The following is a 57,671-nucleotide window of genomic DNA, read 5'->3' as shown; positions in this document are numbered from 1 at the left end:
GTCAGCTTCCGCAAGAACCTGGGACACATTCTCCGGCTCGGCATCGTCATGGTCATCGTGACCGCGGTGGCCGTGGGGTACTTCGCCAATTGGCTGGTCCCCGAACTCACTCTCGGCGCCGCACTGGTCCTGGGCGCTGTGGTGGCGCCGCCCGACGCCGTGGCCGCGATCGCCGTCGGCCGCAAACTCGGACTGCCCTCCCGCATGATGGCGATCCTTACCGGGGAAAGCCTGGTCAACGATGCGGCCGCCTTGACTCTGTTCACCCTCGCCGTCGCGTCGGTGACGGGCAAGAAGATCGAGATCGACTCGCCCGTACTGTTCTTCGCGTACGAGATCGCGGGCGGAGTGATCGTCGGCTACGTACTGGCCCGCATCGTCCGCTTCGTTCGTTCGCGCATCCGCGATTCCTCGCTGGAAACCGTTCTGGGACTCGTGCTTCCGTTCACCGCGTATCTGGCTGCCGAGGAGATCCACGCGTCGGGAGTGCTGGCCGTCGTGACCGCGGGATTCGTGCTCGGCAGGGTCACCGCCGACGTCGCGGTCCCGACGCGGATCCAGGAACGCCAGGTCTGGCCGTTGATGGACCTGCTGCTCGAAGCATTCGTGTTCGCCTACATGGGGTTGCAACTCGAATCGGTCATCGAGGAAGTGCAGCGGGACGGACTGCCGGTGCACCACATCTTCGCCTACGCCCTGCTCGTTCTGCTCGTCGTCATTCTCGTCCGGCCGGCCTGGATCTTCGTCAACACCTCCAGACGATCCGTGGTGCGCAAACTCCTGCGCAGAAAGGCGTCGGAGACGTCCGACGTACTCGGACTGACGTGGCGACAGAACCTCGTCCTGTCCTGGGCGGGGATGCGCGGCGTGGTGACGCTGGCCGCGGCGTCGGGTGTGCCGCTCGCCACCGTGGCGGGAGATCCGTTCCCGGGCCGCGCCGTCATTCAAGCGGTCGCATTCGTCGTTGCGGTGGGGACGTTGGTGATCCAGGGGCTGACGTTGCCGATGCTGATCCGCAGACTCGACGTCGCCGACGCCGACGAGCAGCGTCGAACCGACGAACAGGCGGCTCTCGCACGGTCCATCTCGAGGTCGGCTGCCGAGCAGTACCTCTCCGAGGCCGCGGTGAACGGGATCGACGGAGCCAGCCGAGAATCCGTCGAGCACGTCCTGGAGCGGGTGCGGCGATCGGTTCGCGCGCGACTCGACGCCGACGAAACCGAAGACCACGAAGAGCGGATCGCCGCAGCGGGCGCACTGTTCGACACGTTGCGGCGCAACGTCCTCGTCGCGCAGCGCGCAGCACTGGTGCACGCCCGTGATGCGGGTGAACTGGACGACGAGGTCCTGCGGACCGTGCTCGACGGTCTCGACGTGGAAGAAGCTGCGGCCGAAGCGCGACTGGAACGGAGAAACCGATAGTGCGGCGGCGGCTGGTCGGTGCCCTCGCTCTGACTCTTCTCGCCGGGTGCGGCGGGCCCGAGGCGCAGCCTGCGCTCGATTCGTCCGTACCCGCTGTCGCACCGGCACCCGTCGGCGACGAACGTGGTGCGATCGTCTCGCAGACGGACATGGGTCATCTCGACCTCGCTGTGCGGTTCCTCGGTGCGTCCGCCACCCGCGTGGTGTACGCGTCCACGTCGGGTGACGGCACGTCGCGGACCGAAGTGTCCGGGGTGATCTTCGCCCCGAAAGGTGCACCGCCGCAGGGTGGTTGGCCCATCGTGTCCGTGGGTCACGGCACGACCGGAGTCACCGACGAGTGCGCTCCGTCGCTGTACCCGAACCTGTTGGGCACCATCGGCACGGTCGCCCCGTTCCTCGAACGAGGCATGGTCGTCGCGGTCACGGACTACGAGGGCATCGGCACTCCCGGTATTCATCCCTACCTGGACCCGAATGCCGCGGCGTACAACGTCATCGACGCAGTCCGCGCGGCCGCGAACGTCGTACCCGGCACCGGTGCCCGGTGGGGAGCGATCGGTAATTCCCAAGGTGGACAGGCCGTGTGGGCGGCAGCGGAGCATGCGGACTACGCCGACGGGTTGGAGCTCGTCGGCAGCGCCGCGCTGTCTCCCGTCCTCGATCTCGCGCCCATGTTCGACGCGGGGCACGTGAACACCCTCCCGCAGATTCTGCTGACACCGTTTCTCGTCGACGGCCTGCAGTACCGGCATCCGGAGGTGACCGGAACGGAGTTCGTCCGGGGCGCACTCGAGGCCGACAGGCGCGCGCTGACCGCGTGCACGGACCTCCTCGGTGTGCAGAAGGCGGAAGCCGCTGTGCGTCTGACGCCGTCGGACGCGATGCCGGCCACCGAGGCGTCACGTCTGAAAATGGTGGAGTGGTTGACGTCCGTCGCACTGCCGCGGACGCGGACGGATGTGCCGTTGCTGGCTGTCGTCGGGCAACAGGATCAATTGATCGACCCGAAATGGACACGCGACGCCGTAGCGCGGGCATGCTCGATGGGAGACGTCGTGTCCCTCCGGGAAGAGCCCGGCCAGGGGCATTCGGACCAGGCGGCCGTCGCCGACGGGGTGGCGTGGTTGGCCGACAGATTTGCCGGCGTACCACCGCCCGACACCTGTGCAGGAGGATGACATGGATCCGAACCCACTGACGATGGTGCGGGCGCTGTGCCTGGCGCTTCCCGAGGCCACCGAGCGCATCAGCCACGGCGAACCGTCCTGGTTCGTCAGAAAGTCTCCACAGTTCGCGATGTTCTCCGATCATCACCACGACGACCGCGTCGGATTCGTCGCCGCCGCCCCGGCCGGGGCGCAGCAAGCCTGGGTTGCGAAGGACAGCACCCGCTTCTACGTACCCCCGTACTTCGGCGGGCGAGGGTGGATCGGCGTCTACCTCGACGTGCCGCAGGACTGGGAGGACATCGCGGACATCGTGGAGGATGCGTACCGGACGGTGGCGCCCAAGACGCTGCTGACCCAACTCGATGCCGAGCGCCAACCCGAATGACCTCGGCTCTGATGTGGTTCGCGGTCATCGTGGCCTGCGCGATCGTTGCCGTCGCCGTGATCAGTCTGCGGGGACGGCGGGATCTGACGACGCCCGAGGAGCGCGCGGTCCACGCGACGCTGCACACCGCATCGTTGGCAGCCCGCCCGCTGCGCCGCGGCCTGGACACCCAGTCCGCGGCTGAGGCCGCGCCTCATCTGCGCGCGCTCACCGGTGGTGACGCACTCGGCGTCGCCGACGCCGACGCGCACCTGCTGGCGTGGAACGGTCCCTTCGAGGAGGTGGTCGGGCAGTTCCTCGAGGCGGCCGCGCGGGCAGTCGGCGGCCAGCGCCGAATTCTGATCACCGCGCCTGCGGGTGCCACGTGGCGCACCGTGGTGGTCCAACCGTTGCTCGTCGAGGACGTCGGTGTCGTCGGGGTCCTCGGTGTCGTCACCACGTCGACGCCCGGACCGGGCATGCTCGGAGCCGTCGGCGAGGTCGCCCGCTACGCCTGCGGGCAGATCGAGTTGGCCGAACTCGACGCCTCGCGTGCACGCCTCGACCGCGCCGAAGTCCGAGCATTGCGCGCTCAGATCAGCCCGCACTTCATTTACAACGCTCTCGGCACGGTCGCCTCGTTCGTCCGTACCGATCCCGACAGAGCACGAGAGCTGGTGCTGGAGTTCGCGGATTTCACCCGCTACTCGTTCCGTAACTCCGGCGAGTTCACCGTCCTGTCCGACGAACTACGCAACATCGATCGGTACCTGACGCTCGAGCGGGCACGCTTCGGCGACACTCTGCAGGTCACGTTGCAGGTCGCGCCCGAGGTACTGAACGTCGCACTGCCGTTTCTCGCGCTGCAGCCCCTGGTCGAGAACGCGGTGCGGCACGGGATCGCGGGTCGCGCCGGTGGCGGCACCATCACCATCGTCGCGGCCGACGAGGGAACCGACTGCCTTATCAGCGTCGAGGACGACGGCGTCGGAATGGATCCGGAACTGCTGCGATCGGGAACGCTGGACTCCGACGAGGCCGCGCACGTGGGTCTGTCCAATGTGGACGATCGACTGCGCGCGGCGTTCGGCAACGACTACGGTCTCGTCGTGGACACGGGCATGGGTGCCGGAACGAAGGTCAGCATGCGGGTTCCTAAGTTCAAAGCGGGGATTCGGGCATGACCGCCGTGGTCGGCAGCGCTGGATGTCTGGGATGATGCGGTGATGACCGGTCTTGTTGTGCTCGCAGTCGACGACGAGAAGCCGGCGCTCGACGAGTTGGCTTTTCTGCTGAACGCACAGGATTCGGTGGCCGAGGTCTTCGTCGCGTCGGACGCCACGACGGCACTGCGACGACTGCAACATCCGGTCGACGCGTCCTACCCGGCGATCGACGCAGTGTTCCTCGACATCAACATGCCCGGTCTCGACGGGTTGGAGCTCGCCGGGATCCTCTCGAACTTCATGCGTCCACCGGCGGTCGTGTTCGTCACCGCCCACGACGACCGAGCACTGGCCGCATTCGACCTCGGCGCCGTCGACTACCTGCTCAAACCTTTGCGCGAGGACCGTCTGGCGGAATCTCTGCGCCGAATCACCGCCGCGGGCCGACGACCGGAGGGTCAGGAACCGGCTACAGGGGACGAGATCATCCCGGTCGAGCTCGGCGGCACGACGACGCTCGTGCAACGTGCGAGCGTGGGGTGGGTGGAAGCGGACGGCGATTACGCCCGGCTGCACACCTCCACGGGCTCTCACCTCGTGCGGATCCCTATCTCCACCCTCGAAAGTCGTTGGGCAGAAGTCGGTTTCCTCCGAGTGCACCGGTCCTACCTGGTGTCCCTGTCGTTGGTGACGGGCATCAAGAGCGTCGGATCGGGGCTCGTGGTGTGCCTCCGACGCCACGGAGACCTCGCGGCCGTCGAACTCCCGGTGAGCAGGCGTCACACCCGGGCACTCAAGGATCGTCTCGTCCGCGGCCCGCTGCAATCCTGGTCGAATCGGTGACGGAGCCCGGTCGGAACCCGCGTGAACGCGTGGTCCTTGCCCGCAGGCGCGGCGCCCGGATCGTCAGAACGCGGGTGGAAGTGCAGGAACACACCGAGGTCGGCGACGCCATGGTGCGCGGCCTCGTTCGCGCTCAACTGCTGCTGTCGATCCGCCTCGCCGTGGTGACGCTCGCCGTACTGTTCTCGATTCCGTTGCTGGGCCTGCTGGTTCCCGCGTTCTCCGACGCCGTGGTGTTCGGAGTTCGGTTGCCGTGGGTCGTGCTCGGGGTCGCGGTCTACCCGTTGCTGCTGGGTGTCGGCTGGATCCACGTCCGCCGCTCCGAGCGCATCGAGCAGCAATTCCTCGACCTGGTGGACGACTGATCATGACGGGGGTGCCGTGGCTCACGGTGGGAGCGTTGCTGATCGCTGCCGTCGCGACCGTCGCCATCGGTGTGTACGGCGTGCGCCTGGCCCGCACCACGTCGGACTTCCTCGTCGCGTCACGCACCGTGGGGCCGAAATGGAATGCGGCCGCCATCTCCGGCGAATACCTTTCGGCTGCATCGTTTCTCGGGGTCGCCGGCCTCATCGCGAAGTACGGTGCCGACGCCCTGTGGTATCCGATCGGTTTCACTGCCGGGTATCTGGGTCTGCTGCTGTTCGTTGCCGCGCCGCTTCGGCGCAGCGGCGCATACACCGTTCCCGATTTCGCCGAGTTCCGGCTGGGCTCCGGGCGATTGCGCACCCTCGCGATGTTCGTCGTCGTGGTCATCTGCGCTCTGTACCTCGTGCCGCAGTTTCAGGGTGCGGGCCTCACTCTCGATATCTTGCTGGGAGTTCCCGGGTGGGTGGGCGCGGCGGTCGTCGGGTTCATCGTCATCGCCAACGTCGTCGGTGGAGGCATGCGCTCCATCACGTTCGTGCAGGCCTTCCAGTACTGGTTGAAGCTGACGGCCGTCGCTGTTCCGGCCCTCGTGCTTGCCGTGCACTTCTTCGCCGACGATCGTGCGGTCGGTAGTCCGGCGCCACCGACGGTGGACCGGGTGACGACGGTCGAGATCAACACCGATGTTCTCGTTCAGGTGGATTCACCGATCGGCGCGCTCATCAGCGGCACTCTCGACGGTGACAGCGTCGACGGCGCGGTGGTGCTAGGTGCAGGCACGCACGAGTTGTCCGAGGGAACGTCCCTGGTGCTCGACGCGGGTTCGGCCGTTCCCGTCGTGGCGGGCGCACCGACGACGGACCGTCAGTGGGCGATGCCCGGTGGCGGGCTCGGCGGCATGCATCCGCTGTACCAGGTGTATTCGCTCATTCTGGCGACGTTCCTCGGCACCCTCGGTTTGCCTCACGTGCTCGTGCGGTTCTACACCAATCCCGACGGTCGTGCCGCGCGAGTGACGTCGCTGACGGTCCTCGGTCTGCTCGGCTTGTTCTATCTCTTTCCGACTCTGCTGGGAGTCTTCGCGCGTCTGTACGTTCCGCAGTTGTTGATCACCGGGAACTCCGACGCGGCGGTACTGTTGCTCCCCGGGTCGGTGTTGTCCGGTGTGGGAGGCCAACTCCTGGCCGCTCTCGTCGCCGCCGGGGCCATCGCGGCGTTCCTGTCGACGTCGTCGGGTCTGTTGGTGAGCATCGCCGGGGTGCTGAGCACCGATGTTCTTCGTGGACGCGTCCGAGACTTCCGCATCGCAGCGGTGCTCGCGGGAGCCGTGCCGCTCGCGATGTCCCTCGGGCTCGCGTCGCTCGATCTGTCCCGCACGGTGGGGCTGGTGTTCGCGGTTGCCGCGTCGACGCTGTGCCCCCTCCTCGTGCTGGGCATCTGGTGGCGCGGACTGACCGCGGCCGGTGCAGCAGCTGGGCTGATCGGCGGCGGAACCGTCTCGCTCGTGGCAGCGTCGCTGTCGGTGTTCGGAATTCCGGAGGCATGGTTCGGGGGATGGGCGGCGACCGTCCTCGGGTACCCGGCCGCTGTCAGCGTGCCCCTCGCTTTCGGGTTGATGTACCTGGTCAGCAAGGCGACATCGCGGACGGTTCCCGTCGACATCGGCGGCATCTTCACCCGATTGCACGCTCCCGAACGCCTGGATGTCGGCAAGGACCGCGAGCGCGAACTCTGACACCTCGGCCGTTTGTCGCGGTGAGACAACCGTTCGGCGCAGACCTACGCAGCTGAACGTGTGACCGACGCCACCACGTCCTTTTGTGATCCCCATCTCACTACTCTCAGTCCAGATCTTCCGTCACACTCCGTGACGCCACGACGAGGGAGCACTTTCGTGACAACACCGGACACATCTCCACCACCGGACGAGCAGGCGTTCATCGACATGCAGGCAAGCCCGGAATTTCAGGAACTGCGTCGACGCCTGCGTAGCTTCGTCTTCCCGATGACCGCGTTCTTCCTGATCTGGTACATCGTCTACGTGCTGCTGAGCAACTACGCGCACGACTTCATGTCCACCCCTGTGTGGGGCAACGTCAACGTCGGCCTGCTCCTCGGACTGGGGCAGTTCGTCACCACCTTCGCGATCACGGGCATCTACGTTCGTTTCGCGAACCGTGAACTCGACCCGCGCGCCGAGGCACTGCGCAACGACATGATCGCGTCCCAGGAGGCCGAGCGATGAACGTCCTGGCGCAAGCCGCAGACACCACCGTCGGCGAACCACTCGTCAACATCGCGATCTTCGGAGCGTTCGTCGCCGTCACGATGTTCGTCGTCATCCGCGCCTCGAAGAAGAACGCGACCGCCTCCGAGTTCTTCACCGCCGGTGGCGGATTCTCCGGACCACAGAACGGCGTCGCCATCGCAGGCGACTACCTCTCCGCGGCAAGCTTCCTCGGCATCGCGGGCGCCATCGCCGTCTACGGGTACGACGGCTTCCTCTACTCCATCGGCTTCCTCGTCGCCTGGCTCGTCGCGCTGCTGCTCGTGGCCGAGTTGCTCCGCAACACAGGCAAATTCACGATGGCCGACGTGTTGAGCTTCCGCCTCAAGCAACGTCCGGTGCGCACCGCGGCCGCGCTGTCGACGCTGACGGTGTCGCTGTTCTACCTCCTCGCGCAGATGGCGGGCGCAGGCGGACTCGTCGCACTCCTGCTCGACATCTCCGACCGCACCGGGCAGTCCATCGTCATCGCCGTCGTCGGTGTGTTGATGATCGTCTACGTCCTCGTCGGCGGCATGAAGGGCACCACGTGGGTCCAGATCATCAAGGCGGTTCTGCTCATCGCCGGTGCACTGTTCATGACGGTGCTCGTTCTCGCGAAGTTCGGCTTCAACATCTCCGAGCTGCTCGGTAGTGCACAGGAAACGATCACCGGCTCCGCCGATGATGCAGTCGCAGCCCGCCAGGTTCTCGAGCCGGGCGCTCAGTACGGCGGCAGCAACATGTCCAAGCTCAACTTCCTGTCACTCGGTATCGCACTCGTGCTCGGAACTGCTGGTCTCCCACACGTTCTCATGCGCTTCTACACCGTCCCCACCGCGAAGGAAGCTCGTCGCAGCGTCGTCTGGGCCATCGCACTCATCGGCGCGTTCTACCTCTTCACCCTGGTGCTCGGCTACGGAGCCGCAGCAATCGTTGGACCGGACCGCATCCTGGCGTCGGCAGGCGGACAGAACTCCGCGGCACCGCTGTTGGCCTTCGAGCTCGGTGGCGTCATCCTGCTCGGTGTCATCTCGGCGGTCGCCTTCGCGACGATCCTCGCCGTGGTCGCCGGCCTGACCATCACCGCGTCGGCGTCCTTCGCTCACGACATCTACGCCAGCGTCATCAAGAAGGGCGATGTCGACGAGAAGAAGCAGGTCAAGGTCTCGCGCATCACCGCCGTCGTGATCGGTGCACTGGCCATCGGCCTCGGCATCCTGGCGAACGGTCAGAACATCGCGTTCCTCGTCGCACTCGCCTTCGCGGTCGCTGCCGCTGCGAACCTGCCGACCATCGTGTACTCGCTGTTCTGGCGTCGCTTCAACACCACCGGCGCACTGTGCAGCATGTACGGCGGCCTGATCTCGACGCTCGTGCTCATCGTCTTCTCCCCGGCCGTGTCCGGATCCAAGACCGCGATGATCCCCGGCTCGGACTTCGCCTGGTTCCCGTTGTCCAACCCCGGAATCGTCTCCATCCCACTCGCATTCGTGCTGGGAATCGTCGGAACACTTCTGTCGAAGGACAGCGAGAGCCGCGCCAAGCAAGCCGAGATGGAGGTTCGCTCACTCACCGGCATCGGTGCGGAGAAAGCCACCGCCCACTGAGGGTTCCATCGCTGTCTTCTCGCACACCTTCCAGTCCCTCGCACAGGTTGCAGCCTGTGCGGGGGACTGCAGTGTGTGCGGGGGTGGGAGCTGGTAGCTATCACAACTCCGCGGGCCCCGGTGAGGTCTGCCTCACACATCGGGGTTGACGCGTTTGGTTACGATCCCTTCCGTGGCCAAGCTGAAGGTAACCGTCAACGTCCCGCTCGACCCCGAGACCGCGTGGACTCATGCGTCCGATCTCGCCGACTACGACAAGTGGTTGTCCATCCACGAGGGATGGCGCTCCGACCTGCCGGAACAACTGTCCGTCGGCACCACTCTGGAGTCCGTCGCGTCGGTGAAAGGGATGCGTAACCGCGTCCGGTGGACCATCGAGAGCTACGACCCGCCGAAGAAGCTGAAGTTGAAGGGCAACGGCAAGGGCGGAGTGAAGATCGGGCTGGTGTTGTCGGTCGCGGAGGGCAAAAGCGGCGGCTCCGACCTGACGCTGGACGTCGAGCTCGGCGGTGCCCCCTTGTTCGGCCCGATAGGCTCCGGCGTCGCTCGGGCGCTGAAGGGTGACATCGAGAACTCGATGAAGACCTTCGAATCGCTGTACGCCTGACAACGGAGAGGCCTTTCCATGCCCGGCAGACACAGTGCCCCTGGTAGACACAGTGCCCCCGCGTCGGGTGCAAGCGCCGTTCCGGCGGTGAAGTACGGGATCATCGCCGTCGTTCTCCTGCTCGTCGTCGGCGGTGGAGTGTTCGCGGCGCAGAAGGCCTTCGGTTCCGATTGCACGGATCCGGCCACGTACTCCCTGGCCGCGGACCCTGCTATCGCAGGAGTGGTCCAGCAGGTCGTCGACGACACCTCGGCCGAGGATCTCGGGTGCGCGACGGTGGAGGTCACCGCGACCGATTCCGGCACGGCGTCGGCTGCAGTGTCGATGGGTGCGGATGCGCCGTCGTTGTGGATCCCGGATTCCGCACTGTGGGTGGGAAAGGCCGTGCGCGCGACGGGTTCGCTGGTGGATGTGGCAAGCCAGTCGGTGGCGAGTTCCCCGGCGGTGATCGCCGCACGCAAGGACGAGGTTCCGTTCTTCGACTCCTGGTTGACGGCTCTGCAGCTGAAGAGTCTGCGCATCGGAAATCCGTTGACCAACACCATCTCCGACGCTGCCATTCTCGGGGCGCTCTCGGAGGCGGGCTCCGACGCGGACGCCGTGGATTCGGTGTCGGCCGCGCTGGTGCCGATCGCGCAGGCGCAGGCCGCTACCCGCGGTGAAGCAGATCCGACGGTGCGTCTGGAGGAGATGGTCGCCGACGGCGGAGTGTCGGTGGTGTCCGAGCAGTCGTACCTCGACTTCCAGAAATCCACCGGCGCCGAACTCGGCACGACGACGCCTCCCACCGGCAGTTTCTTTCTCAACTTTCCGCTGGCCGTGACCGAACCGGCCGACGATCGCGTCGAGGGCGCGAAGGCCGTCGGGCTCGCCGTGGCGGAGGTCCTGGCGTCGGAGACGGGGTTGCAAGCTCTGTCCGACGCCGGATTCCGAGCACCCGACGGCACTCCGCTCAGCGACAGCCGTGGCGTCGGGGACATCGAGGCGTTGACCATCGCCGACCAGCAGACTGCCGAGGAGACCCTGCGTCGCTACCAGGTTCTGGCCCTGCCGTCGCGCACCCTCGTGATGGAGGACGTGTCGGGGTCGATGGGGTACAGCGCGGGTGCGGACACCCGTATCGGGCTCACCGTGCAGGCCAGCGATACCGGCAATCGGTTGTTCCCGAACAACGCCGCGCTGGGGTTGTGGGCCTTCTCGGTCGGCCTCGGTGGGGGAGACCAGGACTACCGCGAGTTGGTTCCGATTCGTCGGCTCGACGAGGACGTGAACGGCACGTCGCAGCGTGACCTTCTGCTGCAGGCGACGCGCACGCTCCCAGGTCTCGTGGGCGGCGGAACAGGCCTGTACGACACGGCGCTCGCGGCGTTCCGCCAGGTCAAAGAGGGATACGACCCCGATTACATCAACAGCGTCATCATTCTCACCGACGGTTCCAACGAGGATCCGGGCAGCATCTCGCTCGACGAACTCCTCTCGACGTTGCGTGCCGAGCAGGATCCCACCAAGCCTGTCGTCATCGTCACGATCGGTATCACCGACGACGCCGACGCCGGGGTTCTCCAGCAGATCTCCGCAGCGACCGGCGGAACCAGCTTTCTGGCCAGAAATCCGGCGGAAATCCCCAACGTTTTTGTGAATGCTCTCAAGAGCCGCGCAGGACGCTGATTTTCCCGCTATTTTTGGGTTTGCCGTTTGCTCGGCGCGCTTCGTCGTGCATGATGCAGCGTGCAACGGAAGCTGACTGTTTGGGGGAACACGGGGATGTCGGGGCGTCACGGAACGGGAACGCGCAGAAATCCGCTGTACGTGGGGGGCGCGATCGTCGTCACGGCGGTAGTGGTCGTCGTCGGCGGATACTTCGGAGTGCAGGCCGTCCGTGCAGGTGGCGCCGAGTGCGACACCGTCGCGCAGGTGTCCGTTGCTGTCGATCCCACCGTCGCCCCGGTCGTCACGGACGTGCTGTCCACCGTGGAACCCGTCGACCGAGGGTGCACCGATTTCGACATCAGGGCCGAGGCGCCGACGGACACGGCCACCGAACTTGCCGGCAACAACGAGAACCGTCCGGACCTGTGGATCCCTGATTCGACGCTGTGGCTGCTGAAGACTCTCCGGTCGACCGGGGCTCTTCCCGAGGTGGCCAAGTCCTCGGTGGTCAACACCATGCCCGTCGTCGTCACGCGTCCGGGTGAGTCGGTTCCGGTGAACACCTGGCTGGAGGTGCTGCAGAATCCGGGCCTTCGGATCGGCGATCCGCTGGACAGCAGCGGATCCCTCGCCTCGATTCTCGGAGCTCTGTCGGAATCGGAGGTCGCGATCTCCGACGCCAAGGCAGTCTCTGCCGCACTGGTCCCGAAAGCTCAGGACTACGGCCGGATCGCGAATCTGCCGCACGGAACGGCGGATCTCGTCGACCAGGTCGCGGCCGAGGGTGGCACGTCGGTTGCAACCGAGCAGAGCGTGCTCGCGTACAACGCCGCGCATCCCGATGCCCCGCTCGAAGCGTCGGTTCCACCGACGGGCAGCTATTTCTTGAACTACCCGCTCGCGGTCACCGCGGCAGCAGGCCCGGACTACGACCGCGTCAAGGATGCCGGTACCGCCTTGGCGTCGGCGCTGTCGACCACCTCGGCCACCGAGGCACTGACGGCCGCCGGTTTTCGGCAGGCCAGCGGTGTTCCAGTGGCCGACGGTAGGGGTGTGGGTTCGGTCGCGTCGCTGGAGTTGAAGAATCCGCTGGCCATCGAATCGACGCTGCGTGACTGGTCGGTGCTGGCCCTTCCGCTTCGCACCCTCGTCGTCGAGGACGTATCCGGGTCCATGGCGGCGCGGTCCGGTGACTCGACACGGATAGCTCTGACCGTCGATGCAAGCCTCGGGGCCAACGCTCTCTTCAGCGACCAGACCGAGATGGGGCTGTGGGCGTTCTCCATCGGTCTCGGCGGAGGACAACAGGATTATCGTGAGTTGGTTCCCCTGGGAGCGGTGGACACGGTGTTCAACGGTCTGCCACAGCGCGAAGCGATTCTGTCCGCAATCCGCGGGCTTCCAGGCATCGTGGGTGGCGGAACCGGTTTGTACGACACCACTCTCGCTGCGTTCCGTCGGGTCAAGGAAGGGTACGACCCGAATTTCGTCAACAGTGTCATCCTGCTGACGGACGGTACGAACGAGGACGAAGGCAGCCCCAGCTTGGATCAGCTGATCGAAACCTTGCAGCGCGAACAGGATCCGGTGCGCCCCGTCGTCATCGTCACCGTCGGTATCACCACCGACGCCGATCCTGTTGCGCTGCAGAGAATTGCCGCTGCGACGGGTGGTACCAGCTACGTCGCCGAGGATCCGCGTGACATCCCGGACGTGTTCGTGCAGGCACTGAACAGCCGAACCCAACGCATCGGCGGCGAGTAGCTCTAGACGAACGTCAGCACGATCCCGGCGGTGCAGCACAGTGCGACGACGGCGAGGGCCAGCGCGTCGGACAGCCCCGGTCGGCTCGGGTGCGCGGTGATCTGGCCGGTACCGCCGCGGGCGGTGATCGCTTCGCCCATCTCGGTTGCCCGACGAATGGCGATGGACATCGTTGCGGTGATCAGGTCGACGATCGAGTTGTCCGAAGCGCTGTTGAGCACCGATTTCGGCCGGAGTTTGCGGGCTGCGATCATCGTGCGCATCTCCTCGATGAGCAGGGGTAGCGATCGCAGGCACAGCGCCAGGGTCGCGGCCCATTCGTCGACCGGCAATTTCAGCTTCTTCAGCGGCGAGACCAGTACGGCCACTGCGGGTGCGATGTCGCTCATCGACGTCGTCCACCCGATCATCAACGAGGCCCCCAGAAGAACGAAGGCGAAGACGGTCGAGCGTAGGAACAACAGAACCGCATCGAGACCGAGCGGAACGTTGATGAGTGCGCCGACGAGAAACAGCACCCAGATCCACCACGGAGGCCGCGGAACGGCGGTCGGTGGAACTCGGCCGATCACCGCCGCGACGACGAGCACTCCGACGACGAGTCCGATGGATGCCCAGGACGGTGCGACGACGATCGTGATGCTGATCAGCAGCACCGCGAGCAGTTTGGTTCCCGCCCAGAGTCGATGGATGGGCGAGGAACCGGGGACCTGACGGAGAACGACTGTGGTCACGACGCGACCCTGCCGGCGTCGAGTACTACGGTCCGATCGCAGATTCGATCCATTCCGTCGACGTCGTGCGAGATCACCACGATGGCAATCCCTTGTCGTCTCAGCGATCCGAGCACGTCGATGATCTCCGTTCGGCCGGGCGGATCCAAGCCGGCAAGGGGCTCGTCGAGCACGAGAATTCGAGGTTTGTTGACAATCAGGCCTGCAATCACGACGCGACGCATCTGCCCGCCGCTGAGCGAGTCGATCTCGCGGCCCGCAAGGGTGCGATCCAGCCCGACGGCGTCCATGGCCACCGCGACCTTGGCGGATCCCACCTCCGGACCTCCTGCGGACTCGATGTCCTCGGCGACGGTTCGACGCTGCAGTTGCAGACGTGAATGTTGGAAGGCCAGGCCCACGGCACCGACGTTGCCCGCGATGTCGCGTCCGTCCAAGCGAGCGGTGCCTGCCGACGGTGACGTCAACCCGGCGAGAATCCAGGCCAGCGTCGACTTGCCGGATCCGTTGCCGCCGAGGACAAGAATGCCGTCGCCCTTCGAGATGGACAGATCGATGCCGTGCAGCGCGTCCTGAGACCACGGTGTCCGGCTGTTGTAGGTGTGGGTGACGCCGGTCAACGTCATCAGGGGCGCGCCGGTGTGGAAAGCGTCCGCGGAGTAGGCGAAGTGCCCGCGCATCCAATCGGGTGTATGTGCGACCTGGAACCCGCTGTGCAGGTGTACGACGCGATCGGCAGCCACCGTCTCCAACTCCTGATGCGTGACGAGCACGACGGACATCGGGTGTCGTTTCGGAAGTGCCGCAAGCAATGCCACCAGACTCGCGCGACCCTCCGCGTCGATCATCGCGGTGGCCTCGTCGGCGATCAGAAGAGCGGGACGCCGAGCCAGGGCCGACGCCACGGCAAGTCGTTGCAGCTGGCCGCCGGACAACGACGACGTGTCCCGCTCGCCCAGACCTGCCAGCCCGACTTCGGACAGTACCGATTCGACGTCGATGTCGTAGCCGGGCGGAAGCCCCCACACGACGTCGTCGGCGACGCGGCTGCCCAGCACCTGACTTTCCGGGCGTTGCAGCACGACGGCCGTTCCTCCGGTCAGTCCGAGTCCGGCTGTGCCCGGGCGTTCCACCGTCCCCGACGTCGGCTCACGGCCCGCGAGGATGCGTGCGAGTGTGGATTTGCCCGACCCGTTGTGTCCGACGACGGCAACGAACTCACCGAGCTCGATCCGCAGGTCGATGTTGTCCAGTGCGGCGAATGTGCTGTCCGGATAACGGAATCCGACGCCGCGCAGTTGTACCGGAAGTGGTCCGACGGCACCGTCCGTTGCGACGGGCAACCGGTCGATCACCGGGATGGTGGCGAGCCGATCCAGGACGGCGCCGAGGATCAGCCAGGCGAACAGGGCGCCGAAGACGATCGACAGTGTGGTCGTGCCGAGAATCCACCACCACCAGTGATCGAGGATGGTTCCGACGCTGTCCCGCAGAACATTCGCGGGGGTGACGAGGAATTCGGCCCGAGACATCAAGCGGGCCAAGCCTTCCACGGTGTTCTCGATGGTCCGCAGAAACAGCTCTCGCAGTGGCGACAGAATCAGCAGCAGGCCGACCATGATTGCCCCGATTGCCGGACCCACCACCATCGACGTGGCCAGAACGGACAGCAGCCCCTGCTTCTTCCGTTTGGCCCGGCCGACGAGGCCACCCAGGATCGCGGACATGGCGACGGTGAACGCGGTGGTGGTGCCGGCTGCGACGAACGCCACGAGCACGCCCGCAACCGCCGCTGCCACGAGTGCTCGGGTGCGGTGACGCTGCACCACGACGGCCATCGGCACGGCCGCCACGATCTGAAGCGCCGTGGCCATGGGAACGAGAATCGCGACGACCGACAGGGCGACCGCGAAACTGCTCATCACCGCTGCCGTAGCCAGCTCGGTAGGCGATAGAGCCCCGGACGTGCGAGGCTCGGCGGGGCTGACTGTCACTTGTCCAGTGTGCCAGCAACCGAGATGGGCGTTTCACGCTCTGCGACCGAAAGAGGCACAGCACAGTGATCACAGTCGACGAAGAGGACTGGGAAACCCCCGTCGGCGCGCAACTGCGCGCAGCACAACGCGCTGAACTGGACGCGCGTTACGGCAACAGCAACCACGAGCCCGGCGCGGCGCCCACCTCCGAGGACATCCTGGTGTTCGTCGTCGCACGGGACGACACCCACGTCGGAATCGGGTGCGGGGCGCTACGACTGCTCGACGAGGGCGAAGCGGAAATCAAACGGATGTACGTCATCCCTCCCGAACGGGGACGAGGCGCTTCGGTGGCGATACTGCGACGGCTGGAAACCAGTGCCCGAAATCGGGGGATCCGTGTCCTCAAACTGGAGACCGGATCCGGACAACCCGACGCCGTTCGCTTCTACGAGCGCGAGGGGTACTCCCGCATCGACGGATTCGGGCCTTACACAGACTCTCCGACATCCATCTGTTTCGAACGGACGCTGTAAGCCAGGATCCAAGACACACAACAAGAGCACCCGACCAGGTCGGGTGCTCTTGTCATGTCTTCGGGTAGGTCGAGTCCGACTACCTGGTTCGCTGGCTCGTCGCCGGGCCCGCGGGACGGCGACGACGGCCACCGCCTGCGGCGTGCTGCCGCTGATCCGGCTGTCCCTGGCTGGAGCGTCCCTGGCTCGGCTGGCCCTGCCCGGAACGCGCCTGGCCCGAACGGGTCTGCTGCCCGGACTGCGCGCGGTCACCCTGGCCGGCGCCACGAGCACTACCACCACGAGCACTACCGCCACGAGCACTGCCACCACGGGCACTGCCGCCGCGGGGTGCGCCGTTGCGGGGCCGAGGGGTTCCCTGACGCTGCGGTTGCGGTGCTGCCTTCGGTACGGGCTCGACGTAGCGAGCCTGCTCGCCCACGAGTTCTGCAACCTGCGGTGAATCTGCCGTGACGCGGACGGGAGTCACCGTGATCGCGGCCTTGCGAAGCAGCACGGCAGTGTCCTTGCGCTGCTCGGGAAGGACGACGGTGACGACGTCTCCTGCGCTTCCAGCTCGGGCGGTACGGCCTGAACGGTGCAGGTAGGCCTTGTGCTCGGCAGGCGGGTCGACGTGCACGACGAGCTGAACGTCGTCGACGTGGACTCCGCGAGCCGCGACGTCGGTAGCGACGAGAACTCGAGCGGTGCCGGACGAGAACGCGAGCAGGTTCCGGTCACGGGCAGCCTGAGACAGGTTGCCGTGGAGGTCCACCGACGGGATACCCGCCTCGGTGAGCTGCTTGGCAAGCTTGCGCGCCTGGTGCTTGGTGCGCATGAACAGGATTCGGCGGCCGGTGCCCGACGCCAACTGCTGAACGAGCTTCTTCTTCGCCTCGACACCGTCGACCTCGAACACGCTGTGGGTCATGGCTTCGACGTGCGACGTTGCTTCGTCGACGGAGTGTGTGACCTGGTCGGTGAGGAATCGCTTGACGAGCTTGTCGACTCCGTTGTCCAGCGTCGCAGAGAACAGCAACCGCTGTCCCTTCTGCGGTGTGGCAGCGAGGATCCGGGTCACGACGGGAAGAAAGCCGAGATCGGCCATGTGGTCGGCCTCGTCGAGGACGGTGATCTGCACGCCGTCGAGGCTGACGTGGCGCTGCTTCATCAGGTCTTCGAGGCGTCCCGGGCAGGCGACGACGATGTCGACGCCTGCGTTCAAGGCGGACACCTGGCGGCCCTGGGACACACCGCCGAAGATCGTGGTGACCTTCAGCTTGTAGGCGGCCGCCAGCGGTTCGATGGCGACGGCGATCTGGGTCGCCAGTTCACGAGTGGGGGCGAGGATCAGCCCACGCGGACGACCGGGCTTGCGGTTGCCCGCGAGCTGGCCGGCGAGGCGAGCGACCATGGGAATGGAGAACGCGAGGGTCTTGCCGCTTCCGGTCTTTCCACGTCCGAGCACGTCGCGTCCGGCGAGTGTGTCGGGAAGAGTGTCGGCCTGGATGGGGAAGGGCTCGGTCTTGCCTTGTGCTGCAAGTGCCTCGGCGAGTGCATTCGGCACGCCGAGTGAAGCAAAGGTAGTCATAGTGATGGGTTGCGCCTTTCGGGCATGGTGCTGCACCGCAAGGTTCACTGCTGTGACCTGTGAGTGCAAGGTTGGCGAGACTGCCGGTGGGCAATTTCGATCGCCGTAAGAAAAGCCTGTGCAGGGTGCACATGGACAACACGGCCGAAGCCGGGCGGAAGTTGAAGCATTCCACGACGTCTGGCGTGCAGCTACACACACCGTTGCCCAGTGTAACCGCTGAACCCTCCATCGCCTTCCCGGAGTGACGTATCAGGCAGCTCTGTGGGTCGTCGCCAGCAGTTTTGCCGCGTATTCCTCGGCGAACTCGTGTTCGACGAACGAGCAGTACCGTCGTGCGACCGGCATCGGGGGCGCCTGCGAGCTGTACCTGTGCCCGGTAGGAGTCTCGAAGTCGTAGACATGGATCGCCCGCGGCTCCTGTCGCTTCGGTGTGGACGTCCACCCGTCGGCTTCTTTGGCGTAGTTGCACGCGGCGCACAATCCCGCTCCGTTGTGCGCACTGGTTGCACCGCCGTGTGCGTGGGAGCGAATGTGGTCGCGGTGACGTATCGGGGCGTCGCACCACGGTGTGCGGCACGTTCGGTCACGCACGTCGATCAGCGTGGCCAACGCTGTGGGAAAGCTCCGCGCCTTGGATTCCATCGCGGTCAGAGCGCCGGAGAGTGGTTCCGCGTACAGCTTGCGCAGCTCGGTGCGCACAGGTGATGCGGCGGCGTCGGCGACGAGCTTGCGTGCGATCGACGCGGGGATCTCGCCGTAGCCGCTCAGATGAGCCGGCTTCGAGTCGTGTCCGAACAGCGTCTCGTCGGAGATGACGAGATTGACCGACACCGCGGCCCCCGAGGCTGCGTGCGCTGTACCGGTGATGCGCTCGAACGCGAGGTCGGCCATGATCTGATCGCGGGTGCGACGTTCGTCCCCCACACCGACCAAGGAGTCGGCGTCTCTTCGTAGAGTTGCCCACATCGAGACACCTCTGTCCATCGATGTCATCACCTTGAACTCGCACATGAAGTCGGGATGCGGCCGAGTGCTCGCACGGCGTTGTTCGAACGCTCTTGCTTTCCTCCTCGCCACGGAGGCGGGGTCCAGTTCAGCTGCCAATGTCCGGGCTCGACGCTCGATCGCGTTGTCTCCCAGATTCTTCAAGGTTGCCGAGTCGGAGCACAATTGCTCGTCGATCGACCGCCTGTCCTCTGCGGTCAAGCACGCAGTTTCTTTGGCGATCAGAGTTGCTCGCCACTCGTTCAGCTCACCCGAACGCAGGCGTGCGTGGGTATGGGGCATCTCGTGGACGAGGGCCCGGGCGAGGCCCAACAGCCGGCCACCCTTGTTCGGTGACTCACGACGGGCGAGGCCGATCTGCGACGCGACTCCCTTGCGCCACTCTGCCTTCGGTCGACCCTTCGCCTTACGTTCTGCGGCAATGCTGTTCGCCACGGCGTCCGTGACGGTGGCTTGGTGCGCGGAGCCCGCGCTCTTCAAGTCCTCGAGCGCGGAGATGAGGTCGATTCCCGCCGCCGCGTCGTCGTCGAACTCGCTGGTGCGCAGACGGGCCACGAAACCGAGTACTTCTGAAGCGTTCACAAGTCCCCCCAAGGAATGCATTCGAACGTATGTTCTACAGTAACCGACGGGGGCTCACGCCGCAACCACGCGCTTCCCTCAGTGGCGAACGGCTTGGTATCGTTCGCGCATCGACACATATTCTCTGTGAACCAGGCCTCTCACGACGGCTGTGTACGCCGCGCACGCGCGGTGGTGATTACGTGCGCCACGGGAGGAACCCGATCGAGGGTTCCCAGCTCCCGTGCCGTACCGAGCCCAACATTCATCGGAGTTCTTTCACCATGTCGTCGACACCTCTTCCCTTCACGTCTTCCATCGGCGCCCGCGCTGAACTGCGGGCAGACTGCAGCAACTGTTTTGCCCTGTGCTGCACAGCTTTAGGATTCTCTCGATCGGCGGATTTCGCCGAGGACAAGGCAGTCGGTGCACCGTGCCGACACCTCGGGTCGGATCACTCCTGCACTGTTCACGACAGTCTTCGCAGCCGCGGTTTTCGTGGGTGCACGGTATTCGACTGCTTCGGCGCAGGGCAGGCTGTGTCGCAACGTCTTTTCGGCGGTGTCGGCTGGCGTGATCGACCGGACACGCGTCAGTCGATGTTCGCGGCGTTCACGACCGTCAAGCTACTGCACGAAATGCTCTGGTATCTGGCCGAAGTGGGGGAGCGCACGTACGACCCGGATCATGCGGACGAAGCACGCAGCGTCACGAACACGATCACCACGCTGACGGCATCAGGTCCCGAGGAGGTGCTCTCGGCCGACGTCGAGAACCTTCATCTCACCGTGAGAGTGCTTCTGATGGACGTCAGCGCTGAAATACGGTCTCGCTACTTCGCCGAAGGGGATCGCCGGGATCGACGGCTGACACCGGGCGCGGACCTGGCTGAAATCGACCTGCGCGGACTGCCCCTGTGCGGAGCCGATCTTCGTGGCGCGTGCCTCATCGCGGCGGACCTTCGACACTGCGATGTCACGGGCGTCGACCTGCTCGGAGCAGACCTGCGAGACGTACGCGTCGAGGGAACAGATCTCTCGGGTGCTCTGTTTCTGACCCAGTCGCAGGTGAACTCCGCGCAGGGTGACGAACGAACACGCCTTCCAGCCGGGATCGAACGCCCACGGCATTGGAACGCGGAGTGACCGAAGTGCCCTCGGCAGGATTCGAACCTGCGACCTACCCTTTAGGAGAGGGTTGCTCTATCCCCTGAGCTACGAAGGCGAGTTGTGCACGTGCGAGTGTACCGGCTCCCTTGGGCGAGATGAACTCGTGCCCGCTACGCCCATCGAGGGCTGGTGAACGCGAGAAGCCGCCCACACGAATGTGGGCGGCTCCGCTGACAGTGTCCGCCAGTGCGCCTCTCGGCAAGAGGCCGCTCGAAGCGGCAATGTGTTGGTACCCGGGGCATGGATCGAACACTGTCGATCGGTTCAACTCATGCCGGTGGAAAATGATTCCCCGCGTCGCCGACGGACGTTCTAGGCAGCGCCCTGTGCTGCTTCCAGTCTGCGAGCGACCAGAGCTGCCTGCAGATGGCGGATGCCCGACGGCCGTGTCGGGTCGAATCCGGTGAGCTGCGCGATTCTCTTGAGGCGGTAGTCGACCGTATTGGTGTGCAAGTGCAGTTGCCGCGCGGACCGCTGACGGTTGAGGTCGTGCGAGATGTGGATCTCCAGCGTTTCCAACAGTTCCGGTGACGCGTCGAGCGGTTCGAGGATCTGCCGGAGGTGGCGTCGTCCTGGGCCTGGGCGCGTCAGCTGGTACTCGAGAACCAGATCGTCCATCCGGTACAACCCTGCCGGGCGGTGGAGTTGGTGCGCGAGCGCAAGCAGTTCGTGCACCTGGTCCGCGGCCGTCGGGATGTCCGCGGTGGCTGCTTGTTCGGCGGTGACGGTGAGTTGTACTTCGGCGGCCGTGCTGAGGCGGTGCACGAGTGCTTCCACCCATTCCTCGTCCTGCACGCCGGGAATGAGGACGGTGCCGCCTTCGGTGCTGAGCATCGACAGGGGGCTACGTCCGCAGACGGTGGCCAGTTCGGCTTGGACCCGCCGGAGTTTGCGGCGAGCAGCGACGGTGCGTTGGATTGCCGGATCGTTCTCGTCGGGATGAGGCGGCACGGACAGAGCGAGGACGAGGTAGCTGTCCGCGAGCTCGATGCCGGACTGCCGAGCGATCGAGACGGCGTTGTGTCCGCTGAGCAAGGAGGACACGAGGGTGTGCGCGGCGGTGTGGTGCTCGCTCGCGACGGACTGCAGTTCCTCGACGTAGCTCTTCGACGCGGCGATCGAGACTTTCTCCGACAGCAGGACGAACATCCGTGCTGCTTCGATCAGATCGCTCGTGTCGCCTTCGCCTGCGCGCTTGGACACCAGGTTCCAGCCGATCTGAATCCCTTCGTGGTACACGGTCAGTACCGATTCCAGCGGCACGCCCTCGCGTGCCCACTGGCTGGCCTTGGCGCGGAGCTCTGCCAGGTCGCTTTCGTTGGGCGGGCGTCGTTCGTCGAGCATCTGCACAGCGATGCTGATGCATTTGACGGTGAACTCGGTGACGTCGCCGTGCAGTTGTTCGCCGGGCAGCGAGCCGCAGGGTGTATTGGCCGCGAAGTGGCCGACCAGCAATCGCGCGACAGCGCGGAAGTCGCGGAGCGGCGCCGACGCCGGCTGGCCGGCAACCATGATTCCGAGGCTTGTCGTGTTGTGAGCGGTCACAGATCAGCCTTTCGTGTAGGAACTTCAGCTCTGTCCGAAAAAAAGTTACTGATGCGTATTGTTGCGCATCCACGCAAAAATGGTTGGAAACTTGACCGAAACCCCGGCGATTCTGAACCCGAAGTTTGTTTTCAGGCGTCTAACAAACTTGATCATAGGATGTTATCAACGCGTTATCCAGTCTTTCAACGGAGAAATTTGTGAAGGCTCTCAACTCGTCTCGGATTCGGGTTGCGACATTGCCTAAACAATCCGGGGAACCTACTCACGGTGCCGATCGTGGGCTTAGCGTCGTCGTGTGCCGAACGGAGTCTGTGGTCGGCACAGAGAATCGGATCCGATCACGAGGGGGTGGGGACAGTGAACGGAGCACCAGGTCGAACGACCTTGCTTCGAGATCTCGAGCCAGTGATCGAGCAGAGACTCGAGCGTCATCTACGTACCGCGCAGAGGTGGGACCCGAGCGCCTACGTTCGTCCGGAACTGTATTGGGGGCAGCGCCGCTCGTCGCTGACCGAGACGGCGAAGGCCGCGCTCGTCACCACGCTGCTCACACACAACAACACTGCGCTCGCCGACCCGGCCCGGGAACTCTTCACGAGTTCACCTGCGTGGGCCGAGTGGAGCGCGGTCTGGTCCGACGAGAAGCGTTCACATGCGGATGCGATCCAGCGATACCTGGTCGCCACCAAGAGCGTCGACGCCGTCGCGCTGGACCGAGCGAGGGTGCAGTGCACCACCATCGGGATCGAGTCGTCGATGGAGGGCGACAACTTCCTTCGCTCGATCGTCCACTCCACGATCGATGTCATGGCGACGATGGTGAGCCACCGCAACACGGCCGTCGAGTGCGCGGATCCGGTGGCGGAGGAGCTGCTCGGGCGCATCGTGGCCGATCAGGAGCGGCACGTGGCGTTCTTCTCCGACGTCGTCGCGGGTGCTTTGGAGTCTGCGCCGGCGCAGACGCTCAAGGCGATCACCGAGGTTCTGATGAATTTTCAGCTGCCCGGGAGTGGGCTCGTCGGTTTCGAGCGCAGCGCAATGCTGCTCGCCCGCGACGGAATCTACGATCTCCGTCTGCATCTCGACGACGTGCTCCTTCCCGCTGTACGGATGTGGCGCATCTTCGATCGGTCGGCCGTGGATTCGTCCGACCGCAATCGCAGGATCCTGTCCGACTTCCTCGATGACATGGAGGTCCAGGCGACCACCTTCGAGCAACTGCGGATTCGCGCTCGTGCGCGGGACGCAGCAAGACTGCGCGCGTCCTAGAACGCTCGCACGAGACCCCCGGGGGGTCTGTGGGAAGGCGCCCTCTCTCCGGTTCTCCGATGATTGCTCTCGGAGAACCGGAGAGAGGGTACTTGCCGTTCGAGAACCCGCATGCGCCCGTGGTGTGGACTATCGTGTGGGGCGGCACAGCGAGCGGAGGCAGCCACGTGAGCAGCAGCACCATCGTCGTCGGAATCGACGGGTCGGAAGCGTCGGATCTGGCGGTCGTGTGGGCCGCGCAGACAGCGTCCAATCGGGATTGCACCCTGCGGATCGTCGCCGCTGTCGACCTTCCTTCCTATCTACCCGAGGACAACGACGTTCGAGCCGTGTTCGGCTCTCGGCTCGTCGCCGCGGAAACCCTTGCGCGTGAAAGCATCGAGGGCTCCGCGTTGTCCGTCGTGACCGAGGCTCGGGACGGAACGGTCGTCGACGTTCTGCTGTCCGAGTCCGAGAACAGCGCCCTCGTCGTCCTGGGTGCACGCGGGCTGGGCGAATCGGATTCCGGACTGCTCGGATCTGCTGCCATTGCACTCACCGCCCACGCGTCGTCCCCTGTCGTCGTGGTTCGGGGCCGCAGTATCGACGGACGCCCGCCCACAACGGGGCCCGTCGTCGTCGGAGTCGACGGGTCCGCCGTCGGCCAGGCAGCGGTGGCAGCGGCCTTCGACGAGGCGTCGCACCGCGGTGCGCCCCTGGTTGCGGTGCATGTATGGGCCGACGTGGCCCTCGCTCCGATGTCGGCCGTGCCACTGCAGTGGGACGACATCGCGTCGTCGGAGGAAGCGGTTCTGGCGGAAAGCCTTGCCGGATGGCAGGAGAAGTATCCCGATGTCGAGGTCAGGCGAGTCGTCGCGCAGGACAGGCCGGTGCGGGTGCTCGCACAGTTGTCCGAGCAAGCGTCGCTGATCGTCGTCGGGAATCGCGGCCGCGGTGGTTTCCGCGGGATGTTGCTGGGCTCGACCAGCTACGCCCTCATCCACTCGGCGGACTGCCCCGTACTGGTTGCCCGAGGCGAGTCCTGACGCGGCAGAGTATGCCGAACTAGACGGCGACGGTCAGTAGGAACGCGACGTCCTCGATTGCTTCGACGCTGTGGCGGGCATCCGGCACGACGAGGAGGTCGCCTGCCGAGCCCTTCCAGGACTTCTCGCCGCTCACCAGGGTGAGCTGACCGCTGATGACGAGGACGGTGGACTCACCGGACAGGTCGTGCTCGGCCAGTTTGTTCCCGGCGGCCAACGCGACGACCGTCTGGCGCAGGTGACGCTGGTGCCCGCCGTAGACGGTCTGCGAACTGCGGCCACTCGACGTGCCCACGGCGAGCTTCAATTGCTGGCGGGCAAGGGCGGTGAGTGACTTCTTGTCCATGCGCCCCAGTATGGCCCAACCGCAGCCGCGGTGAGGGGCATCGGAGCGAAATCCGCTGTGAATCAGGTAGTTCGGTAAGCCTTGCCGTACTGGTTCCAGCGGAAGCGGTGGCCGCTCTTCTCGCTGACACGCCACTCGCCGAGCGTTGCCGCCCAGCCGTCGGGAATGTGCGGAGCACGAGTTTCTCCCTCGACCGAGAGGTCGATCTCGGTGACTTCCAACCGTGTCGTGAACGGCAGTGCAGCGCGGTAGATTTCGCCGCCGCCGATGACCCAGACCTCACCGTCGACGAGGGCGAGCGCGTCCTCGACGCTGCCGGCGGTGTCTGCTCCGTCGGCGTGCCAACTGCGGTCTCGGGTCACGACGATGTTGCGCCGACCGGGCAGCGGTCGAAATCGTTCCGGCAGCGAATCCCACGTCCTACGACCCATGACGACGGGATGGCCGCGGGTGATCTCGCGGAAGTGAGCCATGTCCTCGGGGATGTGCCACGGGATGGTCGTGCCGTCGCCGATGACTCCGTCGTGGGCCTGTGCCCAGATGGCGCCCACCGTCGTCGGGCTCATACAGCGACCGGCGCCTTGATGGACGGGTGGTGCTGGTACCCGACGACCTCGATGTCCTCGAACTGGTAGTCGAAGATCGAATCGCGCTGTGCAAGCTTCAGTTTCGGGTACGGGAACGGTTCCCGGCTCAGTTGCTCGGCAACTTGCTCGCGGTGGTTGTCGTAGATGTGGCAGTCGCCGCCGGTCCACACGAAGTCGCCGACTTCGAGGCCCACCTGCGCAGCGACCATGTGCGTCAGCAGTGCGTAGCTGGCGATGTTGAACGGAACTCCGAGGAACAGATCGGCGCTGCGCTGATAGAGCTGGCAGGACAGTTTGCCGTCGGCGACGTAGAACTGGAAGAAGGCATGGCAGGGCGGCAGTGCCATCTGCGGAATCTCGCCGACGTTCCACGACGAAACGATGTTGCGTCGCGAATCGGGATCCGAGCGCAGAAGGTCGAGAGCAGCCGAGATCTGGTCGATGTGCTCGCCCGACGGTGTCGGCCACGACCTCCACTGGACCCCGTAGACGGGACCGAGTTCACCGTCGGGTGCTGCCCATTCGTCCCAGATGGTGACGCCGTGCTCCTGCAGCCAGGACACGTTGGAGTCGCCGCGGAGAAACCACAGCAATTCGTAGACGATCGACTTCAGATGCACCCGTTTGGTGGTGATCAGCGGGAATCCCTCGGCGAGGTCGAACCGCATCTGGTGGCCGAAGACGCTGGTCGTGCCCGTCCCGGTGCGGTCGGACTTGGCGGTGCCGGTCGCGAGTACGTGCCGCAGCAGATCCTCGTACGGGGTGGAAACCATGTGGAACATTATGCGCCCCGTTCCGTCGGACCACGCCGAGCACCCGCCCAGCATTGTGTCGATAGTGCGAGAGTGTCGACGCCGAGCGCATAATTGCCCCATGCCCGAGTTGCCCGAAGTCGAAGCTCTCGCGGGTTTTCTCCGTGAGCACGCCGTCGGCGCCGTGATCGGTCGTGTCGACATCGCCGCACTGAGCGTGCTCAAGACGTTCGATCCGCCGATCACGGAGTTGCAGGGACGAGACGTGACCGACGCGGCGCGGTTCGGCAAGCACCTGGCTGTACAGGCAGGGGATCTCTGGCTGATCACGCATCTGTCCCGGGGCGGATGGCTTCGGTGGACGGACAACCCGTCGGCGGCTCCGCCGAAACCAGGGAAGGGTCCGCTGGCGCTCCGTGTCCACTTCTTCACGCCGGAGGGGCTGACACCCGCCATCGACCTCACCGAAGCGGGCACGAAGAAACGGTTGGCAGTCTGGGTGGTGCGTGATCCGCAGGAGGTGCCGGGCATTGCTCGCCTCGGTCCCGACGCCTTGGCCGTCACGGAAACGGAATTCGCCGACATCATGAAGGGAACGACGGCTCGACTGAAGACGGTTCTCGTCGACCAGTCGATGTTGGCCGGGATCGGCAACGCCTACTCCGACGAGATCCTCCACGTGGCCAAGCTTTCACCGTTCGCATCGTCGGGCAAGCTCGATCCCGAGTCGGTCGGAGTGCTGTACGCCGCGATGCGCGAGGTGCTGCTGGACGCCGTCGCCAGGTCGACCGGTCAGGATGCGGCCCGGCTCAAGGGCGAGAAGAGGTCGGGAATGCGGGTGCATGCCCGGGCGGGTCTGCCGTGTCCGGTCTGCGGGGACACCGTCCGCGAGGTCTCCTACGCCGAACGTTCCTTCCAGTACTGCGCGACGTGCCAGACATCCGGCAAGATCCTGGCGGATCGCCGGATGTCCCGCTTGCTCAAGTAGCGGACGCTTCGGTCTTCTGGCTCGCGTAACCGCGGTAGCCCTCCCAGGCCCGTCGCCGATCGCTGCGCGGGTCACGTTGGACCCGGGTTCTGGTGTCGAAAATGAGTGTCTCGCGGGTACTTTCGTCGTACTTCGGCCAACTCGGGAGCGGCGAGCCCGTGCGCGCGAACTCCAACCACTGCGACTGGACGTGTTCGGTGACCTCCTGGAAGGCGCGTCGTCCACCGGGAACGGTCATCAACTTGCCGAACGACGTCTCGTTGATTCCGAACACTGCGAACAGTTCGAATCCATGTGTGGCGTCGAGTCCGAGCCACTTCATCACCCGCGGCGCGAAATCGAATCGATAGCTGTAGGTCGGAGCCCTGCGCGAGTGTGTTTCCGCGACCTCGATGGACGGTTTCCAGAACGTGAAATCGCCTCCGACGTCGATCGCTGCCGATTCCTGCGGATAGTCGGGGTACGCCTCGAGGACAACGTCTTTCGCGGCAGGGTCGGTCAGTGCGAAGAGTGTGTCGATGCGTGACGGATTGGTCGGGAGGGCGTCGAGCACCTTGGGGAACAGCGTGCCCTCACGTCCGTTGGTGCCGATGATCAGCGGAACCGCGTGGGCAGTGCCGTCGGCGCAGGCGTCGACCGGGTTCTTCGGCAGAAAGTCACCGTCGACTACCGGGCCGAACGGATGGAGGCCGGGAGTGCTCTTGACGACCGACAGAGCCAGCTTCGAGCCCGTGCTGCCGAGAGTCTTCACGTCGGCGCTGTCCAGGGTGCTCGCTACGTTGCCTCCGTCGCCGAGGAGTTCGACGAACTGACGTGCCCAGTCCGTCGCTCGGTCCTGGGTGGCGACGAGTCCGGGAGCCGAACTTTCTGCGATGGCCCGCGCGAACAAACCCTTCGCCGACGGTGTTGCCAACAGAGTCGTCACCGCGTTGCCGCCGGCGGATTCGCCGAAGACGGTGACGTTGTCCGGATCGCCACCGAACGCGCTGATGTTGCGCTGCACCCATTCGAGCGCGGCCACCTGATCTCGCAAGCCGAGATTGGAGTCGAATTGCCTGGTCGGTGTCGAGAACTGGGAGAAGTCGAGGTAACCGAGCGTGCCCAGGCGGTAGTTGATGGACACGTAGACGATTCCGTCCCCGTCCTTCAGCGCCCGACGCACCAACGAGCCCCCGCCGTAGAGCGGGGTGGCCGACGTTCCCAGCGTGTAGGCGCCGCCGTGGATGAAGACCATGACCGGCAGAGACCCCACGCTCCGGCGTCCGGGAGCCAGAACGTTGAGGGTGAGGCAGTCCTCGCTCGACGGTTGGTACTTGTTCACCGACAGCATGGTTCCGCGCTTGTGCTGGACCGAGGCGTTGCCCCATTCGGTGGCGTCCCGCACTCCGGTCCACGGCGCTACCGGCTGTGGTGCGCGCAGGCGGAGCGGGCCCACCGGAGGAGCTGCATAGGGGATTCCCCGCCACGTGACGAGGTCACCCACGGTCTTTCCCTGCAGGACGCCGTCCACGGTGGTGACTCTGGTGTTCGCGAGCATGACACGCAGTCTACGCGGAGATCTTACCGACGGGTAAGTATCGGGGAGTATGGACAATCGGGGTCATGGAGTTCCAGTACCGCGCCGATGTGGTGCAACTGCTCGTCTCGCCCGCCCACGCGTATTTCGGCCGCGCCAAGGACGGACCTGCGAAGGAGGTGCCGACGCAGTTCCCCGAACAGGTGGACATCGTTGCGCACAAGGGAATTCGCGGTGACCGCTTCTTCGGCGTCAAAGCGCACACCGAAGCCGCGGTGACGTTCCTGGCCGCCGAGGCGTGGTACGCCGTCGGCGACGCACTCGGAATCTCGATGCCCGACACCGCGGTGGCCAGGCGAAACATCGTCGTACGCGGTCTGGAACTCGATCCGTTGCGCGGTGAGGAATTCGAGCTCGATTCCGGTGACGGTCCGGTGAGATTTCGAGGCGGCAGGCCGGCGCATCCCTGCGTGTGGATGGACACCATGGCGGCCGAGGGTGCGCGCAAGGCTCTGATCGGCCGCGGAGGGCTCCGCGCCGAGCCGCTCGCCGACGGGATTCTCCGCGTGGGAACCGTGGTCGTCGGATCGCCCGTCGAACTGCGTGCCGTCGACGCGGCACGGCAGGTCAAACGGGCTCAGCCACTCCGCGACGGGCGATGAACCCTAACCGCGCCGTGATTCGAGGAGGCGCAGCCAGACTTCGCTGACCGTGGGGTACGACGGTACGGCGTGCCACAAGTCGTCGAGCGTCACCTTGCCGACGACGGCGACGGTGGCGGCGTGGACCAGTTCGTCGACGCCGGGTCCGACGAAGGTGGCGCCGACCACGATGTCCTTCGCTCTGTCGACGACCAACTGAGCGTGCCCGGAGTAGTCGTCCTGCTGAAGCGACGATCCCGCGACCTCGATGTCGACCCCGAGGATTTCGACGTCGATGTCCGCCGAACGCGCCCGCTTCTCGGTGAGACCGACGGACGCGACCTGCAGCGGGGTGAACACCACCTGCGGCACCTGTCCGTGATCGGCCGAGGCGGTGAAGCGCTTGCCGTTCAACGGCTTTCCGTCGGCGCGGGCGGCGATGACGTCGCCGACCACGCGCGCTTGGTATTTGCCCATGTGGGTCAGCGGCGCGCGACCGTTGATGTCGCCTGCCGCATAGAGCCAGGGGACACCGGGTACCTGGAGGTGGTCGTCGGTGTCGACGTAACCTCGATCGTCGACCCCGATGGACGACAGACCGAGGTCGGCGCTCGCCGGCGTGCGGCCTGCGGCGACCAGGATCTCGTCGACGACGATCTTCTCGCCGTTCACCGTCAATTCTGCTGCGCCACCATGGATTCTGCCGATTCCCGTGTCCGACGCGTCCGGCCGCGACACGGCTGTGAGGTCGGCGTCGAACAGAATCGTCGCGCCGCGGGATCGAAGCGCGTCGGCGACGAGGTCGCTCGCGAAGGGTTCGGCGCTCGCCAGCAGGGCCGAGCCGCGCACGATCATCGTCACCTCGGCGCCGAACGACAACAGCCACGTCGCCGCTTCCGACGCCACCACACCGCCTCCGATGACGGCGACTCGGTGGGGGATCTCGTGAATGTTGGTGGCGTCGCGGGAAGTCCAGGGGAGTGCGTCACGCAGGCCAGGGGTGCCCGGAACCGACGCGGTGGTCCCGGTCGCGAGGACGACGGCGTGCCGGGCCGTCAAGGTGCGCCCGCCGACGTCGACCGTTCGGTCTCCGGTGATGCGGCCGTGGCCGCGGACCACGGAGATCCCGGCGGACTCGGCCCACGACACCTGCGAGGAATCGTCGAGGGAATGGGTGAAGGATTCCCGACGCGCCAGCACGGCGTCGACATCGAGGCCGCGGTCGCCGACGAGTTCCTTCACCCCCGGCATGTTGCGTGCGGTGGTGAGCACTTCGCTGGGCCGCAGCAACGCCTTGCTGGGCATGCACGCCCAGTAGGAACACTCGCCGCCGACGAGTTCGTGCTCGACGACCACCGCGGTGCGGTCGCTGCCTGCGATGGCGTAGCTCGCGGCGTTCTCGCCGACGGGGCCCCCGCCGACGACGATGACGTCGAATTCGTCAGTAGTGTTCACGGTCATCTTTCAAGAGTGGCATAGGGTCTTCGGGCATGGGGACGATGCGGAACAAGATTCTGATCACCGGTGCAAGCTCGGGGCTCGGTGAGGAGATGGCCAAGCGATTCGCCGCGCAGGGTAAGGATCTGGCCCTGTGTGCCCGACGCCTGGACCGGCTGGAGGCGCTTCGCGACGAGCTGATCGTGGCCAACCCCGGCGTCACCGTCGCCGTCAGAGCGCTGGACGTGACCGACCACGATGCCGTGGGCCGGGTGTTCGGCGAGTTGCACGACGAACTCGGTGGACTGGATCGGGTTGTCGTCAACGCGGGGCTCGGCAAGGGCGCAAAGATCGGTACCGGCCGCGCCGACGCCAATCTCGCCACCGCCCGAACCAATTTCGTCGGCGCGCTGTCACAGATCGAGGCAGCGCTGGAGATTTTCCGCAAGCAGAAGTTCGGGCACCTGGTGCTCGTGTCCTCGGTCAGTGCCGACCGCGGACTTCCCGGCCCCAAGGCGGTCTACTCCGCGAGCAAGGCGGGCGTTGCGGCGCTGGGTGACGCCTTGGCCACCGAACTCTCCGGCACCGACATCGTCGTCACGACGCTGTTGCCGGGCTTCATCGAGACGGACATGTCCGCGAAGGCCGGCGACAAGAGCGTGCTGACGGCGAGCCTCGACCAGGGCGTGACGGCGATGATCAGCGCAATCGAGAAGGAACCGAGGCGCGCAGCGCTGCCTGGCCTGAGGTGGCGGGGCATCGATGTCGCGCTGCGGTTCCTGCCCAATCGGATCACCGACAGGCTCGTCTGACGCGGTCTACTGGAGGTAGTGCTCCACCTGCTCGACGCTGCCTGCCTGTGCGTCGTCCGGGTCGAGCCCCGCGTCCAGACGCGCTCGGCGCTGCCGAAGCAGATCCCAGCACTGGTCGAGTGCGTGCTCGATCTTCGTCAGCTCGGCCTTTTCGTCTGCCGGATCGATGTCGCCTGCCTGGGTGTCGGACCGAAGTTTGTGCTCGGTGGCCACCAGCTGCTGGATCGTCGTGTAGATGTCGTGCTCGCTCATAGCGACCACGGTAGACCGGTACGAGCCGTGACGACCCCCTGCTACCACCAAATTCTCGGTGGTTCACCACGGCGTGGCGTTCAGACCTCGCCGGGCCAACACCTGGGCCGCGACCTCACCGAGAACAGTCGCGTATCGAGGCTCGGTACCGACGAGTGACAGCGTCGAACGGTTGTCGAGGAAGGACACGTAGGCCGAGACCGCAGTCGTGGTGCGTGCACGTCCGGCTCGTGGGTGAACAGCGCGCGTCGCGACGCTCGATGCGCGGTGCCCGCCGATCGATGCCACTGCCGCCGGGATGTCGCCGATGTTCGAGCACAGCACCCGAGCAGTTCCGGGCGCCGCCGTCAGTGCAGCGGCACGACGATCGGACAGCAGTTGCACCACCTCGGCAGGAAACCCACCGGGAGCACTGGCGGGACGGGAGAACGCGCTCTTGGTGGCCTGCTTGATCCCGTCGACGGTATCGGTCACCGACAGGTTCAGGGTTGCCATTCCGATGCGGTTCGTGCCGCCTCCGGTGGTCCGAAAGGGAACGTTGATGCGGATCGGTTGCGGCTCACCCAGTTCGGCGGCGATCTCCGTGACGACGGAAATGAACTCCGAGTTTGTCAGGACCGCCTCGACGTCGAAGGTTGCGCTGCTGCAGACGATCTCGTGTGTCGTCACGGCTCGCGACACTCGACGGTAGTGGGTCAGCTCGCGTCGGGACGCCTTCTCGAACGCCAATCGTGCCGCGGCACGCACGGATGCCGGCGCCACCCGTCTCACCAGAGACACCGCGTCCATCACATCCGACGTTCGGCGCGGGGCAGGCTCGGGTGCAGTGCCTTCGAACGCCACTCCGGCTGCTGCCACCAGTCCGGCAGCGTCGGCCAGGGTATGTGAACACGCCAATGACATGACGGTGCCGCCGGCGTCCGTGGTCGCCACCGCCATCCGCCAACCGGGTCCGAACTCCGGGTCGAGGTCCACGTCGGCCTGTCGGTCGGCCCAGTCGAGGATCTCGGAGGTCTTGATCGGCGAGGGTTCGAAGGCCAGCGGATAGGAGTGCGCCGCCTCGACCCAGCGTCGACGTGCGCCGGGAACTCTGGGGCTGACTATTCGTCGGCCCAGACGTCCGAGACTCAGGTTGGCGTGGACGGCAGCGAAGTCGACTCGGTCGACCGCGTCGTCGCTACGCCAAATACCCTGCAGTGCAATGGGTAAGCCGTAACCCCTGTGTGTTCTGAGGAAGATCTCGTCGACGACGGACAGTCGGCCCGGAGTCAACGCCCGTGTCTTCCCGCGCCCGACGCGAAGTGCTGTGCACCGCTGAGTGCATCTGCGGCCATCGAGATGGCGCCGTGCCGGAATTCGTTCACGATGGCCGCCTCCTCGTCGAGTCCGTCCTGCTCGAGCAGGGACAACCGATCCTCCCGCATGCAGGTCTGTGGCAGCAAGGCCAGTTCCGCTGCGAGTGCTTCGGCCTCGGAGCGGGCACGCCCGACAGGAACGACACGGTTGGCGAGACCGATGGCGAGGGCTTCCTCGGCGTCGACGGCGCGACCGGTGAGGATCAGATCCATGGCGCGCGACGTGCCGATCAACCGAGGAAGACGCACGGTACCGCCGTCGATCAGCGGAACGCCCCACCGCCGGCAGAAGACTCCGAAAGTGCTGTCGTCCTCGATGATTCGGAGGTCGCACCACAGAGCGAGTTCGAGACCGCCGGCAACCGCGTACCCGGAGACAGCGGCGATGACGGGCTTGGACAGGCGCATACGCGTCGGGCCCATCGGTCCGTCGCCGTGTTCGGTGGCGTGGTTGGAGCGTTCGGTGCCGAGCGCTTTGAGGTCTGCACCGGAACAAAAAGTTCCGCCCTCGCCCCACAGGACCGCAACTGCGGCCGTGTCGTCGGCGTCGAACTCCTCGAATGCGCTGACCAACTGCTCCGCAGTGGGACCGTCGACGGCGTTTCTCGCCTCCGGCCTCGACAGGACGACGGTGGTGACGGGCCCCGAGCGTTCGATCCTCACTGGCATGACTCGACCGTACTCGAGAGGGCTTGCCTGAAGCAATGAATCAGTGCTTCACTTCTTGGCATGCCCTACCGACGGACCTCCGCCGTACAAGCACGAATCGACGCCGGACGAGAGAAACTGTTCGACGCCGCCGTCGAGGTGCTGTCCTCACAGGGCTACCGAGGGCTGTCCATCGCGTCCGTGGCCGCAGCTGCGGGAGTGTCGGCGGGAAGCGTCTACACGCACTTCGACAGCAAGTCCGACCTCGTCGTCGCGATCTTCCGCACCGTCTGTGGACGGGAAGTTCAGGCCGTCGTCGACGCAGCCGGCGCGAGTGGAGCCCGCGGAATGAGCAATTCAGGCGCGAGTGGAGCCCGCGGAATGAGCAATTCAGGCGCGAGTGGAGCCCGCGGAATGAGCAATTCAGGCGCGAGTGGAGCCCGCGGAATGAGCCGAACGGGGTCAGGGAGCGTCGTGGAACGGGTCACGGCGATCGTCGAGACCTTCGCCGGGCGCGCGATGAAGAACCGCACCATGGCCTACGCGCTGCTGGCCGAGCCCGTCGACCCAGCCGTCGACGCCGAGCGTCTGGTGTTCCGCCGCAGCTTCGCCGCGGCGATCGGCGATGCCGTGGCCGACGGCATCGCGGCGGGGGACATCCCCGAGCAGAACGTCGAGATCGCTGCCGCGGCCCTCGTCGGAGCGGTGGGGGAAGTGCTCGTCGGCCCGTTGAGTCCGGACCGCACCGACACCGCCGACGTGATTCCGGATCTCGTTGCTTTCGCCCTGCGATCGTTAGGAGTGTCATGACCTTCCCAGCTACCCACACAGTCTTCAACCAGGTCCCCGATCTGCTTCCGTACGACACGTCCGACGACGCGTCGCTGCTCGAGGGTCTGCGCCGCGAGGGGGGCGGGTGGGCCGAGGACGAGGTTCGGCAGCTCGGAGCTCGTGCGGGAAGCGTCGAGGCCCAGGAGTGGGGACGCCTCGCGAACGAGAACCCGCCTGTCCTGCGCACGCACGACAGGTACGGCAATCGAGTCGACGAGGTCGAGTTCCATCCGCACTGGCACGATCTGATGAACGTCGCGATCGAGAACGGACTGCACGCGACGCCGTGGCAGGACGCCCGGCCCGGGGCGCACGTCGCCCGGGCGGCGAAGTTCTACGCGTGGGGCCAGGCCGACGCCGGCCACATGTGCCCCATCTCGATGACCTACGCGGCCGTACCCGCGTTGCGGCACAACCCGGACCTGGCTAAGACGTACGAACCGCTGTTGGCATCGACCCACTACGATTTCGGGCTCCGCATTCCCACCGACAAGCGCGGTCTGACCGCGGGGATGTCGATGACCGAGAAGCAAGGCGGCTCGGACGTCCGGTCGGGAACGACCACCGCGACGCCGTCCGCGGACGGCACGTACACGATGGTCGGACACAAATGGTTCACGTCCGCGCCGATGTCGGACATGTTCCTGACCTTGGCGCAGGCACCAGGCGGGCTGTCCTGTTTCCTGCTGCCGCGCGTACTGCCCGACGGCTCCCTCAACCGCATCCAGGTGCAACGGCTCAAGGACAAGCTGGGCAACAAGTCCAATGCGTCCGGTGAGCTCGAATACCTGGGTGCCACAGGGTGGCTCGTCGGCGATGAAGGCCGGGGTGTGAAGACGATCATCGAGATGGTCAACATGACCCGCCTCGACTGCGTCATCGGTTCCGCTGCAGGAATGCGCAATGCCGCCGTTCGAGCGGTGCATCATGCTCGCCACCGCTCCGCCTTCGGTGCCGCCCTGATCGAGCAACCGTTGATGCGGAATGTGTTGTCGGACCTGATCGTGGAATCGGAGGCCGCGACAGCGGCAATGATCCGCCTGGCCGGAGCGACCGACCGGTCCGCGCGTGGAGACACGCAGGAGACCGAATTGCGCCGAATCACGTTGGCCATCACCAAGTACTGGGTGTGCAAGCGTGCACCGTCCCACGCGGCCGAGGCGTTGGAATGTCTGGGCGGCAACGGGTACGTCGAGGAATCCGGTATGCCGAGACTGTTCCGTGAATCCCCGCTGATGTCGATCTGGGAAGGGTCGGGCAACGTCGCAGCACTGGATTCCCTTCGCGCACTGGCCAAGCAACCCGACGTGGTGGAGGCGTACTTCACCGAGGTCACGTCGGCAGCGGGGGCGGATTCTCGTCTGGACGACGCCATCGCGCGCGTGGGCAAGGAGCTCGCGGACAGCACCGACATGGAGTACAGGGCACGCCGAGTGGTCGAACTCATGGCACTGGTGTTCCAGGGTTCGCTGCTGGTGCGGCACGGTGATCCCGCGGTGGCCGACGCATTCTGCGCGAGCCGGCTGGGAGAAGACTGGGGAGGAGCATTCGGGACCCTGCCTACGGGACTGGACACCGCGGCGATAGTGGCCCGAATCTGAGGGTTACTTCGAGGTGGAGCTGTAGTGGCCCAAGGGTATTCGATTCGATGCGGCCTGCACGAACGCTCGGGCGATCCGGTCGGTGAATTCTCGCGGCGTGGACAGGTCCTCCCAGTCCCACTGCACCACCGTCCATCCGAGCTGTTCCATTCGATGTCGCTCGCGTCGACCATCGATGTCCGTCAGCACCGGATCTGCGCCGTACACCCCTTCACCCTCGTAGCGTCCGACGACTCCTTGATCCGGGTACAGGAACGGAGCACTTCCGACGTACCCGCCCACCTCGTCGTACACGGACTGCCTCAGCAACGGAGGTGGTAGCGGCAGCGTGTCCAACAACATCCTGCTGCGCGTTTCACCGGTGCTCTGACTGCGGCTCGACATCGACTGCACCGCCTGGCGTGCCTTGGCGATCCCGGTTCGGTTCCGGGCGTCGGTGAGCGCACCCTGAAGTTCCTGATGGGTGGTGAGCCCGGCGCGCATCGCGTAGTCGCCGATACAGACAGCCGGATGCAGTGGAAGCGACCGAGCCAGGTCCACGATCGTTCGAGTCGGCGCGGTGACCGGAAACCCGTCTCGCTCGGTCAGATCCGTGGGCGGAAGCGGCGACCCGTGCAGCACTCGCTGGCGCCCCTTCTTGCCCGCGTAGGACCGCGCAATGGTGAACGTGACCTTGTCCAGCGGAATGTCCCACGTTTCCATGCGATGCAGAACCGCCGCCGACACATGACTGAACACCGCGTCGGTGCTCGACTCCGCATAGATCGCCTCGGCGAGCACAGCATGGCGGCGATGCGCGTCGAGCCGTCGATAGACGTCCGCGCGCACGAAATAACCGCGCCGGATGGTGACGATCTCCCCGCTGGCACGGCCGCGTCGCAGATCGTCGTCGGTGTACCCCCGTGCAAGCGCCTCGGTGCGTGAGAACATCCTCTGCTGATCGAAGTCCATACTGAATTGGACGCACCGGAGGTCCGTTCGGTTCACTCCGGGCAAATCCACCCACCTGTTGTGAGTTTTCAGACCCACTCAACGCACAACAGGTGGGTGAATTTCAGGGTCGGTACGGGGGAAGCGGTTCGGCTCGAAATGTCCCCTCGGGTTCCGGCATTCGCGCTCCACGAGCAAGCATCCGTCGGACCCGTTCGGTCAGCGCGTCCGGTTGCGCAAGATCACGCCAGCTCGCCCGCGCGAACGGCCATCCAGCGTCGCGGATGCGGTTCTCACGGTCCTTCTCGGCAAGCACGCTTGCCCGCGTGTCGGCCGCGTTCACGCCGTACTTGTCGGCCCCGTCGAACTCGAAGCATCCCCACGGGCCGGTGAACAAGAAGTCCGTTCGGCCCAGGAACGTGCCGCCGGCGTCGTACACCGATTGATTGAGAAGGGGAGTGAACCCGGCGTCGACGAGAATCAACCGGGTGCGGGATTCGCCGACGCTGTCGCTGCGATCGGTCATCGCGGCTACGGCCCGGACGGCGTTCTGGATACCGGTGCGGTGCCGTGCGCTGTAGAGAGCCTCGTCCAGTTCGGTCCTGGTGACGAGGCCTCGACGCAACGCCGAGTCGCCCACGCACACCGACTGTTCGAACGTCGTGGATCGCGCAATGTCCACCACCGTCCGGGCTGGGGTGGTGAGCGAAAGTCCTTGAAAGACTGTGCTTTCCGAGTCCGACAGTGTCGAACCGTGCACGATTCGGCGCCGGCCCTTCCTCGCAGTGATGGTGCGTCCGGTCGTCGAGTGGACGTGCGCGAGGGGCAGCGCCCAGACATCCATTCCCCACGCAATTGCCGCCGACTGGTGGCTCAGAACCACCGGGGCTTCGTGAGCAATCGCGCGCGCGAGCAGTAGATGCTGCTGCTCGGAATTCAAGGTGACGAAGAACGCTGCCGACACGAACGCGCCCGGCCGGACCGCGATCAGTTCACCGCGCAACCGCGCGTGCCGCAGTTGACCGTCGGTGACGCCCGATGCCAGCGCGTCGGAGCGAAAGAGCAGGCCCTCGAAGTCCATACCTACTTGGACGCGACGGAGGCAGGCTCGGTTCAGTCAGGTCGGCAAATTCACCCACCTGTTGTGAGCTCCGGGGCCCTCGCAACGCACAACAGGTGGGTGGATTCGGAAACAGTGCTACTTGGTGCGACCCCGCTGATCGCGGTACCAGCGCACGAGTGCGTCGGTCGACGAATCGCTCTGCGGTGCAGGGGCATCGGCGTCGGTCAGGACGGGCGTCAGTTCCAGCGCCTGGGTCTTGCCCAGCTCCACACCCCACTGATCGAACGAGTCGACACCCCACACGACGCCTTCGACGAACACCTGATGCTCGTACAGCGCGATCAGCTGCCCGACCACCGACGGCGTCAGCTTCGGGGCGAGGATCGAGGTGGACGGACGGTTGCCGGGCATGACCTTGTGCGGAACGACGTCGGCGGCCGTACCTTCGGCGGCGATTTCGTCGGCGGTCTTGCCGAATGCCAGAACCTTGGTCTGCGCGAAGAAGTTGCTCATCAGCAGGTCGTGCATGGACCCGGTGCCGTCACGCGTGGGGAGGTCGTCGGTGGGCTCGGCGAATCCGATGAAGTCAGCGGGAATCAACCGTGTGCCCTGGTGCAGCAGCTGGTAGAACGCGTGCTGCCCGTTGGTGCCCGGCTCACCCCAGAAGATCTCACCGGTCGACGTGGTGACGGGGGTGCCGTCGGCCTTGACGGACTTGCCGTTGGATTCCATCGTCAGCTGCTGGAGGTAGGCCGGGAAACGAGACAGGTCGTTGGAGTACGGCAACACAGCTCGGGTCTCCGAGCCGAAGAAGTTGCTGTACCAGAGCCCGATCAGGCCGAGCAGTGCAGGCGCGTTGCGCTCGAGAGGCGTCGTGCGGAAGTGCTCGTCGATCTGGTGGAAGCCGTCGAGGAATTCGCCGAACGCCTCCTTGCCGGTGACGGCCATGACCGACAGGCCGATCGCGGAGTCCACCGAGTACCGGCCGCCGACCCAGTCCCAGAACCCGAACATGTTGGCCGTGTCGATGCCGAACTCCGACACCCGCTCCGCGTTGGTCGAGACCGCGACGAAGTGCTTGGACACGGCGTCGTCGCCCAGTGCGTCGACGAGCCACCGCCTGGCCGCCGTGGCATTGGTCAGCGTCTCCAGAGTGGAGAACGTCTTGGACGCCACGATGAACAGGGTCGTGGCCGGATCGAGCCCGTCGAGAGCAGCAACCAGATCGGCAGGGTCGACGTTGGAGACGAACTTGGCGGAGATGCCGGCGTCGGCGTAGTGGCGCAGCGCGTCGTACACCATGACGGGGCCGAGATCGCTGCCGCCGATGCCGATGTTGACGACGGTGGAGATCTTGGATCCGGTTGCGCCGACCCACTCGCCCGACCGGACTCGATCGGTGAAATCACCCATACGCGTGAGGACTTCGTGCACATCGGCGACGACGTTCTGGCCGTCGACCTCGAGGGTCGCGTCCGCGGGCAGGCGAAGGGCGGTGTGCAGTACCGCGCGGTCCTCGGAGGTGTTGATGTGGGCACCCGAGAACATCGCGTCGCGACGGCCTTCGACGTCGGCCGCTCGCGCGAGTTCGACCAGAAGCGAGACGGTCTCGGAATTCACGATGTGCTTGCTGTAATCGATGTGAAGATCACCCGCGGCGAGAGTGAACGTTCGTCCTCGATCGTCGTCCGCAGCGAACAGCTCGCGGAGCGTCGTGGCTCCGAGTGCGTCGTGGTGTGCCTTCAGGTTCTTCCAGGCTTCCGTGCCCGTGATGTCGACGCTCATATCGACCTACTTTAGTGCCGAGCGCCTCGCTGTGCGCGCCTTCCTCGTTTGTCGCGGCCCCGGCACGGGCACACTCGGAGCATGGAGATCAACGCACTCATCAAATCCATTTCACCGAAACTGTGGATCGGCGGTCGGCCGGTCGACGCGGAGAACGGCGCAACGTTCGACGTCGTCGATCCCGCCACCGGCACACCCTTCGCGAAGGTCGCCGACGCAAGTCCGGCCGACGCGAAGAAGGCAATCGACGCCGCTGCATCGGCGCAGAAGTCCTGGGCGAAGACCCCCGCGCGTGAACGCGCCGAGCTCCTACGCGCAGCCTTCGAGAAGATCACCGAACGAGCGGACGACGTCGCGGCGATCATGACCAAGGAAATGGGCAAGGCGCTCGCCGAGTCCAAGGCCGAGGTCAAGTACGGTGCCGAGTTCTTCCGGTGGTTCGCCGAGGAAGCGGTGCGCATCGAAGGCCGATTCACACCCGCACCGGCAGGCAACGGCCGCATCCTGGTCACCAAGGTGCCCGTCGGGCCGGTCCTGGCCATCACGCCGTGGAATTTTCCGCTGGCCATGGGCACGCGCAAGATCGGGCCGGCGCTCGCAGCCGGGTGCACCATCATCGTCAAGCCCGCAGGCGAGACGCCGTTGACGATGCTGTTCCTCGCTCAGCTCCTCGCCGAGGTGGGACTGCCCGACGGGGTTCTCTCGGTCATCACCTCGTCGAAATCCAGTGCGGTCAGCGCTCCCATCCTCGAAGACCCGAGACTGCGCAAACTCACCTTCACCGGATCGACCGAAGTGGGCCGAAAGCTCGTCGAACAGTCCGCAGGCGGACTGCTGCGCACGTCGATGGAGCTGGGTGGTAACGCACCGTTCGTCGTCTTCGACGACGCCGACATCGACGCGGCCGTCGACGGCGCCATGCTGGCCAAGATGCGCAACGGCGGCGAGGCATGCACCGCCGCCAACCGGCTCCACGTGGCCAACAGCGTGCGCGAGGAATTCACCACCAAATTCGTCGCCAAGATGAAGGAAATGACGCTCGGTGCGGGCCTCGACCCGGACACCAAGCTCGGACCCCTGATCAACGCAGACCAGCTGAGCAAGGTGCAGGAACTCGTCGACGACGCAGTCGAAGCAGGTGCGACAGTTGCCCTCGGCGGCAAAGCACCAGGAGGCGACGGCTACTTCTACCCGGCAACGGTGCTGACCGACGTCCCGGCGAACGCCAGGATCCTGAAGGAAGAAGTCTTCGGTCCGGTCGCCCCCATCGTCGGGTTCGACACCGAGGAAGAAGGAATCGACGCGGCCAACGACACCGAATTCGGATTGGCGTCGTACATCTACACCCGCGGCCTCGACCGCGCACTACGAGTCGCCGACGCCATCGACAGCGGAATGGTGGGCGTCAACCGCGGAGTCATCTCGGACGCGGCCGCACCGTTCGGTGGAGTGAAGGATTCAGGCTTCGGCCGCGAAGGCGGAAGCGAAGGCATCGAGGAGTACCTGGAAACCAAGTACATCGCCCTGACCTAGACAGTCGGGCCGGAGCCCCGGTGGAACCGAATGTACCGTTCGGTCACTCCAAGTGACCGAACGGTACATTCGCTCCCGAAAAGTCAGCTCGCGAAAGGTCAGCGGCCGAGACGCCCGCGGCCGAGACGGAGCAGCAGCATGGCGAGGGTGTGGCCTTCCTGGCCGAGGCTGCTGAAGCGGTCCAGCACCTTCATTTCGCGGCTGTGCACCATGCGCGGACCGCCCGAGGCCATGCGAGTACGGCCGATGAGCTGGGAAACTTCGCTGCGACGCTGAATTGCCGCAAGAATTTCGGAATCGAGGCGGTCGATCTCCTGACGCAAGGAATCGATCTCAGCCTCGGACGTCGGCACTGCGCTCTCGGTCTCGATCTTGGTCGTGGATGCCATTATTTCTCCTCGTGTCACAAGTTTGGATCGTTGCCCTGCTCGTCACCGTTACGTCCTTGGGTGATTCGTGGACGCTCCGCTCCAGAGACGGGCTGATGTGGTATGAGTCACATCGAATGCCCCGGGGAAGCCTCGTGTCTGGACTTCCGGGCGCACCTTCCTATGGACAGGCTCCGCCGGCGAGAGCCGAAGAATCGGCTGCACAGAGGGGGTGGCGACGAACGGCTATTTCGATCACCGATCCAGTGTGCCACCTCTGTGCAGTCCTGAAAAGTCGGTCGACGGGCTGAATGTCTGCATTGCTCTCGGTCGGCAGAACGGGGCTGGCGGCGCCTGTCAGGTTCGGGTAAAGGACTGTCGGAGCCCGCCGGTAACCTGGGCAGGCGATGAACACGAACCTCACTGCGGTACCAGCCCCCGGAAAATCCAGGTCCGAAACGCTGTTGGAGGGTCTCAACCCGCAGCAGCGTCAGGCCGTCGTGCATTCGGGGTCTCCGCTGTTGATCGTTGCAGGCGCCGGGTCGGGGAAAACTGCGGTGCTCACTCGCCGTATTGCGTATCTGCTTGCCGAGCGCGGCGTGGGGCCCGGCCAGGTTCTGGCCATCACGTTCACCAACAAGGCCGCCGCCGAGATGCGTGAGCGCGTCGCGGGACTCGTCGGTCCGCGTGCCAACAGCATGTGGGTTTCGACGTTCCACTCGAGCTGTGTGCGGATCCTGCGCAATCAGGCGTCGTTGCTGCCCGGCCTCAACTCCAACTTCTCGATCTACGACGCCGACGACTCGCGTCGCCTGCTGACGATGATCTCGAAGGATCTGCAGATCGACACCAAGAAGTTCTCGGCGAGATTGCTCTCGACGGCGATCTCCAATCTCAAGAACGAGCTCATCGGGCCCGAGGACGCAGCCGCGGACGCGGAGAAGCAGATGGTGGAGCTCCCGAAGCTCGTCGCCCAGGTCTACGGCATCTATCAGCAGAGACTCCGGGCGGCCAACGCCATGGACTTCGACGACCTCATCGGTGAAACCGTCGGTCTGCTGCAGGCCTTTCCTCAGGTCGCGGAGTACTACCGTCGACGGTTCCGGCACGTCCTGGTCGACGAGTACCAGGACACCAACCACGCGCAGTACATGCTCGTACGGGAACTGGTGGGTCGTGAGGACTCCGACGGTGCCCTCGAGGGCGCGGTCGCTCCCGGTGAGCTCTGCGTCGTCGGTGACGCGGATCAGTCGATCTACGCGTTCCGCGGCGCGACCATCCGCAACATCGAGGAATTCGAGCGCGACTACCCCGACGCCACCACCATCCTGCTCGAGCAGAACTACCGGTCGACCCAGAACATTCTGTCGGCCGCCAACTCCGTCATCTCGCGCAACACCGGCAGGCGGGACAAGAAGCTGTGGACGGACTCCGGCGAGGGTGAGCTCATCGTCGGGTACGTCGCGGACAACGAGCACGACGAGGCGTCGTTCGTGGCGTCGGAGATCGACCGTCTGGTCGACAACCACGACGTCCGCTACGACGAGGTGGCGGTCTTCTACCGCACCAACAACTCGTCACGTGCGCTGGAGGAGATCTTCATCAGGCTCGGCCTGCCGTACAAGGTGGTGGGCGGTGTCCGCTTCTACGAGCGCAAGGAAGTCCGCGACATGGTCGCGTACCTGCGGGTGCTGTCCAACGAGGACGACACGGTCAGCATGCGACGCATTCTCAACACTCCGCGCCGGGGAATCGGCGACCGCGCCGAGGCATGCGTGGCCGTTCACGCCGAGCAGCGGGACATCAGTTTCTCCAAAGCTCTGCACGACGCCGCCGACGGCAAGGTTGCGTTGCTCAACTCGCGCTCGCAGAAGCTCATCGCGCAGTTCCTGGAACTGCTGGACGAACTCCGGGATGTGCTGGGCACCACCGACGACGACGGCAACGACATCGCCGATATCGGTGACGTGGTCGAGGCTGTTTTGGACCGCACGGGATACCGCGCCGAACTGGAGGCGAGCAGTGATCCTCAGGACGGTGCTCGTCTGGACAACCTCAACGAGCTCGTCAGCGTGGCACGGGAATTCACGTCCGAGGCGCGTAACCTCGCCGCTCTCGATGCCGATGCCGAAACCGAAGCAGACTCCGACGACGAGGTGGACGTCGAGGAAGGCACTCCCGAGCCGGGCTCCCTCGCTGCGTTTCTCGAGCGGGTGTCACTTGTCGCGGACACCGATCAGATTCCAGATTCCGGCACCGGCGTCGTCACCCTGATGACGCTGCACACGGCCAAGGGCCTCGAATTCCCGGTGGTCTTCGTGACCGGCTGGGAGGACGGCCAATTCCCGCACATGCGTGCGCTCGGCGACCCAGCGGAGTTGTCCGAGGAACGACGCCTTGCCTACGTGGGCATCACGCGTGCGCGTCACCGTCTGTACGTCACTCGCGCCATCATGCGGTCCGCCTGGGGGCAGCCGATCAACAACCCGGAATCACGATTCCTCCAGGAGATTCCGCAGTCCCTCATCGACTGGAAGCGGGAAGACCCCGGCGTCGGCGGACGGTCGATCGGCGGCGGCCGCGCCCGGCCGGGTGGATTCGGGGGCGGCGGTTTCGGTGGTGGTGGCTTCGGCGGCGGAGGGGGATTCGGAGACCGACGCGGGCAGCAGTCGTCGCCGAGTTTCGGTGCCGCACGCGCACGCAACAACACTCTCGTGCTCGCGGTGGGAGACCGGGTGAATCACGACAAGTACGGTCTCGGAACGGTTCTGGAATCCACGGGCTCGGGCACGTCGGCCATGGTTCTCGTGGATTTCGGTACGTCGGGGCGAGTGAAGATGATGCTCATCGGCGGCGTTCCGATGACCAAGCTCTGAGTAGTGGAACAGCCGCGCACCGAGAAATCGGTGTGCGGCTGTACGTTTCACCGGACCGGTAGCCCGGGAAGAGGGAGCTGAAGTTCTCAGTCCATCTCGGGTCCGAGGCCGATGCCTCGGGACGCGAGCCAGGGGAGAGGATCGATCTTGTTCTCGCCGGGGAGGTGCACCTCGAAGTGGAGGTGAGGGCCGGTGGAGAAGCCGCGGTTGCCCATGCGAGCGATCTGGTCGCCTGCCATGACTTCCTGGCCGACGCTGACCGTGGCACTGTCGATGTGTCCGTAGACGGTGATGGTGCCGTCTACGTGCTGCAGGCGAACCCACATGCCGAAGCCGGACGCGGGGCCTGCATCGATGACCTTGCCGTCGGCGACCGCGAGGATCGGAGTTCCGATGGCGTTCGCAATGTCGACGCCTGCGTGCAGAACGCCCCAGCGCTGACCGAAGTTGGAGGTGTACGTCCCGAGCGCGGGGAGTACGAACAGTGGCCGTCGAGCAGCAGCCTCGCGTGCGGCGCGCTCTTCGCTGAACCGCTGGCCCTTGGCGAGCAGGTCGTTGAACTGGCTCAGATCCACCGGGTTGGCCACGTTGAGGATTTGCGGGGCCGACGAGGGGGCAACGTCCGTTGTGGTGTCAGCGGCGAAACCGGCGGCCTGCGGGACGGCAGTCGCTGCGATGCCGGGGGCTGCGGGTGCTGCACCGGCAGCGAGTGCTACTTCCTCGGAAGTGCTCGGTGTCGCGGGACCATGATCGATGACCGCCTGCCCTGCTGCAACCACGGCACCGGCGGCGACGGCGAGAACCGCTGCACGCCCCTTCAGTGCGGTGGGAGGCGTCGGGATGCGGTGAGCACCGCGTCGACGAGACACGGCGATCTCGTCCGCTGCGATGACGTCTGCGGAAGGCACGGAAACGACGGAAGGCCCTGCCGGAACCTCGACATCGGGAGTGCTGTGCAGCTCGCTGTCGTGGTAGCTCTCGGCAGAGCCGTAATTGCTGGCGAAGTAGTCGTAGCCGTTGGCCTGGAGATCCGACGCGGCCTGGAGGTCCGACGCGGCCTGGAGGTCCGACGATTGGTAACTGTCGGCTTCCCAGCTGGTCTGGGTCGAGTACACCGTGGGTGCGGTTTCAACAGCCGCGGCCGGTTTGACGAACCGACTGGTGGTGAAGGACGCGCGGTGTTGCGACAAGACCCTGCGACCTCCGTTCCGTGATCTGCTCGTGACTTAAGACTCGGCAGACGGTAACGAAACGATTGCAGGGCGCGCAAGTTAATCGGCTTCTCGGCGGGCATATGTGAGATGGCTCACAAGCCGAGCAGGGGTTTTGCCGAGATCGCCTGTGATCCCGGACAGCGCTGCAATACCCACGACGCCGTTACCGAAACGCATCCACCGAAATCCTACGGCGCGTGCTCTGCCGTCCATCGTCCACCGACCGATAGCGTCGTCAGGCGTGGCTACTTCTCCGCACGCGTCACCGCAAGTGATCTCCGCACGCTCGCAGGCCGGACCGTCGGCCCGCGGTGCGGCTCTCGCTGCAACCGGGCTTGTCTCGATCGCGGCCCTGCTCGGGCTGGCCTCGATGGCGATGGAGGCCGCCTCGTCGACCTCGGACGGGCCTGGCGCCGGCGTGTTCGCGGCGGAAGTGCTGGCCGTTGCCCCGGTGTTCGTCGTAGCCGTCTTCGCGATCCTCACAGTGCTCGCACGGCCCGCGTCGACGGGCGCGCTCACGGCCGGGTTCGGCGCGATCTCGGCAGGCCTCGCGGTTCTCGACGCGGGACTGCTGGCGTCGCCGATCGACGCGAACAGACTCGAGCTGCTGCGACCGACCACTGCGGAGGCCCTCACGCCTGGTCTCGGCGCGTATGTCGTTCTCGCTGCGCACGCCCTCGCCGCTCTCGCGGGAGTGTTCGGCCTCGTCGCGATCAGCAGGGCGTCGTACGACGACGGCTACGGCATCTCGTCGCGGACCGATTTCACGGGTCGTGCGTCGGCGGTCCGCATCGGGGGTGCACTGTCCGTGGTGGCTGTGCTCGCCGCGATCGCTGCCGCGGCCGCCATGTTCGCGGTTCCCTACGTCTCGACCGACTCCATCGTGCTGATCCGCGCGGTCGTCGAATCTCCGTGGACGACCGCTGTCGGGTCGGGTGTTCTCGCGTGCGCGGTGGTGATCGTCGTGTCGGCGGCACTCGCGTCGATCTCGCCGACGGTTGCTGCAGGCAGCATGCTCGGTGCAGGCCTCGGCATCGCCGGAGTGTTCGGTGCTCGCGTGATCGCCGGCGAGAGCTCGGGCCCGAACATCGGGGTCTCCGCGGGGAGCTGGATCGGCGCCGTGGCCGGTGTCGCGCTGATCGTGGTCGCACTCGTGGCGCTGCCGGCGTCGGCGATACGGGATCGGGCCTCGACAGGCGGTCCCGTCACGAGGGGCGAGCTGGACGGCTCGGCGCACTTCATGCGGTGGCACGCCCTGGCAGGGACCACGGGTGTCCTGGCGGGGGTTCTCGTCGGCGCAAGCGCGTTCCTGCCGGTCCTGGACGTACCCGCCGGGTTGTCGGAACCCGACGTACTTGCCACTCGCGTTGCCCTCGTCGCTGGGTTCGTCCTGGTCGTCGTGTCCATCCCACTGTTCTTCTCGCTGTTCGCGGCGGTCGTCAGGCCAGCTGTCGGCGTGCTGGCCGTTGCCGCAGTCTCCGCGTCGGCAGGAGTGCTGCAGGCGGTGGTTCTCGCCACGGACATCGACGGCGTCGGACTCGGTGTGGGCGGCGCCGCCGCGGCCGTCGGAGCCGTTCTCGCCATGGCGTGCGCCGGTGCCGTGCTGTTGGCGGGCAGCGCCGAGCGCGACGACGTCGACACCTCCGACGTGCGCTCCAACAGAACCGTCGGCGCGGTGGCCCTCGTCGGCGGCGTCGTCACAGCCCTCTCCTTCGCACTCCCGCTCTTCACCGGAACCGATGTCTCCGCGCCGTCGCTCCTCGGCGTTCCCTGGGGTGCCGAAGGGTGGGGATGGGACGCGTGGGGGCAGGCCGCGTCGGCGTCGACGATTCTTCTTGCCGCCCTCGTGGCGTCCAGGTCGCGCCCGGCCCGCGGGGCCGCACTGCTCGTGGGCTGCGTGATCGCGACAATCGTGCATCTGCTCGGTTGGCCGCTGACGATCGGGCGATCGGTGGACGCCTCGGTGGGGGCCGGCCTGCTGGTAGGAGTCCTCGGCGCGGTCATACTTGCTGTGGCAGCACTACTTTCAGCCAACAGCGCTCGCAAGTGAGGTGTAGGACACACCTACCTCGTCGGTGAGATAGACCACATACCATCTGGCCGGGCGTAACGGCGTCGGAGCACGTGGATAAAGTCGGTGATCGGACCCGCTCACACCCCTGGAGCGGGCAGTCAACGTAGACGAGACGGTGAGCTGATGGATCTCTTCGAATACCAGGCGAAGGAATTGTTCGCCAAGCATGGCGTACCCACCTCCGCCGGTCGTGTCACGGACACGGTCGCAGGAGCAACAGAAATTGCCGAAGAAATCGGCAAGCCAGTAATGGTCAAGGCGCAGGTCAAGGTCGGCGGCCGAGGCAAGGCCGGCGGAGTCAAGTACTCCAAGGACGTTGCAGCAGCTACCGAGAACGCGGAGTCGATTCTCGGCCTCGACATCAAGGGCCACGTCGTCAAGAAGCTTCTCGTTGCAGAAGCCTCCGACATCGCCGAGGAGTACTACATCTCCTTCCTGCTCGACCGCACCAACCGCACCTACCTCGCGATGTGTTCGGTCGAAGGTGGAGTCGAAATCGAGGTGACGGCGGAGGAGAACCCCGACGCACTCGCACGTATCCCGGTCGATGCCGTCAAGGGCGTCGACCTTGCTTTTGCTCGTGACATCGCCGAGAAGGGCAAGCTGCCCGCCGAGGTGCTCGACGCCGCTGCGGTGACCATCCAGAAGCTGTGGGAGGTCTTCATCAAGGAAGACGCTCTCCTGGTCGAGGTCAACCCGCTGGTTCGCACCCCGGACGACCAGATCCTCGCCCTCGACGGCAAGGTGACGCTCGACGCCAACGCAGACTTCCGTCAGGCCGGCCACGCCGACTTCGAGGACAAGGACGCTGCCGATCCTCTCGAGGCCAAGGCCAAGGAGAACGACCTCAACTACGTCAAGCTCGACGGACAGGTCGGCATCATCGGTAACGGTGCCGGACTCGTCATGTCGACCCTCGACGTCGTCGCATACGCAGGCGAGGCACACGGTGGCGTCAAGCCCGCCAACTTCCTCGACATCGGTGGCGGCGCCTCGGCAGAGGTCATGGCCGCAGGCCTCGACGTCATCCTCGGCGACGAGCAGGTCAAGAGCGTGTTCGTCAACGTCTTCGGCGGAATCACCGCCTGCGACGCAGTGGCCAACGGCATCGTCGGCGCACTGAAGAAGCTGGGCGACGACGCCAACAAGCCGCTCGTGGTTCGTCTCGACGGCAACAAGGTCGAAGAGGGACGCAAGATTCTCGCCGACGCCGCGCACCCGCTGGTGACGCTCGCCGGAACCATGGATGAAGGCGCCGACAAGGCCGCCGAGCTGGCAGCGAAGTAGAGGAAACCATGTCTATCTTTCTGAACAAGGACAACAAGGTCATCGTCCAGGGCATCACCGGCGGCGAAGGCACCAAGCACACCGCCCTGATGCTCAAGGCAGGCACCAACGTCGTCGGCGGTGTCAACGCACGCAAGGCCGGCACCACGGTCAAGCACGTCGACGCCCAGGGCAACGACATCGAGCTCCCCGTCTTCGGTTCGGTTGCCGAGGCAATCGAGAAGACCGGCGCCGACGTGTCCATCGCGTTCGTTCCGCCCGCATTCTCCAAGGACGCCATCGTCGAAGCGATCGACGCGGAGATCCCGCTGCTCGTCGTCATCACCGAAGGCATCCCCGTGCAGGACTCCGCATACGCGTGGGCCTACAACGTGGAGAAGGGCAAGAAGACCCGCATCATCGGCCCGAACTGCCCCGGAATCATCACCCCCGGTGAAGCTCTCGTCGGCATCACGCCTGCCAACATCTCCGGCACCGGCCCGATCGGCCTGGTCTCGAAGTCCGGCACACTGACCTACCAGATGATGTTCGAGCTCCGCGACTTCGGCTTCTCGACGGCCATCGGCATCGGCGGAGACCCGGTCATCGGCACCACGCACATCGACGCCATCGAGGCATTCGAAGCGGACCCCGAGACCAAGCTCATCGTCATGATCGGTGAAATCGGCGGCGACGCCGAAGAGCGCGCAGCCGATTACATCAAGGCCAACGTCACCAAGCCGGTCGTCGGCTACGTCGCCGGCTTCACCGCTCCCGAAGGCAAGACCATGGGCCACGCAGGCGCCATCGTCTCCGGCTCCTCGGGCACGGCACAGGCGAAGAAGGACGCACTCGAGGCCGCAGGCGTCAAGGTCGGCAAGACGCCGTCCGAAACCGCTGCTCTCGCACGCGAAATCCTGGAATCGCTCTCCGTGAAGTAAGTTCCAGCTCGAACGAAGCCCGCCGGGAGCCAGTGCCGGCGGGCTTTTTCGTTCTGTTTCGGATGTGAAGTTCTCAGAATCATCGTGATGCGAAATGTGTTCATTACTCCGCGTAACAGTTTCACTTGCCCACATGACAACCACGGAAAATCGCAGTGCACTGACCAAGGACTGGCCTGATGCGCCGACGTCCGCCGAGGGCTGGATTGCTCGGGCGGGGGAGGTGGCGCAGCTGCTTGCCGTCGATGCCGTTGCTCGTGACAAGGGCCATCAGGCTCCGCGCGACGAGGTGCAGCTTCTGAAGGATGCTGGGCTCGTCACGTTGCTGGGGCCGGTCGAGCACGGGGGCGGCGGTCAGGATTGGCCGACGGCGTATCAGGTGATTCGTCGTGTCGCGGCGGCCGACGGGTCGATCGGCCAGCTTCTCGGCTACCACCTGCTGTGGTTCTGGGCTGCGCGGCTGGTCGGCACGAAGGAGCAGATCGAGGCAGTCGAGGCCGATGCGACGAAGAACAAGTGGTTCTTCGGTGGCGCCGTCAACCCGCGTGACAACGACGTCGCCGTCACCGACGAGGGCGACACCATCGTCTTCGAGGGCGCGAAGTCCTTCTCGACGGGCAGTCGCGTCTCCGACGTGACCGTGCTCGAAGGCGCTTTGACCGGCAGCGATGCACACGTTTTCGCTATTGTGCCGTCGAACATCGAGGGTTTGACGTTTCACGACGACTGGGACAACATCGGCCAACGCCAGACCGAGAGTGGCAGCGTCACCATCGACAAGGTGCGGGTCGACTGGGCGAGTGCGGCGGGATTCGTGGACAAGCAGTTCCAGCCACGGGTCTACAACACGTTGAACGTGCCGACGATTCAGCTGGTGTTCGTCAACTTCTACCTCGGCATCGCTCGCGGCGCCTTGGAGGAAGCGGCGTCGTACACCAAGGACAAGACGCGTGCGTGGCTGCACAGCACCGTCGACAAGGCGATCGACGAGCCGTACATCATCGACATCTACGGTGACCTGACGTCCAAGCTGTGGGCCGTGGAAGCGCTGGCCGACGCAGTTGCGTTGGAAGCGCAGAAGATCCACGACAACGCGTGGGACGTGACGGCGGAAGAGCGCGGTGATCACGAGGTTCGCGTCGCTGCGGTGAAGGCGCGTGCCACCGAGGTGTCGCTCGAGATCACCTCGACGGTGTTCGAGGCTCTCGGTGCCCGAGCGACGGCGAGCAAATACGGTTTCGATCGCTTCTGGCGCAACGTTCGCACCCACACGCTGCACGATCCGGTCGCATACAAGCGCCGCGAGGTCGGTCGATGGGTTCTGACCGGCGAGTTGCCGCAGCCGACCTGGTACTCGTGAGCATCACCGAAGGAGAACGATGAGTACCGAAAGAATTTCCGACGCCATCAAATTCGCCTACTGGGTGCCCAATGTCAGTGGCGGATTGGTGACCAGCGACATCGAACAGCGCACCAGCTGGGACTACGAGTACAACAAGAAGCTGGCGCAGACCGCGGAGAACAACGGCTTCGAATACGCGCTCAGTCAGGTTCGCTACGAGGCCAGTTACGGCGCCGAGTTCCAACACGAGTCGACGAGCTTCTCCCTCGCGCTGCTGCTTGCCACCGAACGACTGAAAGTCATTGCGGCCGTTCACCCCGGCTTGTGGCAGCCGGCGGTTCTGGCGAAGCTCGGCGCTACGGCGGACCATCTGTCGAACGGCCGTTTTGCGGTCAACGTCGTCAGCGGCTGGTTCAAGGACGAGTTCACGCACCTGGGTGAGCCGTGGCTCGAACACGACGAAAGATACCGTCGCAGTGCCGAATTCCTTCAGGTTCTCCGCAAGATCTGGACCGAGGACGACGTCGACTTCCGTGGTGATTTCTACCGAATCCACGATTTCACGTTGAAACCGAAGCCGTTGAACACTCCGGAACGACCCAACCCGGAACTGTTCCAGGGCGGTAACTCGTCGGCTGCGCAGGAGAACGCCGGTCGATACTCGGATTGGTACTTCAGCAACGGCAAGGATTACGACGGAGTCACCGAGCAACTCGACAACATTCGTCGCGTCGCTCAGGCGAACGATCGTGAGGTCAAGTTCGGTCTCAACGGGTTCATCATCGCGCGCGACACGGAGAAGGAAGCCAAGGACACTCTCCGCGAGATCATCGAGAAGGCCAACAAGCCCGCTGTCGAAGGTTTCAAGGGTGCTGTGCAGCAGGCCGGTTCGTCGACGAAGGACGGCAAGGGCATGTGGGCGGACTCGACGTTCGAGGATCTCGTGCAGTACAACGACGGTTTCGAGAGCCAGCTGATCGGAACTCCCGAACAGGTGGCACATCGCATCGTCGAATACCGCAAGCGAGGGGTCGACCTGATCCTCGGCGGCTTCCTGCACTTCCAGGAAGAGATCGAGTACTTCGGGGCGAAGGTCCTACCGCTCGTGCGTGAACTGGAGTCGTCCCAGGCGCTCGTCGACGCAGGGTGAGAAGGGAGCCTCGCGGCAAGCGGGGCAGTCGAGTCGGGTCCGTAGACTAGCTTGGTCTACGGACCCGTACTCATTTTTTCTATCGAGGAGAGTGCCATGACGTATCCAGCAGAAGGCCAGCGTCCGCAGGGGCCAGGTCCCGGCGGTTATGGCAGTCAATCACCGGAGGGTGCTCGCTCTGTCGAGTCGACTCCGGGTGGTTACGGCGGTTACCCGACGCCCAGCCAGTCGTACGGCACTCAGCCGTCCTACGGAACGCAGCCACCGTCGTACGGTCAGCCGCCGTCGCAGCAGTCTGCACCGACGGGTCAGTACAACCCGCCGCTGGCGTCGGACCGATCGTCCTCGCTGCCGCGAATTCTGACGCTCGTTGCCGTGGCACTCGGCGTCGTGAACTTCCTGGTCGGTCTCGCCGGTCAGTACGAGTTCTTCAGCGAAGGCGTCAACTTCTTCTTCGTACAGGCCGGCGACCCGACGTCCATCGCGCTTCTGCTCGCCGCGGGCCTCGTCGCGGCGGTCGGACTGCTGCCGAAGCAACCCAACACGGTCGGTATCGCTGCCGCTCTTGCGTTGTCCGGGTGGCTCGTACTGGTGTTCCAGAGCTTCAACGTCGGCGACGACTCTGCGGTGGGCGCGCCGGTTCAGTTGGGGATCGGCACCTTCGTCGTACTCGTTCTCGGTTTCGTCCAGACCGTCGTGGCCGTCGCTGCCACGCTTTTCGGTGCGGGCATCCTCAAGGCTCCACAGCCCAAGCCCGCGGGTTACGGTCAGCAGAACCCGTTCCAGGGATACGGCCAGCAGGCACCCGGATACGGCCAGTCGGCGCAGAACCAGAACTACGGCGCCTACGGCCAGACAGCCCAGAACTCAGGTGCGCAGGGTTACGGCGCCCCGCAGGAACGTGGGCAGTGGAGCGATCAGGGAAATGCTCCTCAGCAGGGGTACGCCCCGCCTGCCTACACCGGGCCCTCGCAGAACCAGCAGAACCAGCCGAACCAGCACACCACCGGCAGCCTCGGTTACCCCGTCGGAACGTCCAAGCCGGATGCGGGAGCCAGCGGATTGACCGGTCCGGCCGGTCAGAATTCGCCGTTCAATCAGCAGCCGTACAGCCAGCCTCCGGTCGGTTCGGGTGGCTACGGCGCGCCGCAGCACGCAGCGCCGAGAGCGGAGCCTGCAGGAGCGACATCGGCTGGAGCACAGTCGGCCGGACAACAGCCTGCGGGAACATCGCGTCAGGGCGACGAGCCCGAGGACACGTCGGACACCCCGCCGTACAGCGCGCCCACGCAGGCGTTCGGCCAGTCGGCCGCGCCGGAGGACGACAACAAATAAGGCTGTGTCGGCGCGCCTGAACCACCCGTCGGCAGCTAGGTGGAACGCTCGACACCGATGAGCGCCGTATTGAATCAGGAGAGGAAACGCGCCCGACGGACGTCTCGTCCGCCGGAGCGTCGACCTCTGTTGTCTCCCTCCGAATCCACCACCATGCTGACCGTCGGGTTCCGGATTCCGGGTGTGCTCGTCGCGATCATCGCGACGGTCGTTCTCGTGACGCTGGTGTCGGTCAACAGTGAGCTCACCGGGACGTTCGGGGCAATCGCCGGGCTGTGGTTCGCGATCCATCAGGTCCCGTTCAGTATCGAGGGCACCTCCCTGGGCGTCTTCCCGCTCGTCCCGACGCTTGTTCTCGTTCTCGTCGTGGCGCGGGGCGTCGCCCGTGCAGTCGGCCGGGCGGAGACTCGTCGGGAACACGGTCTGATCGTGGGCGCGGCGGTGTTCGGTCCGGTTCTCGTGACCGCGATCGCGTTGGCGGTGGCCGCGGATGCGTCGTCGGTGATCGGGCTCGACACCCCCAATGCTCTGCTGGCTTTCGCGTGGGTGGCGGCCGTCCACGCGGTGTCCGCGGGCATCGGACTGGTGTGCGGGGTGTGGGACACCGAGTCGGATCGTCTGCCGGAATGGCTGCGCGGAATCGTGGCTCCGACCATCCGAGCGGCGGCTGTCCTCGTCGCGGGCGGTGGTGCGATCGTGCTGGCCGCGATGCTGGCGTCCTGGTCGACGATGGAGATGTTGCTGGAATCCGGGAACGGCTTCGTCGGTGTACTCGGCTTGACGGTGCTGTCGATCCTGTACCTGCCCAACGTGCTGCTCGGCGCGATCGCGGTGTCGGTCGGATCGTCGGCGCACGTGGGCGACGTTTCGGTCAGCATGTTCCAGGCCACGGGAGGTCCGCTTCCCCCGCTGCCGGTCCTGGCCGTCCTGCCCGAGGGGCCGTCGCAGACGCTGTGGATGCTGATGCTCGTGATTCCGATCGGCGCCGGCCTGCTGCTCGGACGTGACTGCGCGAGGCGCACGGTGGATGTGCACTACGCACTGTCCGCGGTGTGGGTGGCGAGCGCCGTGATCGGCGTATGCACATTGGTGCTCGGTTTCGCGGCAGGTGGAAACCTGGGCACGTTCGGAACCGTTCAGGTGACGGTGTGGTCTCTCGGCCTGCTCGTTTTCGCCTGGCTCGCCGTCGTCGGATCCCTCGCAGCCGCCGTGACCGCATGGCGCGGAGGGTCCAAGCAGACCCCGATCGCCGACGACCTCGACACGGAACCCCGGCGCGAGCATGAACCCATCGCCGCCATCGCCGCGCCCGTCGCGCATCCAGAACATGCAGTGGACGCGGAGGTGGTCGCTGTGCGCGACGAAGACCCGAAGGTCACGGCACCAGTTGCCGACGACTCCGAGGACGTCCTCGATGCCGAGATCGTCGAACCACCGGACGCGGGCCAGGTCGATCCGGTGGAACCGGAAGCTACGGCCGAGGCGGAGATCGTCGAACTCGACGAACCAAGGGAAAACGATCGGCCCGAGGACACGGACACGCCGGACGACCGGCCCTGACGTTCTTGGGCTGCGATGGCGTCACAGGGGTTCGACTGTCGACAGCGCGCCGGGGGTAGACAGGCTGTCGATCACGATGGGAGTTGTGGGGCTGAGGTGGGCCGCGAGTTCCGAGCGCCTCCGCACCCCGAGTTTCCGGTAGACCCTTGTCAGGTGTTGTTCGACGGTACTGATGGTGACGTGAATACGCTTGCTGATTTCGCGGTTCGTGTAGCCGAGCGATGCAAGACTCGCAACGCGTGCTTCGGCATCGCTCAACGGCGACGCGGCACGGTCCGAGGATTCCGGAATGCTCGCGGGGACTACGTCCAGGTGCACGCCAAGTGCCACCTCGACGTTGCAAGCCCGGGCTTCTTCGGCACCGTGTCGGGCGACCGCACGTGCGCGGTCGAACTCGCCGAGTTCGTAGTAGATTGCCGCGAGGTCGGTGAGTGAACGTGCCAGACCGAGTCTGTCGCCTGCGTCCTGGAACAGGTCGATCGATTCGCGGAGCATGGTGGCTCGTTGTCGAAGTTCGCCAGACCCGGATGCAGCGAGCGTGCGGAGAGCAACTGCTCGCGAACGCGATCCCAACCCCGGTTGCATCGAAAGCTGTTTCTCCGCCAGAAGCCCCGCAGCTTTGCTCTTTCCGAGCCACAGGTTGGCGTGAGCGAGGTCGATCCGCCACGGAATAAGCTTCTGCATCGCCGGATTCATACTTCGGAGTAGCTGCCCGCACGTCTCGAAATCGTTGATTGCTGCGCCGGCTCGTTCTGTGGCGAGGAAGTGGTGGCCGCGCGCACGCAGGAACCGTGCACCGAACATTGTGCGATACATCGAGTCCGGTACGACGCTGGTCAGTAATGTCGCGGCACCCACATGGTCGCCGGTGATGGTGCGGGAAAGGATCGCGGTGGACAGCGGCAACCCGATGACGACGCCCCACCCCTCGGACCCGAGCTGTTCGAGAGCTCTTGTACTGAGGTCTGCGGCGGTCGCGATGTCGCCCTGCAGCATCGCGATTTCACCGCGTACCGCCATCAGAAGAGCTTCCCAGGTGGTTCCGCCGCGTCGTGTCGCTTCCCCGAGCAGGTGATCGCACAAGTCGACAGCGGTGGAAGCCCGATCGGACACAGCGATGACGAACAACGTCGTCGCCGCGACCTCGAGGGACATCTCGTCGAACCGGCAAGTTTTCAGCGCATGTGCAGCGCTGGTGATGGCGTCGTCGTCCGCAACCCCGCTGACAAGCATCGCGGCTCGGGGCCACAATCCGCCGATGTCGCGTCCGGCCAGCTCGAGCGCGACGATGCTTTTGATGTCCTTCGTGCGGGTCGCGCGCGAGACCCCGTAGAACCATTGTCGGACGAACTCGAGTTCTGCTGCAGAGTTGGCGTTCTCCGGGGCCACCCCGGCGTCCAGAGCCGTTGTTGCTTCCGCCGAAGTGTCGACATCGCCGCGCCACAACATGTTTCTCACGACGGTTGCTGAATCTCGCCCGCCGAGTGATCCGTCGAGCGCGGACCTTTCGAGCAATGCCAGCCGTCGGCCTGCAGCGGCTGGGTTCATTCGCCATTCGACCCGAGCGAGCTGGACCGTGAGTGTCTGTCGAGTTTCGAGGTCTCTGCAGTCCCGTAGGGCGAGCCGAAGGTACTGCGCGGCGGTCTCGACGTCGTCGCGGGCTATCGCATGTTCGGCGGTCCGCTCGAGTACGGTTTGGGACCACGCTTCGACGGCGGAATCGGCAGCGTGCAGGTGCACTGCGATGTGCTCGGTGTCCTCGCCTTCGTGATACAGCAGACGAGCGATGTCGAGGTGCATCCGAGACAGTTCGTCGGAATCGATGTCGCTCATCAGGAC

General features: G+C 65.4%; 49 protein-coding genes and 1 tRNA gene (2 of these 50 running past the window's edge). 30 read left to right on the top strand and 20 right to left on the bottom strand.

What is annotated here, in order from left to right; translation table 11 throughout:
* The 12 genes from CH292_RS03395 to CH292_RS03340 form a co-directional block, all read left to right on the top strand.
* A protein-coding gene (locus CH292_RS03395; RefSeq protein ID WP_019664424.1) for a Na+/H+ antiporter crosses the window boundary here: on the top strand, nucleotides 1-1,422 show its 3' portion. The gene continues 216 nt to the left of window position 1, outside the view; only the last 1,422 of its 1,638 coding nucleotides appear in the window; its start codon lies off the left edge, out of view; the stop codon is at nucleotides 1,420-1,422.
* Nucleotides 1,422-2,603 (top strand): lipase family protein, encoded by a 1,182-nt coding sequence (locus tag CH292_RS03390; RefSeq protein ID WP_094653992.1) that lies wholly within the window; start codon nucleotides 1,422-1,424, stop codon nucleotides 2,601-2,603. Before CH292_RS03395 ends, CH292_RS03390 begins: the two co-directional genes overlap by 1 nt.
* Nucleotide 2,604: 1 nt before the next feature.
* Nucleotides 2,605-2,979: an MmcQ/YjbR family DNA-binding protein gene (locus CH292_RS03385; RefSeq protein WP_026347670.1), complete on the top strand. Its 375-nt coding sequence runs from the start codon at nucleotides 2,605-2,607 to the stop codon at nucleotides 2,977-2,979.
* 11 nt (nucleotides 2,980-2,990) lie between these two features.
* Complete coding sequence (locus tag CH292_RS03380; RefSeq protein ID WP_371828072.1) at nucleotides 2,991-4,142, top strand: sensor histidine kinase; 1,152 nt, start codon at nucleotides 2,991-2,993, stop codon at nucleotides 4,140-4,142.
* Nucleotides 4,143-4,184: 42 nt separating this feature from the next.
* Entirely contained in the window at nucleotides 4,185-4,967 is a 783-nt protein-coding gene (locus CH292_RS03375; RefSeq protein WP_094653991.1) for a LytTR family DNA-binding domain-containing protein, read from the top strand.
* On the top strand, nucleotides 4,964-5,332 hold the full coding sequence (locus tag CH292_RS03370; protein WP_019664429.1) for a hypothetical protein: 369 nt from the start codon (nucleotides 4,964-4,966) through the stop codon (nucleotides 5,330-5,332). The genes CH292_RS03375 and CH292_RS03370 overlap by 4 nt, the downstream gene beginning before the upstream one ends.
* 2 nt (nucleotides 5,333-5,334) lie before the next feature.
* On the top strand, nucleotides 5,335-7,071 hold the full coding sequence (locus CH292_RS03365; RefSeq protein ID WP_094653990.1) for a cation acetate symporter: 1,737 nt from the start codon (nucleotides 5,335-5,337) through the stop codon (nucleotides 7,069-7,071).
* A gap of 210 nt (nucleotides 7,072-7,281) precedes the next feature.
* Entirely contained in the window at nucleotides 7,282-7,581 is a 300-nt protein-coding gene (locus CH292_RS03360) for a DUF485 domain-containing protein (RefSeq protein ID WP_094654017.1), read from the top strand.
* Entirely contained in the window at nucleotides 7,578-9,212 is a 1,635-nt protein-coding gene (locus CH292_RS03355) for a cation acetate symporter (protein ID WP_019664432.1), read from the top strand. Before CH292_RS03360 ends, CH292_RS03355 begins: the two co-directional genes overlap by 4 nt.
* Nucleotides 9,213-9,384: 172 nt before the next feature.
* Nucleotides 9,385-9,819: an SRPBCC family protein gene (locus tag CH292_RS03350; RefSeq protein WP_019664434.1), complete on the top strand. Its 435-nt coding sequence runs from the start codon at nucleotides 9,385-9,387 to the stop codon at nucleotides 9,817-9,819.
* An 18-nt stretch (nucleotides 9,820-9,837) separates the two neighbouring features.
* Nucleotides 9,838-11,487, top strand: a complete 1,650-nt coding sequence (locus CH292_RS03345; RefSeq protein ID WP_373454667.1) for a VWA domain-containing protein — start codon at nucleotides 9,838-9,840, stop codon at nucleotides 11,485-11,487.
* Between the two features lie 96 nt (nucleotides 11,488-11,583).
* Entirely contained in the window at nucleotides 11,584-13,233 is a 1,650-nt protein-coding gene (locus CH292_RS03340) for a substrate-binding domain-containing protein (RefSeq protein ID WP_037143831.1), read from the top strand.
* Nucleotides 13,234-13,235: 2 nt separating this feature from the next.
* Here CH292_RS03340 and CH292_RS03335 read toward each other — a convergent pair whose 3' ends face one another.
* Both CH292_RS03335 and CH292_RS03330 read right to left on the bottom strand, forming a co-directional pair.
* Nucleotides 13,236-13,967 carry an energy-coupling factor transporter transmembrane protein EcfT gene (locus tag CH292_RS03335; RefSeq protein WP_019664437.1) on the bottom strand — a complete coding sequence of 244 codons (732 nt, stop codon included), beginning with the start codon at nucleotides 13,965-13,967 and terminating at the stop codon, nucleotides 13,236-13,238.
* Complete coding sequence (locus CH292_RS03330) at nucleotides 13,964-15,961, bottom strand: ABC transporter ATP-binding protein (protein WP_255182829.1); 1,998 nt, start codon at nucleotides 15,959-15,961, stop codon at nucleotides 13,964-13,966. The genes CH292_RS03335 and CH292_RS03330 overlap by 4 nt, the downstream gene beginning before the upstream one ends.
* A gap of 65 nt (nucleotides 15,962-16,026) precedes the next feature.
* On the opposite strand from CH292_RS03330, the gene CH292_RS03325 reads away from it, so the two are divergent.
* Entirely contained in the window at nucleotides 16,027-16,479 is a 453-nt protein-coding gene (locus tag CH292_RS03325; RefSeq protein WP_019664439.1) for a GNAT family N-acetyltransferase, read from the top strand.
* Nucleotides 16,480-16,558: 79 nt separating this feature from the next.
* Here the strand turns inward: CH292_RS03325 and CH292_RS03320 are convergent, their stop codons facing one another.
* Both CH292_RS03320 and CH292_RS03315 read right to left on the bottom strand, forming a co-directional pair.
* Entirely contained in the window at nucleotides 16,559-18,049 is a 1,491-nt protein-coding gene (locus CH292_RS03320; RefSeq protein ID WP_094653989.1) for a DEAD/DEAH box helicase, read from the bottom strand.
* A 252-nt stretch (nucleotides 18,050-18,301) separates the two neighbouring features.
* Nucleotides 18,302-19,639: an HNH endonuclease signature motif containing protein gene (locus CH292_RS03315; protein WP_094653988.1), complete on the bottom strand. Its 1,338-nt coding sequence runs from the start codon at nucleotides 19,637-19,639 to the stop codon at nucleotides 18,302-18,304.
* 518 nt (nucleotides 19,640-20,157) lie between these two features.
* Between CH292_RS03315 and CH292_RS03310 the strand changes: the two genes are divergently transcribed.
* Nucleotides 20,158-20,763 carry a pentapeptide repeat-containing protein gene (locus CH292_RS03310; RefSeq protein ID WP_019664442.1) on the top strand — a complete coding sequence of 202 codons (606 nt, stop codon included), beginning with the start codon at nucleotides 20,158-20,160 and terminating at the stop codon, nucleotides 20,761-20,763.
* A gap of 6 nt (nucleotides 20,764-20,769) precedes the next feature.
* Here the strand turns inward: CH292_RS03310 and CH292_RS03305 are convergent.
* Both CH292_RS03305 and CH292_RS03300 read right to left on the bottom strand, forming a co-directional pair.
* Nucleotides 20,770-20,842, bottom strand: a tRNA-Arg gene (locus CH292_RS03305).
* A 257-nt stretch (nucleotides 20,843-21,099) separates the two neighbouring features.
* Nucleotides 21,100-22,332: a CdaR family transcriptional regulator gene (locus tag CH292_RS03300; protein WP_019664443.1), complete on the bottom strand. Its 1,233-nt coding sequence runs from the start codon at nucleotides 22,330-22,332 to the stop codon at nucleotides 21,100-21,102.
* 351 nt (nucleotides 22,333-22,683) lie between these two features.
* On the opposite strand from CH292_RS03300, the gene CH292_RS03295 reads away from it, so the two are divergent.
* Together CH292_RS03295 and CH292_RS03290 are read left to right on the top strand one after the other, a co-directional pair.
* The gene (locus CH292_RS03295) at nucleotides 22,684-23,604 is read left to right on the top strand and encodes an acyl-ACP desaturase (protein ID WP_373454666.1); all 921 of its coding nucleotides are present in this window, start codon (nucleotides 22,684-22,686) and stop codon (nucleotides 23,602-23,604) included.
* Between the two features lie 167 nt (nucleotides 23,605-23,771).
* Entirely contained in the window at nucleotides 23,772-24,629 is an 858-nt protein-coding gene (locus CH292_RS03290) for a universal stress protein (protein ID WP_094654016.1), read from the top strand.
* Between the two features lie 19 nt (nucleotides 24,630-24,648).
* Here CH292_RS03290 and CH292_RS03285 read toward each other — a convergent pair whose 3' ends face one another.
* From CH292_RS03285 to CH292_RS03275, 3 genes are all read right to left on the bottom strand, one after another.
* Nucleotides 24,649-24,975: a cupin domain-containing protein gene (locus tag CH292_RS03285; protein ID WP_019664446.1), complete on the bottom strand. Its 327-nt coding sequence runs from the start codon at nucleotides 24,973-24,975 to the stop codon at nucleotides 24,649-24,651.
* Nucleotides 24,976-25,037: 62 nt separating this feature from the next.
* Entirely contained in the window at nucleotides 25,038-25,541 is a 504-nt protein-coding gene (locus tag CH292_RS03280; protein ID WP_094626319.1) for a dihydrofolate reductase, read from the bottom strand.
* Nucleotides 25,538-26,344, bottom strand: coding sequence for a thymidylate synthase (locus CH292_RS03275; protein ID WP_020111453.1), 807 nt, complete (start codon nucleotides 26,342-26,344; stop codon nucleotides 25,538-25,540). Before CH292_RS03275 ends, CH292_RS03280 begins: the two co-directional genes overlap by 4 nt.
* Before the next feature lie 91 nt (nucleotides 26,345-26,435).
* On the opposite strand from CH292_RS03275, the gene CH292_RS03270 reads away from it, so the two are divergent.
* Entirely contained in the window at nucleotides 26,436-27,302 is an 867-nt protein-coding gene (locus CH292_RS03270; RefSeq protein ID WP_094653987.1) for an Fpg/Nei family DNA glycosylase, read from the top strand.
* Here the strand turns inward: CH292_RS03270 and CH292_RS03265 are convergent.
* On the bottom strand, nucleotides 27,295-28,839 hold the full coding sequence (locus CH292_RS03265; RefSeq protein WP_094626370.1) for a carboxylesterase/lipase family protein: 1,545 nt from the start codon (nucleotides 28,837-28,839) through the stop codon (nucleotides 27,295-27,297). The two genes, CH292_RS03270 and CH292_RS03265, sit on opposite strands and share 8 nt — an antisense overlap.
* A gap of 65 nt (nucleotides 28,840-28,904) precedes the next feature.
* Here CH292_RS03265 and CH292_RS03260 point away from each other — a divergent pair, with 65 nt between their 5' ends.
* Nucleotides 28,905-29,480, top strand: coding sequence for a molybdenum cofactor biosysynthesis protein (locus CH292_RS03260; protein ID WP_094653986.1), 576 nt, complete (start codon nucleotides 28,905-28,907; stop codon nucleotides 29,478-29,480).
* 3 nt (nucleotides 29,481-29,483) lie between these two features.
* On the opposite strand, the gene CH292_RS03255 is transcribed toward CH292_RS03260, so the two are convergent.
* The gene (locus CH292_RS03255) at nucleotides 29,484-30,920 is read right to left on the bottom strand and encodes an NAD(P)/FAD-dependent oxidoreductase (protein WP_094653985.1); all 1,437 of its coding nucleotides are present in this window, start codon (nucleotides 30,918-30,920) and stop codon (nucleotides 29,484-29,486) included.
* Between the two features lie 29 nt (nucleotides 30,921-30,949).
* Between CH292_RS03255 and CH292_RS03250 the strand changes: the two genes are divergently transcribed.
* A complete protein-coding gene (locus CH292_RS03250; protein WP_094653984.1) occupies nucleotides 30,950-31,708 on the top strand; it encodes an SDR family oxidoreductase in 759 nt (252 codons plus the stop codon).
* A 6-nt stretch (nucleotides 31,709-31,714) separates the two neighbouring features.
* Here the strand turns inward: CH292_RS03250 and CH292_RS03245 are convergent, their stop codons facing one another.
* From CH292_RS03245 to CH292_RS03235, 3 genes are all read right to left on the bottom strand, one after another.
* Complete coding sequence (locus tag CH292_RS03245; RefSeq protein ID WP_019664454.1) at nucleotides 31,715-31,960, bottom strand: DUF2630 family protein; 246 nt, start codon at nucleotides 31,958-31,960, stop codon at nucleotides 31,715-31,717.
* Between the two features lie 63 nt (nucleotides 31,961-32,023).
* Nucleotides 32,024-33,232 (bottom strand): hypothetical protein, encoded by a 1,209-nt coding sequence (locus CH292_RS03240; RefSeq protein WP_094653983.1) that lies wholly within the window; start codon nucleotides 33,230-33,232, stop codon nucleotides 32,024-32,026.
* The gene (locus CH292_RS03235) at nucleotides 33,229-33,984 is read right to left on the bottom strand and encodes a crotonase/enoyl-CoA hydratase family protein (RefSeq protein ID WP_026347677.1); all 756 of its coding nucleotides are present in this window, start codon (nucleotides 33,982-33,984) and stop codon (nucleotides 33,229-33,231) included. The genes CH292_RS03240 and CH292_RS03235 overlap by 4 nt, the downstream gene beginning before the upstream one ends.
* A 60-nt stretch (nucleotides 33,985-34,044) precedes the next feature.
* On the opposite strand from CH292_RS03235, the gene CH292_RS03230 reads away from it, so the two are divergent.
* On the top strand, nucleotides 34,045-34,773 hold the full coding sequence (locus CH292_RS03230) for a TetR/AcrR family transcriptional regulator (protein WP_094626367.1): 729 nt from the start codon (nucleotides 34,045-34,047) through the stop codon (nucleotides 34,771-34,773).
* A complete protein-coding gene (locus CH292_RS03225; RefSeq protein ID WP_094653982.1) occupies nucleotides 34,770-36,395 on the top strand; it encodes an acyl-CoA dehydrogenase family protein in 1,626 nt (541 codons plus the stop codon). The genes CH292_RS03230 and CH292_RS03225 overlap by 4 nt, the downstream gene beginning before the upstream one ends.
* A gap of 3 nt (nucleotides 36,396-36,398) precedes the next feature.
* On the opposite strand, the gene CH292_RS03220 is transcribed toward CH292_RS03225, so the two are convergent.
* The 3 genes from CH292_RS03220 to pgi form a co-directional block, all read right to left on the bottom strand.
* Complete coding sequence (locus CH292_RS03220; protein ID WP_094653981.1) at nucleotides 36,399-37,346, bottom strand: type IV toxin-antitoxin system AbiEi family antitoxin domain-containing protein; 948 nt, start codon at nucleotides 37,344-37,346, stop codon at nucleotides 36,399-36,401.
* Between the two features lie 103 nt (nucleotides 37,347-37,449).
* A complete protein-coding gene (locus CH292_RS03215; protein WP_094653980.1) occupies nucleotides 37,450-38,406 on the bottom strand; it encodes a hypothetical protein in 957 nt (318 codons plus the stop codon).
* 117 nt (nucleotides 38,407-38,523) lie between these two features.
* Nucleotides 38,524-40,173, bottom strand: a complete 1,650-nt coding sequence (pgi, locus tag CH292_RS03210) for a glucose-6-phosphate isomerase (protein WP_094653979.1) — start codon at nucleotides 40,171-40,173, stop codon at nucleotides 38,524-38,526.
* A gap of 81 nt (nucleotides 40,174-40,254) precedes the next feature.
* On the opposite strand from pgi, the gene CH292_RS03205 reads away from it, so the two are divergent.
* Nucleotides 40,255-41,706, top strand: a complete 1,452-nt coding sequence (locus CH292_RS03205) for an NAD-dependent succinate-semialdehyde dehydrogenase (protein ID WP_094653978.1) — start codon at nucleotides 40,255-40,257, stop codon at nucleotides 41,704-41,706.
* A gap of 98 nt (nucleotides 41,707-41,804) precedes the next feature.
* On the opposite strand, the gene CH292_RS03200 is transcribed toward CH292_RS03205, so the two are convergent.
* On the bottom strand, nucleotides 41,805-42,095 hold the full coding sequence (locus tag CH292_RS03200) for a chorismate mutase (RefSeq protein ID WP_019664463.1): 291 nt from the start codon (nucleotides 42,093-42,095) through the stop codon (nucleotides 41,805-41,807).
* A 386-nt stretch (nucleotides 42,096-42,481) separates the two neighbouring features.
* Here CH292_RS03200 and pcrA point away from each other — a divergent pair, with 386 nt between their 5' ends.
* Entirely contained in the window at nucleotides 42,482-44,950 is a 2,469-nt protein-coding gene (gene pcrA / locus CH292_RS03195) for a DNA helicase PcrA (RefSeq protein WP_094653977.1), read from the top strand.
* Nucleotides 44,951-45,036: 86 nt separating this feature from the next.
* Here the strand turns inward: pcrA and CH292_RS03190 are convergent, their stop codons facing one another.
* Complete coding sequence (locus CH292_RS03190; protein ID WP_094653976.1) at nucleotides 45,037-46,140, bottom strand: M23 family metallopeptidase; 1,104 nt, start codon at nucleotides 46,138-46,140, stop codon at nucleotides 45,037-45,039.
* A gap of 265 nt (nucleotides 46,141-46,405) precedes the next feature.
* On the opposite strand from CH292_RS03190, the gene CH292_RS03185 reads away from it, so the two are divergent.
* The 7 genes from CH292_RS03185 to CH292_RS03155 all read left to right on the top strand — a co-directional run bounded on the left by CH292_RS03185 (nucleotide 46,406) and on the right by CH292_RS03155 (nucleotide 55,832).
* The gene (locus CH292_RS03185) at nucleotides 46,406-48,214 is read left to right on the top strand and encodes a hypothetical protein (RefSeq protein ID WP_256977896.1); all 1,809 of its coding nucleotides are present in this window, start codon (nucleotides 46,406-46,408) and stop codon (nucleotides 48,212-48,214) included.
* Between the two features lie 147 nt (nucleotides 48,215-48,361).
* Nucleotides 48,362-49,525 (top strand): ADP-forming succinate--CoA ligase subunit beta, encoded by a 1,164-nt coding sequence (sucC, locus tag CH292_RS03180; RefSeq protein ID WP_019664467.1) that lies wholly within the window; start codon nucleotides 48,362-48,364, stop codon nucleotides 49,523-49,525.
* Between the two features lie 8 nt (nucleotides 49,526-49,533).
* Nucleotides 49,534-50,445: a succinate--CoA ligase subunit alpha gene (gene sucD / locus CH292_RS03175; protein ID WP_019664468.1), complete on the top strand. Its 912-nt coding sequence runs from the start codon at nucleotides 49,534-49,536 to the stop codon at nucleotides 50,443-50,445.
* A 133-nt stretch (nucleotides 50,446-50,578) separates the two neighbouring features.
* Nucleotides 50,579-51,805 carry an acyl-CoA dehydrogenase family protein gene (locus CH292_RS03170; protein WP_051127747.1) on the top strand — a complete coding sequence of 409 codons (1,227 nt, stop codon included), beginning with the start codon at nucleotides 50,579-50,581 and terminating at the stop codon, nucleotides 51,803-51,805.
* Nucleotides 51,806-51,824: 19 nt separating this feature from the next.
* Nucleotides 51,825-52,937 carry a dimethylsulfone monooxygenase SfnG gene (sfnG, locus tag CH292_RS03165; RefSeq protein WP_094653974.1) on the top strand — a complete coding sequence of 371 codons (1,113 nt, stop codon included), beginning with the start codon at nucleotides 51,825-51,827 and terminating at the stop codon, nucleotides 52,935-52,937.
* Between the two features lie 96 nt (nucleotides 52,938-53,033).
* Complete coding sequence (locus CH292_RS03160) at nucleotides 53,034-54,272, top strand: DUF5336 domain-containing protein (protein ID WP_094653973.1); 1,239 nt, start codon at nucleotides 53,034-53,036, stop codon at nucleotides 54,270-54,272.
* A 57-nt stretch (nucleotides 54,273-54,329) separates the two neighbouring features.
* Nucleotides 54,330-55,832: a DUF6350 family protein gene (locus CH292_RS03155; protein ID WP_256977895.1), complete on the top strand. Its 1,503-nt coding sequence runs from the start codon at nucleotides 54,330-54,332 to the stop codon at nucleotides 55,830-55,832.
* Nucleotides 55,833-55,853: 21 nt separating this feature from the next.
* Here the strand turns inward: CH292_RS03155 and CH292_RS03150 are convergent, their stop codons facing one another.
* Nucleotides 55,854-57,671 carry the 3' portion of a LuxR family transcriptional regulator gene (locus CH292_RS03150; protein WP_094626356.1) on the bottom strand. The gene runs 924 nt beyond the window's last position, so the window shows 1,818 of its 2,742 coding nt (coding positions 925-2,742); its start codon lies off the right edge, out of view; its stop codon occupies nucleotides 55,854-55,856.

The sequence above is a fragment of the Rhodococcus sp. 14-2470-1a genome (assembly GCF_002259425.1).
GTDB classification, from domain to species: Bacteria; Actinomycetota; Actinomycetes; order Mycobacteriales; family Mycobacteriaceae; genus Rhodococcoides; species Rhodococcoides fascians_E.
The sequence above is the reverse complement of the archived record's forward strand: the minus strand, read 5'-3'. Positions and strand labels throughout refer to the sequence as shown.

Excerpts from the sequence above, each read along its gene's own strand:
- sfnG (WP_094653974.1), top strand. The coding sequence starts at position 51,825 with ATGAGTACCGAAAGAATTTCCGACGCCATCAAATTCGCCTACTGGGTG.
- CH292_RS03280 (WP_094626319.1), bottom strand. The coding sequence starts at position 25,541 with ATGAGCCCGACGACGGTGGGCGCCATCTGGGCACAGGCCCACGACGGA.
- CH292_RS03285 (WP_019664446.1), bottom strand. The coding sequence starts at position 24,975 with ATGGACAAGAAGTCACTCACCGCCCTTGCCCGCCAGCAATTGAAGCTC.
- CH292_RS03375 (WP_094653991.1), top strand. The coding sequence starts at position 4,185 with ATGACCGGTCTTGTTGTGCTCGCAGTCGACGACGAGAAGCCGGCGCTC.
- CH292_RS03265 (WP_094626370.1), bottom strand. The coding sequence starts at position 28,839 with ATGCTCGCGAACACCAGAGTCACCACCGTGGACGGCGTCCTGCAGGGA.
- CH292_RS03220 (WP_094653981.1), bottom strand. The coding sequence starts at position 37,346 with ATGGACTTCGATCAGCAGAGGATGTTCTCACGCACCGAGGCGCTTGCA.
- CH292_RS03200 (WP_019664463.1), bottom strand. The coding sequence starts at position 42,095 with ATGGCATCCACGACCAAGATCGAGACCGAGAGCGCAGTGCCGACGTCC.
- CH292_RS03340 (WP_037143831.1), top strand. The coding sequence starts at position 11,584 with ATGTCGGGGCGTCACGGAACGGGAACGCGCAGAAATCCGCTGTACGTG.
- CH292_RS03385 (WP_026347670.1), top strand. The coding sequence starts at position 2,605 with ATGGATCCGAACCCACTGACGATGGTGCGGGCGCTGTGCCTGGCGCTT.
- sucD (WP_019664468.1), top strand. The coding sequence starts at position 49,534 with ATGTCTATCTTTCTGAACAAGGACAACAAGGTCATCGTCCAGGGCATC.
- CH292_RS03270 (WP_094653987.1), top strand. The coding sequence starts at position 26,436 with ATGCCCGAGTTGCCCGAAGTCGAAGCTCTCGCGGGTTTTCTCCGTGAG.
- CH292_RS03155 (WP_256977895.1), top strand. The coding sequence starts at position 54,330 with ATGAGCGCCGTATTGAATCAGGAGAGGAAACGCGCCCGACGGACGTCT.
- CH292_RS03160 (WP_094653973.1), top strand. The coding sequence starts at position 53,034 with ATGACGTATCCAGCAGAAGGCCAGCGTCCGCAGGGGCCAGGTCCCGGC.
- pcrA (WP_094653977.1), top strand. The coding sequence starts at position 42,482 with ATGAACACGAACCTCACTGCGGTACCAGCCCCCGGAAAATCCAGGTCC.
- CH292_RS03230 (WP_094626367.1), top strand. The coding sequence starts at position 34,045 with ATGCCCTACCGACGGACCTCCGCCGTACAAGCACGAATCGACGCCGGA.
- CH292_RS03260 (WP_094653986.1), top strand. The coding sequence starts at position 28,905 with ATGGAGTTCCAGTACCGCGCCGATGTGGTGCAACTGCTCGTCTCGCCC.
- CH292_RS03255 (WP_094653985.1), bottom strand. The coding sequence starts at position 30,920 with ATGACCGTGAACACTACTGACGAATTCGACGTCATCGTCGTCGGCGGG.
- CH292_RS03245 (WP_019664454.1), bottom strand. The coding sequence starts at position 31,960 with ATGAGCGAGCACGACATCTACACGACGATCCAGCAGCTGGTGGCCACC.
- CH292_RS03215 (WP_094653980.1), bottom strand. The coding sequence starts at position 38,406 with ATGGACTTCGAGGGCCTGCTCTTTCGCTCCGACGCGCTGGCATCGGGC.
- CH292_RS03235 (WP_026347677.1), bottom strand. The coding sequence starts at position 33,984 with ATGCCAGTGAGGATCGAACGCTCGGGGCCCGTCACCACCGTCGTCCTG.
- CH292_RS03355 (WP_019664432.1), top strand. The coding sequence starts at position 7,578 with ATGAACGTCCTGGCGCAAGCCGCAGACACCACCGTCGGCGAACCACTC.
- CH292_RS03205 (WP_094653978.1), top strand. The coding sequence starts at position 40,255 with ATGGAGATCAACGCACTCATCAAATCCATTTCACCGAAACTGTGGATC.
- CH292_RS03225 (WP_094653982.1), top strand. The coding sequence starts at position 34,770 with ATGACCTTCCCAGCTACCCACACAGTCTTCAACCAGGTCCCCGATCTG.
- CH292_RS03320 (WP_094653989.1), bottom strand. The coding sequence starts at position 18,049 with ATGACTACCTTTGCTTCACTCGGCGTGCCGAATGCACTCGCCGAGGCA.
- CH292_RS03170 (WP_051127747.1), top strand. The coding sequence starts at position 50,579 with ATGACAACCACGGAAAATCGCAGTGCACTGACCAAGGACTGGCCTGAT.
- pgi (WP_094653979.1), bottom strand. The coding sequence starts at position 40,173 with ATGAGCGTCGACATCACGGGCACGGAAGCCTGGAAGAACCTGAAGGCA.
- CH292_RS03380 (WP_371828072.1), top strand. The coding sequence starts at position 2,991 with ATGTGGTTCGCGGTCATCGTGGCCTGCGCGATCGTTGCCGTCGCCGTG.
- CH292_RS03365 (WP_094653990.1), top strand. The coding sequence starts at position 5,335 with ATGACGGGGGTGCCGTGGCTCACGGTGGGAGCGTTGCTGATCGCTGCC.
- sucC (WP_019664467.1), top strand. The coding sequence starts at position 48,362 with ATGGATCTCTTCGAATACCAGGCGAAGGAATTGTTCGCCAAGCATGGC.
- CH292_RS03345 (WP_373454667.1), top strand. The coding sequence starts at position 9,838 with ATGCCCGGCAGACACAGTGCCCCTGGTAGACACAGTGCCCCCGCGTCG.
- CH292_RS03250 (WP_094653984.1), top strand. The coding sequence starts at position 30,950 with ATGGGGACGATGCGGAACAAGATTCTGATCACCGGTGCAAGCTCGGGG.
- CH292_RS03275 (WP_020111453.1), bottom strand. The coding sequence starts at position 26,344 with ATGTTCCACATGGTTTCCACCCCGTACGAGGATCTGCTGCGGCACGTA.
- CH292_RS03360 (WP_094654017.1), top strand. The coding sequence starts at position 7,282 with ATGCAGGCAAGCCCGGAATTTCAGGAACTGCGTCGACGCCTGCGTAGC.